The organism is Mesorhizobium sp. GW821-FHT07A06 (assembly GCF_059419085.1).
The window spans coordinates 57,672-115,342 of sequence record NZ_JBWKRC010000014.1; the positions used below are offsets into that span (position 1 = coordinate 57,672).

The following is a 57,671-nucleotide window of genomic DNA, read 5'->3' on the forward strand; positions in this document are numbered from 1 at the left end:
GGGTCCATCGACGAATTGATGAAGTCGAAGACCCTCTTGCCGGCGGGATTGCCCTTCGGCACCGACCAGGCGCTGGCGAACATCAGGTTCTGGTTCCAGGTCCAGGTGTAGTCCGGGTTTTCCTTGCGCAGCAGGTTGGCGCGCGTATGCCAGATATTGCCCATGACCACCTCGCCGTCGCGGAAGAGCTGCTGGCTCTGCGCGCCCGACTCCCAGAAAATCAGATTGGGCAGCAGCGGTTCGAGCTTCTTGAAGGCGCGGTCGACATCAAGCGGATAGATATCCTGAGGCTTAACGCCGTCGGCGAGCAGCACGGCTTCGAGCTGCCCCTGGATCCATTTGCACATGGTGCGCTTGCCGGGAAACTTTTCGAGATCGAAGAAGTCGTTCCAGCTCGAAGGGGCCGTGGCGCCGACCTTCTTGGCGTCATAGGCCAGCACATTGGAATAGGTGTAGTTGCAGATGCCGAACTCGGCCGAGAGCCCTTCGCCGACAAGAGACTTGTCGACGATGGAATAGTCGATCGGCTCGAGGTAACCGCCCTTGCCGAGCACGACGGCGTCCGTCATGCCGCCATCCGTGGCATCCCAGGTGACATTCTTGGAATCGACCATGGCGCGGATCGCGCCGGTCGCCGGGCCGGTGCCATCGATGACGACCTCCATGCCGGACTTGGCCTTGAAGGGCGCGCCATAGGCCTTTTGGAAGGCTTCGAGAGCGGCCCCGCCCCAGTTGCAGACAACGATTTCCGAGGCCGCGGCGGAGGCCCGCCCAGGCTTGAACGCGACTGCGATACCAAGGCCGGCCATGGCGGTGATGAAGCCTCGGCGATCGATCTTCCCAGTTTTGAACTTATCAAGCGCAATCAACGCTGCGTCTTGACCAAAGCGATTGATGGACATGTGTGTTCCCCTTTCACGTCCGTGGAAGCGACTAGTTTTCTTGCTTCTCCTCCCTGGCCGGCATCGGGAGCCCATCTGGGCCTCCAGTGCCGGTATGCACTATCGAACGTCCTGACGGACGGCCGTGCGGCGGCGCCACCGAACCGCGTATAACGAGTTCGACGCCGACCCGTTCGATCGCCGTTCCGGATTTCCTGCCGGCGATGAAATCGAGCAGCATGTTGACGCCGCGCGTGCCGAACTCGGCCGCCGACTGACGCACGGTGGTCAGCGCCGGCGCCAGCAGGTCCGCATTATGGATATCGTCGAAGCTGACGAGAGAAATGTCGTCCGGAATGCGGATCCCGGCCTGCCGCGCGGCCCGCATGGCGCCAGTGGCCAGCATGTCGCCGAAGGTGAAGATCGCGGTGGGCGGCTCGTCCTGCCGCAGAAGGTCGAGAAACGCCATCGAGGCCGGCGCCTCCTCGTATTCGCAGAATCTCAAAAGGGCGGGATCGACATCAAGACCAGCCTCGCCAAGCGCCCGCGTGAAGCCGTCGAGACGTTCGGTGGTGCTGAGAAGCCCCTTCGGCCCGCCGATTGCGGCGATACGGGTATGGCCGCGCGATATCAGATGGCGTGTCGCCAGGAGGCCGCCATGGACGTTGTCGGCGAACAGGCGCGGCGCCTTCGCGCCCGGCACGTCCTCGTCGAGAAGCACGACGTTTCCGGTCTCGTTGATCCGCCGCAACAGCCGCCCGTCATCATGATGGTTGGTGAGGAGCAGGATGCCGTCGACCTGCCGGTCCTCGATGCGCGACAGGAAGGAGACTTCCTTCTCCACCAGGTTCCGGCTGTTGAACATCAGGAGATTGTAGCCATGCCGCGCGGCCTCGGCCTCCGACGCGCTGGCGATCTCGGCAAACAGGGGATAGGCGATGTCGGCGGTGATGAGGCCGAGTGTCTCGCTCTTGCCGCTGCTGAGCCTGCGGGCGATCGCGTTGGGGTGATAGCCGAGGCGCTCCGCCGCCAGCTGAATACGGCTCGCCGTCGGCTCGGGCAGGCTGATCTGCCCGTTCAGATAACGGGAAACGGATGTGACGGATACGCCGGCGGCCCGCGCAACGTCACGAATGGTGACCTTCAATCTTCCCGACAAGCGGCTCCACTCCCGCGAGACATGTGCAGATAACCGATTCAGTAAACCGGTTTCATAAACGGGCCAAAAAAAATCGCGCGCGCCTTCCGCGATGGAGAGGGAGCGAAGGACGGCGGCGCTCACGGGAGGTCTCCGGTCCGGAAGAATTCCTTATGTTCGCGCTCCAGGCTCAGCTGGTCGAAATCGGCATTTCGGATGTGCGCCGCCATCAGCAGCGCAGCTTCGGCCATGTTGCCGGCCCGCACCTTGTCGAAAATGGCACGGTGCTCGGCGATGATCGAGCGGATGTGATCCGGCTTCATGCCGATCAGGAACTGGACGCGCATCATGTCGGCCGAAACGTGCTGGCATGCGGTCCAAGCCCGAGGATGCGCGAAAGCGCCGAGCAGCCCTGCATGGAAGGCCATGTCGGCGCGGTGCAGGGCACCCATGTCATCGCCGAGGACGAGACGCTCCTGCGCCCGAAGCAACAGCTCGACCTCGTCCAGCAAGGCCGGATCCGGCTTGACACCACTGTTGGCGATCACCGCGCTTTCAAGCGTGGAGCGGATGAACACCGCCTCGCGGACGCGCGCCATGTCGATCAGCGAGACGCGGGTGCCGGTTTGGGGTGAGATCTCGATCAGACCCTCGTCGAAAAGCCGCGTGAACGCCTCGTGCACGGGGGTGCGGCTGATGCCGAGCGACTGCGCGACATCCGTTTCCGAGAAGTTGGCGCCGGGCATGACGCGCGCGGTGATGATCGCCTCGCGCAACTCGACATAGGCCTTCGACGAGATCCTGTTTCGACGCTCGTTCTGATCCGCTAGGAGTGAGGTGCCCAAGTTCAGCATGGCGGTATGCTGGCATTCAAGCACATTTCGAGTCAAGCATAATCTTTGTGCAGTTGCGAAATCGGCTCAATTTTCAACCAGCTTCCCAGGCCGGATCAGCTCCGGAACGCCGTGCCCCTGTTCGAGCGCCGTCGCGACGGCGGCAATGGATGCCGCGGCACCCTGAGGGGTCGGCAGGCCGGCGCGATGCGGCGTCAGCCGGACCCGGTCGTGCCGCCAGAACCAGTGTTCGGGCGGCAGGGGTTCGACGGCAAAGACATCCAGCCACGCGGCGCCGAGCCGTCCCTGATCGAGCGCGGCGCGCAGCGCCTCCTCATCGAGGTGGTCGCCGCGACCGAGATTGACGACGTAAGCGCCGGGCGCGAGGCGGGAAAACAGCCGGTCCGACAATATGCCCCTCGTCTCGCGCCTCGAGGGCAGGAGATTGACGAGGACATCGGCGCCGTCGACGCAAGCGCCGAGCCCGTCGTCGCCGTGCAGGCAACCGACGCCGTCGATCCGACGGGCGGTTCTCGACCAAGCGGACACCGGGAAGCCGGCGGCCGAAAGCCCCCGCGCGACATGCAGGCCGAGGGGACCCAGTCCAAGCACGGCCATCCGCAGCGACCCGCGGGTCCGGTTCTGGCGATCGGGCGGGCGCCACAGGCGGGCCTGCTGATCCGCTCTGACAACAACATCGTCAAGCAGGCGCGCGAAAGCCGCGTGCATCGCATAGTCCAGCAATTGCTCGGCCTGACCTTGGTCCCGCAGGCGTGCGACCGGGAGGTCCGGCGGAATGCGGGGATCGTCGAGAAGCTGATCCGTTCCCGCGCCGAAACAGAAGATCGCGCGCAGCGACCGTGGCAGCGCGGTCATGTCCTTCGGCAGATTCCAGGCGACCAGGAGATCGTATTCGGCGCCATCCGCCAGGTCGGGCCATCGGACGAAGTCCGCCGAGGGAAGCGCGGCGCGCAGCGCGCGCTCGAAGGGGGCACTGTAGGCAAGCGGATCGGCGATGACGATCCGCATCGATCAATGCCCGTCGAGGGGCATTCCGGCGAGCCGGCGCAGCGCCAGCCATTCCAGTTCCGCCGCGCCATCGGGATCGGCCGCATACTGGCTGGCGGTGCGCTCGCACACTTCCTCGCTCGGCAGGTGGATGGGGCGTCCGCTGCCCAGAGCGGAAAGCTGGATGCGACAGGCTTGTTCGAGATTGTACATCAGGGAGAAAGCCTCTCCGATGGATCGCCCGACGGTCAACAGCCCATGGTTTCTCAGGATCATGGCGCGATTGTCGCCGAGGTCGGCGACCAGGCGCTCCTGCTCGCCGGGATCGAGCGCGATGCCCTCGAATTCGTGATAGCCGATCTGCCCGTAGAAGAGCAGCGAGGTCTGGTTGAGCGGCAGCAGTCCTTCCTCGAGGCAACTGACCGCGACACCGGCCGCGGTATGCGTGTGCATGACGCAGACCGCATCCGGGCGCGCGGCGTGGACGGCAGTGTGAATGACGATACCCGCGGTGTTGATCGGCACCTGCTGGCCGCGCATCTGCTGGCCATGGTGATTGATGACCGCCAGCGATTCCGGCGTCACCTCCCGAAAGAGATCGCCGTAGCGGTTGATAAGCAGCAGCTCCGGCTCTTCGGGCAGACGCGCGGATATGTGCGTGTGAATGATGTCATCCATCCCAAACCGCGCGATCAGCCGATAGGCCGCCGCCAGATCCTCGCGCATAGCCATTTCAGCGGTCGACATCGGTGTGGATCATCCTTCCTGTTGATGCTTGCCGCATACTTGAATTCCTGTATGCAGTCAACTTTTCCAAATGAATCGACAGCCGGTCGCGCACGTCGGGTCCGCTTCTCCGGCCCGCAACCAGGGAAACTCGCTTCAGGAAACGCGTAACCACCCAGGACAACCGCGACGGCGAAGACAGCACCGACCCGCGCTCTTCGATCATGGTCCACGGGTATGCTTCAGGGATAGAAGGGCGGCTCAGTTTGGCCGCGGCCTTGACCTACTACACCCGGCATTTGATCAAGGCCGCCGAAGCGCCTCCCCATTGCGGAACGCGCCAAGGCGCGAGGTCGCCTTGGCGTCATGCAAATGCAGGTGGCCGCCACGAAGACTGGGGCAGTCACCGGGCCGCGATGAAGAAACGGACCTAGCCGCGGCCGATCAGCGGAAGAAGGCCGGCCGCAAGATCGCCATCGACGATCAGCCGGTTGATCGTGCCCGAGCGCAGCAGGGCGACAAGCGCCTTCGCCTTGGACAGGCCGGCCGCAAGCAGGACAACGTCGCGGCTGCGAATATCCTCATAGGACACGCTCGGCGTGCGGCGGTTCAACGTGTTGTCCAGCAAGGCGCCGTCCTTGTCGAAGAACTTGCCCAGCATGTCGGCGACGGCACCGGCATTGATGACCTGGTCGATCTCGTCGTCGTGCAGCAGGTCGTGATGGTAGATGAAGGACTGTTTCGAGCAGTCGCCAAAGGAGGCGATATAGAAATCGGCCGAGCGAGCAAGCTTCAGGGCCTGCTGGACGAGCTTCTGGCTCATGATCACCTGATAGTCGGCCTCGCTGTCGGCGATGAACGGGGCCGGCAGGATATAGGCCTCGCCTTCGCAAAGCTGTGCCAGGGAATGGACGCAATCGAACGGGTTGGTCCTGGCATTGCGGCTGAGCGAGCCCATCAGCGAGACGATCTTCAGGTCAGCCTTGGAGAGCTTTGGAAGTTCGTCGACCATCGCGGCGATCGTGCGTCCCCACGCCAGGCCGATCGTCACCGGCTCCGGCACGCGCAGCCGCCTCTCCAGGAACGACGACGCCGCGATGCCGACCGCGCGTCGTGCATTGTTCTCGTCCTCGTCCGCATTGCCGCCAGGCACCGCAATCGCCGGCGTGACGATGCATTCCCTGAGATCGAACGCCGCCTGGATCCGACCGGCAACATCGAGCGATTGCGCCGTCTCGTGCTGGATGGCGATCTTGACCAACCCTTTTTCACGAGCCCGCGCCAGCATGCGGTTTATCTTGAAGCGCGACAGGCCCAGTTGGTTGGCGATCTCCTCCTGATTCTTGTTGCCCACGTAATAGAGCCAGGCGAGCTGCACCAGCAGGTCTTCTTCATTATGCGTCATGCGTAAACTTTCGTGCAGAGCGTGCACATTTGTGGTTGACCGGCCTTTTCAGCTCATCTAGCTTCATTTGTGCAGCCATTGCAACAAAGTGCAACCGCCGCCAACAAAAATTCAAAGTCCGCTCTCACGCCTTGAACAAGGGGAACTGCCAATGTTGTCGTCCTTACTCCGGCGCGGCCTGAGCCGCAGCCGCGTGACTGTTGCTGCCGCGCTCGTCGCGACCTCGGCCCTGTCGCTTGCATCCGATCCGGCCAACGCCGAGATGAACTGGAAGGCCGCCGACGGCCAGACCATCAACCTGATGCTGATCTCGCATCCGTTCGTCGAAAGCCTGAAGCCGCTGCTGCCGGAATTCACCGCCAAGACCGGCATCAAGGTGACCTATGAGGAACTGGCCGAGCAGTCCGGTTTTGAAAAGCTGCTTGCCGACCTGTCATCCAAGACCGGCACCTACGACGTCTTCATGACCTCGCCGCTCAACAACTGGCAGTATGCCGCCGCCGGCTGGCTGGAGCCGCTCGACGGCCTGATCGCCAATACCGACAAGACCGCCGCTGACTACGACGTCAATGATTTCATTCCCTCCATCCTGTCGGCCGGCCGCTGGGACCTCACCCCGCTCAAGGGCATCGGCGAGGGTTCGCTGTGGACGCTGCCGATCAATTTCGAATCCTACCAGCTGGCCTATCGCCCGAGCCTTCTGAAGAAGCTCGGCCTCCAGGTGCCCAAGACCTATGCCGACCTGCTGGCCATGGCCGACAAGCTGGCCATCGATGGCCCCAACGGCAAGATGCACGGCATCATCACCCGCTTCGATCGCTACTGGGACCTGCCCTACCTGACCTTCGGCACGATGCTGCAATCCTATGGCGTCGAGATGCTGGACAAGGACGGCAAGCTGCAGATCTGCTCAGACAAGAGCATCGCGGCAACGCAGGATTTCGTCACCCTGATCAAGAAGGCGTCTCCCGAGGGCGCCGGCGCGTTCACCTGGTACGAGGCCATGCAGGGCTTCGCATCGGGCCAGTATGTGTTCTCGCTCAACGAGGCGAACCTGTTCGCACCGACCTATGAAGACCCCAAGCAATCCGCCATTGCCGGCGATGTCGGCTATGCACCGACCCCGCTCGGCCCCGACGGCAAGCGCGCCGCCGCCGCATGGATCTGGTCGCTGTCGATGAATTCCGCCTCCACCCACAAGGACGCCGCCTGGCTGTTCATGCAGTGGGTGACGTCCAAGGAGACGATGATCAAGACGCATCTGGCCGGCAACATGAACCCGGTGCGCAAATCGGCCTGGGATGCGCCCGAAGTGGCGAAGCTGATGGAGAGCTGGGGTGAGACGCCCGGCCAGTACATCCAGGCCGCCAAGACCGAAGCCGAGGTCGCGACCATCCGCTTCCCGCCGCATCCCGAGTTGACCCGCATGCTCGACCGCTGGGCCGAGGCGATCCAGAAATCCTATTTCGGCCAGGGCGACGTGAAGACGAATCTGTGCAACGCGCAGGCCGACATCCAGAAAATGCTCGACGAATAGTCGTCCTGCCCGGCTCCCGGGCTTGACCCGGGAGCGCCCTGTGGGTCTCAACAGGATCCGCCCCGCGCAAGCTCGCTCGCGCGCCGCATCGTTCTTCCCACACGGCGTCCCTTCGACGAAAATCGCCCACGGGCAATGTGACACCAGCAACCAGAACAGTTCCCATGGCCCGCATCACAGCCCAAGCCGACAAGACATGGATGAGCAAGGCCGCCTTCTATGCCATGCTGGCGCCGGCGCTCATCCTGCTCATGTCGACGACATATCCGTTCCTGAGCGGCATCTACACCAGCCTCACCAACCAGAAGCTCTACATCCCGGCCTCGAAATTCGTCGGCCTCAACAACTACATCAACCTGTTCGAGACGCCGCTGTTCTGGAATGGCCTTGCAAATACGCTGATCTATGCCGGCGCGGCGCTGGCGATCCAGCTGCCGCTCGGCCTCGCCTTCGCCATCCTGCTGGACGTTCCCGGCCGGCTGCAATCCTTCTTCCGCTCCGCCGTCGTGCTCCCGCTGCTGGTGCCGCCGGTGGTCGCCGGCCTCATCTGGAAGACCATGATGCATCCCCAGAGCGGCGTGCTGAACTGGCTGCTGGCGCAGATCGGCATCGAGCCGCTGTCCTGGCTCACCAGCCCGTCGACGGCAATGATGTCGATCATCCTGATCGACACCTGGCTGTTCACCCCACTGGCCACCATCATCCTGCTCGCCGGCCTACAGTCCGTGTCGGGCGAGGTCGTCGAGGCCGCACGCATCGACGGCGCCAATGCCTGGCAGGTCATCCGCTACGTGAAGCTGCCGCTGCTGGCCCCCTATCTGCTGCTGGTCGCGCTGTTTCGCGTCTCCGATTCCCTGAAGTCGCTGGAGATCATCTACTCCACCACCAAGGGCGGCCCGCTCGACGCCACTCGAACCCTGCATGTCATGGCCTATGAGGAGGCCTATCGCTGGTCGAGCCTCGGCCGCGCCATGACCATCGTCTTCGTGCTCTGGCTGGTCTGCTACACGATCAGCGGCGCGCTGCTGGCTTTCTGGCAGAAGCAGGAGGCGAAGAACCGTGGCCTCTAGCATGTTCCTTCGCACCCTCGCGCAAAAACTCGCGCTCGCGCTTTGCTACCTCGCCTTCGCCGGCTTCGTGCTGTTCCCGCTGGTCTGGATCTTCATGATGTCGATCAAGAACTTCGGCGACATCATCGCCTATCCGCCGCGTTTCCTGTTCACGCCCACGCTCGAAAACTATGTCGAGGTGCTGTTCGGCAACGAGGCGCAGCGCGCCGGCGGCCAGGTCCCCGACCTCCTCAAGTTCCTGATGAACTCTGTCATCATCTCGGGCGGTGCAGTGCTGATCTCGGCGCTGCTCGGCATCCCCGCCGCCTATGCACTGGCGAGGCGCCGGGACAAGACGTCGGACAAGCTGCGTTTCACCTTCCTGTCGTTCCGCTTCGCGCCCGAACTCGCCGTCATCCTGCCGCTCTACGTCATCTACACGCGCATCGGCCTCTACGACAGTTATGTCGGCATGATCCTCGTGCACCAGTTGATCACCTTGCCGCTGATGATCCTGATCCTGGCGAGCTTCTTTCGCGACATGCCGATCGAGATCGAGGAGGCCGCGCGCATCGACGGCGCCCGCATCTGGACCATGCTCACCAGGATCGTCGTGCCGATCGCGAGGCCGGGCATCGCCAGCGCCATGATGATCGCCTTCATCTTCAGCTGGAACAACATGATCTTCGGCCTCGTGCTCGCCGGCGGCAGCACGCGCCCGGTCACCATGGGCATTCTGCAGGCCATGACCTTCGACCAGATCAAGTGGGGCATGATGGCGGCCTCGGCGATGGTTTCGGCGCTGCCCGGCATGATCGCCGCCGTGCTGTTCCAGAAACAGATTACCCGCGGACTGACCATGGGAGCGGTGAAATGAAGGACCTGGAACTCTTCTCCATCGGGTCGTGGACGATCTTCGACCATCTGCTGCGCATGAAGCGGCTGCCGCGCGACGGAGAGACCGTGCCGCTCGACATGCCCATGGAAGAAGTCGAGACCATCCATTTCGGCGATTGCAGCGCCAACATCGCGGCGGTTGCCGGTGCGCTGGGCATGAAGGTCGGGCTCGGCATGGTCGTCGGCGACGATTTCCGCAGCTCGGGCTACGCCGACCACATGACCCGCAACGGCGTCGACCTCGCCGGCGTCGAGGTGATCGAGGGCGCCCGTTCCGGGCATAGCTTCAATTTCTTCGACGCCGCCAATGGCGGCTTCTGCGTCTCCCATCTAGGCGTCGCCGAGAAGCAGGATGATTGGCGCACGCCCTATGGCGAGATCGACCGTTCCGGCGCCGTCGTCATCAGCGAGATGTTCGGCGCCTATACGCTGAATGCCATCGAGCACGCCCGCAAGACCGGCGCGCTGACCGCCATCAACGGTATGGTCGCCACCGCGGGCGATCTTGCGCCACGCTTCCTGGAAGCCTGCGAGGTCCTGTTCCTCAGCCGTGGCGAGGCCGACGCGCTGATGCAGGCGCTTGGCGTCGCGTCGGCGGCCGACATACTGGCGCATGGTCCGCGTCTGGTGATCGTGACGCGCGGCGGCGAAGGCAGCGCCTGGTACACCGCCGACGGCCGACAGGACATGCCCTCGGTCGCGCCCGATGCCTTCGTCGATTCCACCGGTGCCGGCGACTCCTTCGTCGCCGGCACGCTGAAGGGCCTGATCGGCGGCCATTCGCACGAGACGGCGGCGCGCATCGGCGCCACGGTCGCCAGTTTCATCATCGAGAAATGGGGATGCCAGTCGAACCTGCCCTCGCCGCAACGCGTGGCGCAGCGCTTCGAGGCAAACTTTGGAAGGAAGCTATCGCTGTGAGAGTAATCGACGCCCATATGCACTACGGCACCGACAAGAACGTCGCCGCCAACACCTGCGTCCCCTATCTGGTCAGGGGCGAACCCGACAGCGTCATCCGCCTGCTCGACGAGCAGGGCGCGTCGCATGGCGTGCTCTTCCCGCACGACCGCCGGCAGACGCCGCCTTGGGATGCCGACTACAACGAGGCCAATGGCGATGTCGGCCTCGCCGCGCTGAAATATCCCGACCGCATCGTCGGCGTTGCCCGCATCGACCCGACCTTCGGCGCCAAGCACACCCAGGAGCTCATTGACCGCTATGTCGGCGAATGGAACTGCCGCGGCCTGAAGCTGGTCGCCGGCTATGATTTCTACCGGCCCAACGACATGAAGGTCATGGGTCCGCTGCTGGACAAGGCCGAGGAGCACAACCTCACCGTCCTCATGCATTCGGGCGATGCGCCGCGCGACCTGCCCTATCTCCAGGCGCAGGCGGCCAAGGCCTATCCGAACGTCACCTTCGTGCTCGCTCATATCGGCATGCACGCCTTCCTATGGGAGGCGATCCTCGCCTGCCAGGAATACCCCAACATCAATGTCGATATGTCTCAGGCCTATCCGTTCGACATCATGACCTTCCTGAAAAACGTCTCGGTCGACCGCCTGCAATATGGCTCTGACGTGCCCTACCAGTCGCCGCGCGTCGAGCAGGAGAAGCTGCGCGTCGTCGGCCTCAGCGAGGAGGACCTCGAAAAGGTCTTCTGGAAGAACGCGGCGCGCATCTGGCGCATCGCTTGAAGACAAAAGAACACGAAGGCGCATCGGCTGACTTGTCGTCGTCGGCGCGCCCAAACACCGGAAGCCAAGGAGAGAAGAAGATGTCGAATCTCGACACGAAAAACACGCCGGTTCTGCAGCGCCTGTTCGGCACCAGCAAGCCCATCATCGGCATGGTGCATGTGCTGCCACTACCCGGCTCGCCCTACTACCGGAACGGGTCGCTGCAGGCTGTCTATGATCAGGCGGTCGAGGAAGCGCTGATCCTCGAGGAAGGCGGCGTCGACGCGATCCTGCTCGAGAATGCCGGCGACATCCCTTTCCGCAAGCCTGACGACATCGGCTTCGAGACGATCGGCGCCATGTCGGTCATCGGCGATCGCATCCGCCGCGCCACGAAGCTTCCGCTCGGCTTCAACATCGTCGCCAACGCCGCCAAGGCCTCGCTTGCCTGCGCCAAGAGTTCGGGCGCGCAGTTCGTACGCGTCAACCAGTGGGCCAATGCCTATGTGGCCAATGAGGGCATCATCGAGGGTGCCTCGGCCCAGGCCATGCGCTACCGGCGCGAACTCGACGCTGAGGATATCGTCGTGTTGGCCGACGTGCACGTGAAGCATGGCAGCCACGCCATCGTCGGCGACCGCGACATCGAGGACCAGGCCCGCGACGTCGAGTTCTTCGGCGCCGACATCCTGATCGCAACCGGCACCCGCACCGGCCATCCGACGGCGCCCGCCGAAGTCAAGCAGATCCGCGCCGGCGCCGTCGGGCCGATCCTGGTCGGCAGCGGCTTCAGCAGCGACAACGCCGCCGAGCTTCTATCAGTCGCCGACGGCGCCATCGTCGGCAGCTACGTCAAGGGCAACGGCAAGATGCACGGCGACAGGGTCGTGCTGGCCAAGGTCCAGGCGCTGATGGACGCGGTACGCAAGGTCCGCTGACATCCACACGGTCCGGAAGAGAGGGGCTGATCCATGGCATCCATCGAACTGCGCGGCGTCGAGAAATCATTCGGCGCTGCCGCCATCATCCGCGGCATCAACCTCAGCATAGGGGATGGCGAGTTCGTGGCGCTCGTCGGGCCCTCCGGCTGCGGAAAGTCGACGCTGCTGCGCATCATCTCCGGGCTGGAGAGCGCCTCGCGCGGCGACATCCTGCTTGACGGGCGCAAGGTCAACAACGACAGCCCGCGCGACCGCAACGTGGCGATGGTCTTCCAGAGCTATGCGCTCTACCCGCACATGACGGTGGCCGAGAACATGGCCTTCAACCTGAAGCTCTCCGGCAAGGGCAAGGCGGAGATCGTCACCCGCGTCGAGGAGGCCGCGCGCATGCTCGACCTCTCCGACCTCCTGCACCGCAAGCCCGGCCAACTGTCCGGCGGCCAGCGCCAGCGCGTCGCCATGGGCCGTGCCATCGTGCGCAACCCATCGGTGTTCCTGTTCGACGAGCCGCTGTCCAATCTCGACGCCAAACTGCGCGTGCAGATGCGCGGTGAAATCAAGCTCCTGCATCATCGCGTCCGCACGACCGCCGTGTATGTCACGCACGACCAGATCGAGGCGATGACGCTGGCGGACCGCATCGTCGTCCTCAACGGCGGCAACATCGAACAGGTCGGCTCGCCGCTCGAACTTTACAACAGGCCGGCCAACCTGTTCGTCGCCGGCTTCATCGGCTCGCCGGCAATGAACGTGGTCAAGGCCGAGCTTCGCCAGACGGCGGCGGGTATCAAGGCCGTGCTTGGCGATGGCTCGGAGATCGCCCTGCCGGCCCGCGCCTACACTTCGTCGACGAACCGCATCGTCTTGGGCATTCGGCCCGAAAGTGTGATCGTGGACCGCCAGGCCGGCGATCTTGCCGGCACGCTGAAAGTGGCGGAGCCGACAGGGCCGCAGACGCATCTGGTGGTCGACGCGGCGGGAACCGACATCCTCGCCATCGTCAAGGCCGATTTCGCCTCGCGCGACGGCGACCGTCTGTGGCTGTCGTTTCCGGCCGAAGCCCTTCACGTCTTCGACGCGGAAAGCGGAAAAGTCATCTGAAGCACCAGTCGGCCCCACGCGCCAACGTATCGGCTCCGTGCGTGGTCGTCGGGCCATCCCTCGCCGATTTTCCGAGGGATCGCGCGGAGTAAGTTCGAGGATCGGGAGGTTCCGGATCCGGCCGGCTATTTCTGCGTGGCGACCAACAATCGGGCCAAGGACCCCTTTGTCGGCCTGTGGATCACCACGGACGGCCACATTCGCCATAATCTGTTCCCAACGGTCGCTATGACGAAGCGCGCGGCCGCCGAGAAAGTGCATACCCGGCTGCAGCCACGACATCGGATACAGCTTCACCCAGCCGGGCCATGACTAGTCCAGGTTCAGCACCACCATCGTGGAGGTCTCGGCTACCGACGGGATCGACTGCAGGACGTTGCTGATGAAGTTGCGGAGCGCGGCCATGTCCTTGACCCAGACACGCAGCAGGTAGTCGATGTTCCCGGTCCCAGCAGGCATTCGGTGATCTCCGGCCGTTTGGCGACTTCGCGCAGGAATTCACCGGCCCCTTCAGGGCCTTGCTTGCCCAGACGCACCGAGACGATGACACAGATTGCCAAGCCCATCGCGGACGGGTTGATCCGCGCAGCGTAGCCCTGGATCACACCGCCGTCCTCCAGGCGTTTCACGCGGCGCGCGCAGGGCGTCGGAGACAGGCCGACGCGCGCGGCCAGATCGACCGTCGAGACGCGCGCGTCGGCCCGCAGTTCGCGCAGGATCTTGCGGTCGATGGCATCCAGGATCGTCATGGCTGATTTCACCACACTTTACGCTGATCATAGAGAGAAACTGCAAGAAATCTCAAGATGGCGATGAGGACCCGTCGTCTACACGGGCACGCTTTCCAAGGAGGTCGCGCCGGGCTTGCGTGTCGGCTGGGTAGTCGCCGCACCGGAGATGATCCGGGCGCTGACCGTCGCCAAACAGGGCTCGGATATGTGCCCGCGGGCTCGGCCAGCGGCTCGTGCTGGACGCCATGAACGCCGGATTGCCCGAGCGGATTCAGCCGCAAATCCTGGCGCTCTACCGCGCGCGCCGCGACGCCTTGTGCGAGGCGATGGAAGGACATCTGGGCTCGCTCTTCGCCTGGGAAAAGCCGCAAGGCGGCATGTTCGTCTGGGCGGCGGCGCGCAATCCATCGCTCGACACAGACGAGCTGATGCGGTTGGGGCTGGAGGAAGGCGTCTGTGTCACGCTCAGCAGCGTGTTCGACGTGACCGGCGAGGACCGTCGCGCCATTCGCGTCAACTTCACGCTCAACGCGCCCGAGCGGCTGCACAAAGGGGTGCGCCGGCTGGCTGCCGCGGCCCGCAGGCTTGGTCAATGACCGGAAGGGCTGCTTGATCGCTTGAAGGATGCCTTGTCGAACCCCGCTGGGCTGCGCGGAAGCTGGACGCGGGTCTGTGCGCTAACCACACTGGCATAGGTGAAAACGACGGGTGTTGCCGCGTCAAAAAGCGGACGTTCAGCCCGGCTGGACCTAGAGCTGAAGCTGACACGAAGCGAACTCATCGTGACCACGCCGTGATGGTCAACCCGAGCCAATTCCAAAACTGTTACGCGCGTCGCCTTGGCCTGGTACCATGGCCCGTTGCAGCAGCTGGGAAACACTGATCACACCAAAGGTCAGCATCGCGATCACGATGAGCAACGCGCGGATGCGTATGTTCTCGCATGGCCGGCAACCCAAACAAGGGGCCTGAGCAGTGCAGACCATATCTCAGATCGGAGCCAACCTCGTCCACGCCCCATTCTTCTTGGACGATTTCACGCAGGCCTCGATGAAGGCCATGCCTTCGACGCCATCCTCGATGGTCGGGAAGACCACATCCCTAGCCGGCTTGCCGCCCTTGCGGCGCGCCGCGCGGATGGCGCGCGCGGCTTCCTGGTAGATGTTGGCGAAACCTTCGAGGTAGCCCTCGGGATGGCCCGACGGCACCCGGCTGACACGGCCCGCCACCGGCAGCGCGCCGGCGCCATTGCGGGTGATCAACTGCTTGGGCTGGCCGAACGGCGTGTACCAGAGATAGTTCGGGTCGGCCTGCACCCATTCCAGCCCGCCCTTCGAACCATAGATGCGCAGCTTCAGCCCGTTTTCGTGGCCCGGCGCCACCTGGCTGGCCCAGATCATGCCCTTGGCCGGATGCGCCTTGCCCGGCGCCTTGAAGCGCAGCATGACGTTGACATTGTCGTCAAGCTGCCGCCCCGGCACGAAGGCGTCGAGATCGGCCGACAGCGAATCCAGCTCCAGTCCGGAAACGAAGCGGGCGAGATTGTAGGCATGCGTGCCGATGTCGCCCAGCGCGCCGCCGGCGCCCGCCTGCTTGGGATCGCCTCGCCATGACGCCTGCTTCTGGCCTGTCGCGGCAAGGTCCTCGGTCAGCCAGTCCTGCGGGTACTCCGATTGCACGATGCGGATGTCGCCGAGCACGCCCTTGGCCACCATTTCGCGCGCCTGCCGCACCATCGGATAGGCGGTGTAATTGTGGGTGAGCACGAACACCTTGCCGGTCTTCTCGACGATCGCCGCCAGCTTCTTCGCTTCGGCCAGTGTCGTTGCCAGCGGCTTGTCGCAGATGACGTGGATGCCGGCCTCGAGAAAGGCCTTGGCTGCAGGCACATGCACATTGTTGGGCGTGACGATCGCCACCGCCTCGATGCCGTCGGGGCGTTTCGCCTCGGCCTTGGCCATCTCGGCATAGGACGCGTAGCTGCGCTCCGGATCGAGGCCGAGTTCGACCGCCGACGCCTTGGCACGCGCCGGATCGGACGACAGGGCGCCCGCGACCAGCACGAAATCATTGTCCATGCGCGCCGCGATGCGATGCACCGCGCCGATGAAGGCGCCCTGCCCGCCACCCACCATGCCCAGACGAATGGGTTCGAAACGATTGCTCATGGGTTTACTTCGCCATCTGGCTTAGCATGACGAAGCGACGGACATCGACCGGCCGTGCGACGAGGTCGTCGAGGCGCCCAAACAGCGGCTTCAGGTGGGGCATCGCCAGATGCCGGTCGAGATCGTCCTTCGAGCGCCAGTTCTCGTAGAACATGAACACGCAAGGGTCGGCAGGGTCGACATGAAAATCATAATTGATGCAGCCCTCCTCGGCCCGTGTCGGCGCGACGAAGCCCGACAGGATTTCCTGCAGTTCCTCGCGTGTTTCGGGTTTGGCAACGACAGTGCCGATGACCGTGTAGGGAACCGTCATATCACTTTCTCCCCTGGCTGAGCGCAACGGCAAGGATGATGATGGCGCCCCGCGCGATCAGCTGCTGGCTGAACTCCAGCCCCATCAGGATCAGGCCATTGTTGATGAGACCGATCATCAGCGCGCCGACAATCGTGCCGATCACCGTGCCGGAACCGCCGAACAGGCTGGTGCCGCCAAGCACCGCCGCGGCGATGACCGACAATTCGTCGCCCTGGCCGAGCTGGAAGCGTCCGGATTGCAGCCGACCGGCGTAGAGCATGCCGGCCAGTGCCGCCGCCATGGCCGAGATGATGAGGACACGGAATTTGATCGACTTGGTGTCGATGCCGGAATAGCGCGCCGCGATCTCGCCGCCACCGGTGGCCAGCACGCGCCGGCCGAAGCTCGTTCGCCTCAGCACGACATGGCCGACAGCGCCCAGCACCAGCATCCAGATCAGCAGCACCGGCACCGGCCCAACATTGCCGCCGCCAAAAATCCAGGAATAGCTCTTCGAGATGATCGGCACCGCCGCCGTATCGCTGATCCACATGGCGGTGCCAGTGGCAATGCCCATCATGGCCAGCGTGGTGAGGAAGGACGGAATGCCGATCCGCGTCGTCAACAGGCCATTGAAAGTGCCGACGATGACACCGGTGGCGAGACCGGCCATCACACCGGTGAGCGGTCCGCCGGCGTCGATTGCCATTGCCGTCGTCACCGAGGCCAGTCCCGCCACCGCCCCAACGGACAGGTCGATCTCGCCGGCCGACAGCACATAGGTCATGGCGATCGCCATCACCGCGATCATTGCCGTCTGACGCACGATGTTGAGCAGGTTGTTGGGGTTGAGGAAGCCTTTGTCGAACAGCGTGACCGCGAAAATGACGAAGATCACGACGAAGCCGATGTAGATGATATTCTGCCGCCAGTTGGTGAGGCCAAGCCTCGCCGTGAGCGAGGACGTCGATCCGGCAGGCTGGCTAGTGGACATGTGTTCCTCCCTGGCTCTTGGTCAGAGCGTTCTGGATGACGATCTGCAACTTGCGCTCGGCCGCCTGCAGCCGCGCGATCGGATCGTCCTTGGGCGCCGACGGATCGTCGAGATCGCCGCGGCTGATATCATCCATGACACGGCCTTCCGAGATGACGATGATGCGATCGCAGGCCGACAGCATCTCGGACAGCTCGGAGGAGATCATGATGATTGCCTTGCCGGCCTTGGCGAGTTCGCGCACCAGCATGATGATCTCCGACTTCGAGCCGATGTCGATGCCGGAGGTCGGCTCGTCGAGGACAAGGATTTCAGGTTCGGTCGACAGCCATTTGCCGATAACGACCTTCTGCTGATTGCCGCCCGAAAGCGTGCGCACCGCGCTGTCGCGCGAAGCTGTCTTGACGCGCAGTCTTGCGATCTGGTCGTCGGTCACGTCGCGTACCTTCTTCGTCGACACGAACGTCTTGCTGCTCAGCCGGTCGAGCACGGCGAGCGTCATGTTGGAAGCGACCGAATGCTCGGCGATGACGCCCTGGCGCAGCCGATCCTCCGGCACCAGCGCCACGCCGGCCTCGATGGCATCGCTTGGCCTGATGATCGCGACCGGCTTGCCGGCAATGCGGATCTCTCCCTCAACGATTGGGTCGATGCCGGCAATGACGCGCGCGATCGCCGAACGACCGGAGCCGAGCAGACCGGCGAGGCCGACAACCTCGCCGCTGTGGACGACAAAGCTGGCATTCCTGGGCTTCAGGGCTCCCGAAACATTGTCAAGCTCAAGGAGTGGCTTGCCGATGTTCGATTCGCCGCGCACCACATCCGACAGGCCGCGCGAGCGTTTGCCGACGATGTGCTCGATCATCGCCTCGATCGGCAATTCCGACAGCGGTGCGGTGATGACGTGGCGGCCATCGCGCAGGATGGTAGCGCGGTCGGCGATGCGGGCGATCTCATCCATGCGGTGCGAGACATAGATGATGGCCACGCCTTCCGATCTCAGCTTGCGCAGGAAGGTGAAGAGCCGCTCGACATCGGACACCGCCAGCGCCGTGGATGGTTCGTCCAGCACTAGGACCCTGGCGTTCTGCGAGATCGCCTTGACGATTTCGGTCAGCTGTCGCTGGCCGGCGCCCAGATTGCCGACCGTCGCCTTCGGATCGACCTCGACCTGCAGCATCTCGAACAGCTCCCTGGCGCGCCTTTCGGCGGCGAGGTCGTCGATCAGGCCGAACGCGCCCTTGGCTTCGCGGTTCAGAAAGACGTTCTGTGCCACGGTCAATGTCGGGATCAGGCTCATTTCCTGGAAGATCATGGCGATGCCCGCCCGGCGCGAGGCCTCGGGCGAGATCTCCGTCAGTGGCTTGCCGTCGACGAGAATGGTGCCACTATCGGGCACATGCACGCCGTTCAGCACTTTCAGGATGGTCGACTTGCCGGCGCCGTTGCCGCCCAGCAGCGCATGGATTTCGCCTTTCTCCACCTGCAGGTCGACGTCGACCAGCGCCTTGACGCCGCCGAAGGATTTGGTGACGCCCTTCATCTCAACCGCATGAACAGGCGTCGCTGAGGTCATGACCGTACCTTGGTCCACTGGCCGCTTTCGCCCGATTCGATCAGCGCGTCGGCGACCCGCTCGGTCTTGTAGCCATCCTCGAAATTCGGCGAAGGTTGTCTGCCCGAGACGATGGCCGAGAAGAAATCGAAGCACTCGACGATCTTGGTTTCTGAATAGCCGATGCCGAGCGCCGGGATCGGCCACAGTCCGGCCCCATAGGGATGCGCCGGACCGGAATAGACGGTCCTGAAGCCGCGAGCATCGGCAGGGTCATCGGCGAACATCACCTGCAATTCGTCGCGCCGTTCGTAGTTGAAAGCAATGGAGCCCTTGGTGCCGTGGATCTCGAAGGTGATGAAATTGTTGCGGCCATAGGCGTTGCGGGTCGCCTCCAGCGAGCCGATGGCGCCATCGGCGAATTTCAGCAGCGTCACCACCTCGTCGTCGACATCGACTTCGGCGCGCTCGGCGCCAGTGTTCTTCTCGGCTGCACCCAGCCTGTCGAGATTGCCGCGCTGGATCGGCCGCGTCTTGTTGTAGGTGCGCACCAGCGCGCTGACCTCGGCGATCTCGCCGACCAGATAGCGGGCAAGGTCGACGACGTGGGTGCCGATGTCGCCGATCGAACCCGACCCGGCGATCTTCTTCTGGAAGCGCCAGGACAGAGGCGAATCCGGATCGGCCGACCAGTCCTGCAGATAGGTGCCGCGGAAGTTCAGGATGGTGCCGATACGCCCCTCTTCTATGTACTGGCGGGCCAGCGCCACTGCCGGCGTGCGGCGGTAGTTGAAGGCGACCATGTGGATGACGCCGGCCTTGTTGACCGCGTCCAGCATGGTCTTTGCCTCGTCGCCGCCGCGCGCCAGCGGCTTCTCACAGATGATGTGCTTGCCGGCCTCGGCGGCCGCGATCGCGATCGCCGCATGGCTGTCGTTCGGGGTCACGATATCGATGACGTCGATGTCAGGCCGCTTTACCACCGCGCGCCAGTCGGCCGATGATTCCTCGAACCCGTAGCGGCGGCGGCCTTCGTCGGCCAACGCCTCGGTGACGTCTACCACCACCTTGCGTACGGGAATGGCGGGGGCCGGCCAGAAGAACATCGGCATTGCCGCGTAGGCAAGCGCATGGGCCTTGCCCATGAAGCCGCCGCCGATCATCGCCACGTTGAGCGTCCTGGTCATGATGGTCTCCTGTCGAATTGAAAAAGGTGCGGCCGGCAGAGAGGGCGCCGGCCGCGGGCGCGCTACATGCTGCTCTTGATCTTGTCGGTCGCTTCGGTGTGATAGACGGCCTTCCAGCCTTCCAGCAGTGTGTCCTTGGTGACCGGGAGTGCCGGCAAGGCGACGAAAGCCGGTGCCTCCTTGCCGAGCAGGCCGTAGCCGGCGAGCAAGGCTTCGGTGACGCCCTGGTCGAAAGGACGCTGGGCACCGAGACCCTTCACGAAGCCGCCGCTGGCCATATTGATGGCGACGTTTTCGCCGAGGTCGCAAGTGGTGATGACGAGGTCATCGCGACCGGCAGTGCGTGCCGCCGAGATAACGCCTTCAGCCGGCACGTCCCACACGGCCCAGATGCCATTGATGGTCGGGTGGGAGGTGAGGATTGCCGAGGCCGCCTTGTCGGCGTCGCCGGTGAAGTCCGGGCCGCCAATGCCTTGTTCGGCGACGATCTTGATGTCGGGATAGTTGTCGGCGATCGTTTTCTTGAAGCCGTCGTAGCGCTGCTTGGTGACGAAGAAATCGGCAGCGTGGAAAACCAGGCCAATGTCGCCCTTGCCGCCCAACGCCTTGGCCATCAGATGCGCCGCCGCGACACCATTGCCGTAATTATCGGCGGAGACGACTGAGACATAATCCTTGCCGGCGACGAAGCCGGTCGGCACGTTGTCCATGAACACCAGCTTCACGCCCTTGTCGGCGACAGCCTTGTAGGCGGAGGCCGTCGCCGAAGGATCGGTCGGGATCGAAACGATGATCTTCGGATTCTGCGCCATCACCGTTTCGAGGTCGGCGACCTGCTTTTCCGGTTTGAAGCCGGCATCGGTGGTGGCGATCACGTCGATGCCCATCTTGCCGAACTGATCCTTGAGGCCGGCGACCTGCGCACGAGACCAGTCATTGCCGCCATAGTGCATGACGATCGCCGCCGTCGCCTTCATGTCCTTGATCTTTGCCAGTTCCTCATCGGTCAGCTTGATGGATGCCGCCGATGCCGGGGTTTCGCCGTTCGGGCCCTTGGAGAGCACCGTCTTCTGCAGTTCGGCAAGTGCGGAATCCGGGTCGGCGAAGGCGGGCGACGCGGTGTAGAGACTGGTGGCTAGCAATGCCGCCGTGAAAGCCCCGGCTATTGTCTTGAAACGTGTCATCTTAGGTCTCCTCCCTGATGACGGGCGCAGTACCCGTCGGTTCAACTCTGTTTCAACGCCTCTTTCAGATAGTTCATGCTGAGTACCGCCCCTTCCCTAGGATCGGGCCAAGCGTCGAGTTCGGTGGCGATCCACCCGGAAAATCCGGTGTCCTTGAGCGCTTGGATGATCGGCGCCATGTCGAGGTCGCCGCGATCGAGCGGCGTGAAGGCAAAGGGATCACGCTGCAAGCCCTTCAGGTGCACGTAGCTGATGCGCTTGCTGAATTCGCGGATCTGCGCGGCCGGATCACCGCCCGCGGCCGCCAGATGCGCGGTGTCCGGACAGAAATCGATCGCGGTATGCTTGAAAACCTCGCGAACGTCGTCAGGGCCTTCGACGATGGTCGACAGATGCGGGTGATAGTGCGCGCGCAAGCCCGCCCTGGCCGCGATGTCGATGACCTTGTCGAGTGCCGCGCCGAGGCGCTTGAAATCATCGGCCTGGCGGCCGTTGGCGCGCTTGGCACCGCCGCCGACGACCAGATGTTCGGCGCCGAGTTCGGCAGCGACAGCCGCCCCGCGTTCGATCCGCGCCAATTCCTCGTCAAGGATATCGTCGAAGATGAAGTTCGCGCCGGAGTAGCCGGCGACGAGAGCGACGCCGGATTGGTTCAAGACAGCACGCAGGTCGCCAAGCCGTCCTTCATAGTCGAGGAGATTGCCGTCGAAGAGTTCGGTCCCGACATATCCGGCCGCGCCGATGTCGCGGATCGCCTGCTCCATGTCACCGAAGGTACGATAGGTGAGTTGGGTGATCGACGTGACGCCGACGGCATTGCCGCCGAGCGGGCCCCAGCAATTGGCGTGATAGGCGAGTTTCACCGGCATCTCGTATCCTCCCGTGCATAGTCAGCGCGCGACCCAGCCCAGCGTGGATCCCGGCATTGTTGTTCGGCCGATACTCGTGCGGCATCCGTCGCCTTCGCGAGGTCTGCCAACCTTGGCTCTCCTCCGAGCCTGCCGATACTTATGCGCTCTTTTCGGCCTTCGTCAATCATTAAAATGCAGAAGTTGGCATACTTTTGTTGATAAACAGCATAAGTTATCCCTTGATCCGAAAATGAGGCCACGTTACCCATGGCAAAATGGTGCGTTGCGCTGGGACGGCAGGGAGACACCTTGGCCGTCGACCAGACAGCACAGCGGGACCGGCGGATGAGGCGCGGCAAGGATATGGACGAGGGCAGCACCGAGGTAGCCGCGCCACGTCGTGCGGCTGGCCGGCCGCGCGCCAGCGAATCCGCGCATGGCAGCCTGGCCGCGCTGCTCAACCTTGTGCGCACCGGCGCGGCGACGACCCGTCAGGAGCTGGAGCACCAGTCCGAGCTTGGGCGTGCCGTTGTCACCGACCGCCTTGCCACACTGCTTCGGCTGGGGCTTATCGAAGAAGGCGAACTCGGCCCCGCCATCGGCGGACGCGCGCCCCGTCATGTCCGCTTCCGTCCACGCATGGGTATAATCCTTGCCGCCGTACTCGATCATTCCTCGCTGGGGGTCGGTGTCTCCGACCTGTCTGGCCGCTTGCTGGCCGAACATCACGAGGCCGTGGAACTTGGGGCAGGACCCGAGCCGGTGCTGCAGCGGCTGGCGACGCTGTTTGCCTGGATGCTTGAGGAGCACGGCGGCGACGCCAGCATCTGGGGGGTGGGGCTGGCGGTCCCTGGAGCCGTCGAGAAGCCCGACGGCCAGCGGCTGTTCGCGCCGGCATTGAAGGCGTTTCAGAACTGGGATGGATTTCCCTTCGTGGAGCAGTTGGCCACGCTTGTGGATGCACCTGTCTGGGTGCGAAGCGGCGTTCAGACAATGACGATGGGTGAGCTGAAGTCTGGCAGCGGCATCGGCCTGACCGACATGATCTTCGTCAAGCTCGGACGCTCCATAAGTGCCGGCGTCGTCTCGGAAGGCACGCTCCATCGTGGCGCCCAGGGTGCTGCCGGCATGATCGGCTACACTTTTATAGAGGGCGGAAATCTTGAGTCTGTCGCCGGCAGCGAAGCGCTGGTGCGCGAGGCCCGTCAGGCGGCCGAAAGCGGGCGCAGCCCCTATCTTGCCGAAGTGCTGGCCCGTGCCGGCGAGGTTGCGGTTACCGATACCGGCCACGGCGCCCAGTTGGGCGACCCGTTTTGCATCGACCTGCTCGGGCGTTGCGGTCGCGCCGTCGGCGAGGTGCTGGCGCCGTTGGCCAATCTGCTCAACCCGTCGCTGATCGTGCTCGGCGGCAACGTCGCCGAGACCGGTGATATCCTGCTGGCGGCCGTTCGCGAGGCGGTCTATCGCCAGTCGCATCCGGTGGTTACGCGCGACCTGCGCATCGTGCGCTCTCAGATGGGCGGGTCGGCCGGGCTGGTCGGCGCCGCGCAGGTCGTGGCTGAAGCGCTGTTCGATCCGAGATTCCTGCAGGGATGGATTACCTTGGGCTCGCCACGCGAGCATCCGGAATTCAAGGAATTTCTCTCACGGGCCGCGCTCGACACCAGCACCCGGCCGGCCAAACCCCGGCCACCGGGTGGGACGCGTGGATAGTATCGGCGGAATCGATCGAGCGCTGCTGGCGCCTGAGGAGGATTGAACTATGGCAATCACCGGCCTTGGGCCGCATGGCGAACGAGCGGTTCCGGCCGACCAGGTCGGACTGTCGGATGCCGACGCCGATGCCGCCCGCAACCGGCACTTTTCGGTGGCCGTCGTTCTCCACACCACGATGAGCGACTGGGCCAAGGAGGAACTGGCCGGAATCGTCACCACGCTTGGCCGCTATGGTGCGGCGGTCGTCGAGGTCATCGACTGCGCCTTCGACATCGACAGGCAGATTTCCGAATTGCAGCGGCTTGCCGCCGAACAGGTGGATGCCGTCGTCTCCATTCCGATCGGCAGCAGCCGTGCGGCAGATGCCCATCGTGCGATACCGGCGGCCGGAAAGAAGCTTCTGCTGCTCGACAATGCCCCGACTGGGATGCTGCCCGGCAAGGACTATGTCAGCGTCATCTCCACCGACAATTTCGGCCTGGGGCAGATCGGGGCGGAGTTGCTGGCGCCTCATGTGGCCCAAGGTGGCAAGATCGGGGTCCTGGCCTATGGCGTGGATTTCTTCGCCACACACGAGCGCGAGATTGCCTTCCGCAAGTGGATGGCAGCCCACCGGCCGGATCTCTCGCTGGTGCGAGGCAAGTTTGCCGATGTATCGCAGGCGAAGGCCGCGACCGCTGGCCTGCTGCAGGCCAATCCCGATCTTGCCGGCCTGTTCGCAGTCTGGGACGTGCCGGCGACTGGCGCCGTCGCCGCGATCCGCGATGCGGGAAAGACGATCCCGGTGACCACCGTCGACCTCGGCAATGAGGTGGCGGCGGACCTGGCCGCAGGTGGCTTGATCAAGGGCATTGCCGCACAGCTACCTTACGACCAGGGCGTTGCCGCCGGCATCGCCACCATTCTCGGTCTGCTCGAAAGACAGCCGCCGCCCTGGATCGCGCTTCCCGGCCTCAGCGTCACCGTCAGCAATGTAGTGGAAGCCTATCAGGTCGTCTGGCGCACGCCGGCCCCTGCAGCCTTGCTCAGGGCGCGAAAACCACCGAAGAAAATGCTTAGCGGCAAGGCCGGCTGACATGCGGCGCTCGGCACTCCTGAGAATGAGCGTCGCGCAGGGCCGCCTCGTCTTCTAAGCGGCCGGCGAGCCGCAAGCTGGCGGCGGCACAGCGGAGCGCGAACCGCTGCCGCCAGGCCCCGGCCCAGCTGGCTTGCGCGCGGGCCAGCAGGTCGAGCGAAGGCGCCGGCCTGGAAAGCGGCGTCGACCTCACAAGCGTCACTGCCAGGAATCAGACGGACCGATCGAACGGTAGCACAATATGTACCACATTCTCGGCGAACGAACGGACCGCAGGCGAGTGTCGAAGCCAGGGCATCATCCTCGCACAGTATCGGCCTTGGCGCTTCGACCGCACAGCTTTGCGGCAGCGATGTGATGCAGCCATGGTTGCGAACATTGCCATAGATGACCGCCGGCTCGCCGGTCCACACCGAGTTCACGATAGGGCTGTTGACTGTTGCGACTTTGCTATCGGCGAAAGCCAGGAGCCTTACGCCAATAACGCTCCGTATGCCGCGCAAGGCCGCAATGTAGTCGTTGTAGTCGTTGGGGTCGCAAGCGGAACGACAGCTTCAGGCCTTGAAAAGGTAATTGCGGACAGGCGGTGTCACCTGGCCCAAAAGGCTGACACGGCCTGCTGGAGATTCCGAAATTAAGGACGTTGGCCGATTCCAGTTCGGATCGGCTTGCCGCAGTGTCGAGCGTTTCGACCTCTGACGGCACGAACGCGGCAATTTTGACTCAGCTTCCGCTTTCCTTGGGGGCAAGTCCGGATTCTCCGTATTAGTTCTTCGTCGACGCGCGCGAATCTCTTAGCGTCGCCGACATGGACTTTGCTTGGGCCCGCCCAATCTGCCTGTTTGCACGAAAGCCCGCCGCTCTAAATGGCGACGCTGCGCTGTCGTGCGCTGGCGTGGCATCCGTTGCGAAGGCGATTGGCCAGGCACTGGTGCTGATGCTTGCCGGCTGTGCCCAGCCGCCGCCCCTTGTGCATTCCACCGGAACGAGCCTCGTCGCGTCCGAGACCGCGTTCGCGCTTCCAGCACCCGGCGGCCCGGCCGTCACTGCGGTGCTTGAGCGGCGGTTCGCCAATGCCACCCAGCAGGAAATCCTGCTGTCGACCTCGGCGCACACACCCGGCCAGAACATGTTGCGGGTGCAAATGTTCGGACCAGTGGACGCTGCCGCAGCTGGCGAGAGCCGGCTCCGCGAAGGCTATCTTCCCCTCGGCAACATCGGCTCGGAAATCCGACAGGCGCTGCCGGGCATCCGGATGCAGACATCGCCCTACTACGTGCAGAATAAATACGGCCCGTTCGGCTATGCGGCGGGCCGCTCGGCTTCCGGGGATACCTGTCTTTATGCCTGGCAACGTATCAGCTCGACGGGCATCACCCAGACCTGGATCGGTAACAAGGGCTCAATCCAGGTGCGCCTGCGCATCTGCGACCAGAACGAGCCGGAGCAGAAGCTGCTCGAGGTCATGTACGGCTACACGATCACGTCCTCCTTCAAGACGCGCAACTGGAACCCCTACGGTGAACCGCCTGCGCCGGAGGCTTCGCTTGGCAAGCCCGGGCAACCGATCTACCCGGTCGGGGTTGCGCGCTTCGAGACGGTGACATCACCGCAGGCCACACCACGGCCACGTCTCACCGCCCTTTCACCAAGGCAGGTTGTGGCCGAGCCGCTGCCTGTGCTGCCTGCTCCCGTGGGCCCGATCGTTCCGCCGCCGCCTGGATCGTCAGCAATCACGCCCGCGCAGTCGACATTGGTGCCGTCTCCGCCCCCCGTGCCCTCGAAAGCCGCCGACAAGCCAGCGGCGCCGATTGTTCCGCCCCCGCCTTGCGCAGCGGCCGACGGGTCGGGGACGTGCAACTAGGCGCTGCATACGGTTTGTTAACCACCAGCGCAACTCGCTGGCGGACACGAAACCCATATCAACCATTGCGTGTTTCCATTAAACACCGGCCATCGGTGGTCATGCCCCCAAGATGTGGCGTCCGCCAGGTTCGCAGCCGGTTCCCGGGATGCCATCGACTGAAAAGCGGTAGGTGTCCGAATGCAAGGACGCAATGAATGCGAAAATTGCTGATCATTGCCCTCTGGGCACTGGCGTCGGTATGCGTGATCACACTGGTAACGCTGCCGATCAGCCTGGAAACCCAGTTGGTCACCGGCCTGTGCGTGCTGTTCGCCATGATGGTGCTAAAGCTCATCCGGCCTGATGGGATCTGGCGACTGGTTGCTCTCGCTTTCGGCACTGCCATCGTCATGCGCTACGTATATTGGCGCACCACCAGCACGCTGCCGCCAATCAATCAGCTTGAGAACTTCATCCCCGGATTCCTGCTCTATCTCGCAGAAATGTACAGCGTGATGATGCTGGCGCTCAGCCTTTTCGTCGTGGCGCTTCCGCTGCCCTCACGCCCGTCGCGAGCGAATATGAACGACAGGCTGCCACAGGTCGATGTGTTCATTCCCACCTACAATGAAGACCCGGATCTGCTGGCCAACACGATGGCGGCGGCCAGGGGGATGGATTATCCGGCCGACAAGGTGCGGGTCTGGCTGCTGGACGATGGCGGAACGCTGCAAAAGCGCAACTCCGAGAAGATCGGCGATGCCAACATTGCCGAGCGGCGATACGCCCAGTTGAAGAAGCTGAGCGCGGAACTCGGCGTTACCTATCTGACGCGCGACCGCAACGAGCATGCCAAGGCCGGCAATCTCAACAACGGCCTTGCCCATTCGACGGGTGAACTCATCGCGGTTTTCGACGCCGATCATGCGCCGGCGCGTGATTTTCTCAAGGAGACCGTTGGCTACTTCGATGAGGACCCTCGCTTATTCCTGGTGCAAACGCCGCACTTCTTCCTCAACCCCGATCCGGTCGAGCGAAATCTGCGCACCTTCGAGAAGATGCCGTCCGAGAACGAGATGTTCTATGGCATCATCCAGCGCGGCCTGGACAAATGGAATGCATCCTTCTTCTGCGGCTCCGCCGCGGTTCTGCGCCGCGCCGCGCTCGCGGAAACCAACGGCTTCAGCGGCGTCAGCATCACCGAGGATTGCGAAACGGCAATTGAGTTGCATTCGCGCGGATGGCACAGCGTCTATGTCGATAAGCCGTTGATTGCCGGCCTGCAGCCGGCGACCTTCGCCTCCTTCATCGGCCAGAGAAGCCGGTGGGCGCAAGGCATGATGCAGATCCTGCGCTTTCGGTTTCCGCCCTTCAAGCGCGGCCTCTCGATACCGCAGCGCCTGTGCTACATGTCGTCGACGCTGTTTTGGCTGTTTCCGTTCCCGCGCACGATCTTTCTCGTTGCGCCGCTCTTCTACCTTTTCTTCGACCTGCAGATATTCACCGCCTCGGGCGGCGAGTTCATGGCCTACACGCTCACCTACATGGTCGTGAATCTGATGATGCAGAACTACCTCTACGGCGCCTTCCGCTGGCCCTGGGTCTCGGAACTCTATGAGTATGTGCAGACGGTGCATCTGCTGCCGGCTGTGATTTCGGTGATCCTCAATCCGCGAAAGCCGACCTTCAAGGTCACCGCCAAGGATGAATCGATCGCGACGAGCCGCCTTTCCGAGATCGGCAAGCCGTTCTTCGCCATCTTCGGCATCCTGCTCGTCGGCGTCTTCGTCACGGTCTGGAAGGTTTACGCCGAGCCTTTCAAGGCCGACGTGACGCTGGTGGTGGGCGGCTGGAACCTGATCAACCTGATCATGGCCGGCTGTGCACTGGGCGTCGTCTCCGAGCGGGGAGAGCGCGCCGCGACCAGGCGCGTCAAGGTCAGCCGGCGCTGCGATTTCGAGATCGGCGGCAGGTGGCTGCAAGGCACAATCGAGAATGTGTCCGCCAACGGTGCCCGCGTGCTGGTGTTCGGCGCGAACCTGGAAGAGTTGGCCAAAGATGCCACGGCCGGCATTCGCTTCAAGCTGTTCGCCGACGGCACGGAAGCCGTGTTGCCGGTGGTAATCCGCAACTTCGAACGGACAACCGACAGCATCGCGGTAGGCTGCCTCTACCAGCCGACGGAAGCCGTTCACCACCGCCTTGTGGCCGATCTGATCTTCGCCAACTCCAAGCAGTGGGAGCAGTTCCAGCTTTCGCGCCGGGGCAACCCGGGCCTGCTGCGCGGCACCGCATGGTTCCTGCGGCTGGCGATTTTCCAGACCTATCGCGGGCTGGTCTATTTCTGGCGCGACCTGCGTGGCCGCACCGGCGGTGAACCTGTCGCAACACTTGCCGAGAAGCGTCAATGAGACGTCGTCTGGCTTCGATCGCGCTGTTGGCGCTTGCCGTGTCGCCGGCCATGGCCCAGACCAGCCCGTTCGACATGTCGAAAGAAGCGCCGGCGATCGTGACGCCGGCGCCGCAACCCGCCGCGCCTGTTGCACCGCCGGATGCGTCCGCGCCGGGTAGCACAGCACCGATGGCGGCCGCGACGCCGCAACCGGCCGTGCCTTCCGCACGACGCTATGTCGTGCCGTTCGCCGAACTGGTGTTTTCCGGCGAATATTCGCGGCGCTCCTGGTCGATCTTCCTGACACCGGAACAGGCGGCTTCGAAGGCCGACTTCCACCTCGGCTATCAAAACGCCGTCGTCGTAGCGCCCGAAGCGTCGCGTCTGAAAGTGTCGGTCAATGGCAGCGATCTCGTCGATGCGCCGATCGCCTCCTCGGACAATCCCTCCGATATGTCTGTCGCCATCCCGGCAAAGCTGCTGCATGCCGGCCTCAACGACATCACCATGTCCGCGGTGCAGCGGCACCGCACCGATTGCACCGTCGAATCGACCTATGAATTGTGGACGCAGATCGATACGAGCAGGACCTTCATTTCCTTCGACGATCCCGAGGCCGGGCGCTGGAAACGCGTCGAGGACCTGCGCGCCATCGGCGTCGATGACGCCGGCGCCACGACATTCAACCTCATCGTGCCGTCGATGAGCCAGACCGTCTCCACCGCGCCGGCGGTGCGCCTTGGCGAGGCCATGGCGCTGATGGCTAACATGCCCAACCAGGCCTTCGCCGTGAGCGAGGCCGGCCCCGCCGCGACGAAGCCGGGTGTGGCAAATATCGTCCTGGGGCCGGCCGCAGACTTGTCCAAGGTGCTGGCGGCCGTACCAGCCAGCGCGGAGGCCGGGCCAAGCGCGACGCTGATCGACGATCCCACGCTCGGCCCTTCGACATTGGTGGTGAGCGGGCCGAGTTGGCAGGCGGTCGACCTTGCTATCGACGACATCGCCAAGCAGGTCGACCGCCCGCGCGGCAGCCTGCGGACCAGCCTTGCGACGCGCACATGGCGCACGCCGGACGTCCCCATGCTGCTGGGTCCACGCCGATTGACGTTTTCCGAACTGGGGGTCAGCACGCTCGAATTCGCCGGGCGCAGGGTGCGCACCGACTTCGCGGTGGGCGTGCCTTCGGATTTCTACGCCGAGTCCTACGGTCAGGCGACGATCCTGCTTGATGCCGCCTATTCGCAGCAAGTGCTGCCGGGAAGTCATATCGACGTCTATGTCAACGACAGCATCGCGGCGACCGTGCCGATTACCACCTCGGGAGGCGAGATCCTGCGCCACCTGCCGATCAAGGTGACGATGCGGCACTTCAGACCAGGCGACAACACCATCGCCATCGAGGCTGTGCTCATGACCGGGGTCGACGCGATCTGCGCGCCCGGCGCCACGGCGGAGGGCGCTCAACGTTTCGCCGTATTCGACAGCTCCGAATTCGTGATGCCCGCCTTCGCGCGAGTGGCCAGAATCCCCAATCTCGCGGGGACAAGCGGAACCGGCTATCCCTACAGCATCGCCGAATACGCGACTCCGCTGATCATGGATCGTACACAGCCCGAGACGGTCTCCGCCGGGGTCACGCTCTTGGCGCGCATGTCGGTCGCGGCGGGCCGCCTGATCCCGGTCGACACGTTGAGCGCGGCAACCGCCGTCAACGACAGGAATGCACTGTTCATCAGCGCTATTTCGCAAGTGCCGGCGGCGGTCCTGGCGCAGGTGGGCGTGGCGAGCGACGCCGGCTCGACATGGGGCGAACGCGTGAGCTCCATTCATCCCGACACCGACGCGACATTCAACCAGTGGCGTGAAAAGCTGCGCGGCAGCGGCTGGCGCGGCCAGGTCAGTTCGTTCGAGGACTGGATGAGTCGGACTTTCAACATCTCGATGAATTCGTTACGCATATTCCCTGGGCCGGAGGCACCGTTTGCGCCGCAGGGAAGTGTGGGCATCGTCGTGGCCCAGCAAGAGAGCCCAACGGGCGAGGCAACCTGGACGCTGGTCACGGCGCCATCCGTCAATGCGTTACAGGACGGTGTGCGGTCCTTGAGCGGTCAGAGCGCCTGGCGCAAAATGACGGGTCATATCACCTCTGTGGATGCTGGAGACGATAAGGTTGTTTCCATGCCCGCCACCCGTTTCGACTTCGTCGAGACACAGCCGTTTTCGCTGTCGAACTATCGCCTGATCATCGCCAATTGGCTCTCAGCCAATGCGCTGTCCTATGCCGTGGTGCTGATTGTGCTGTCGATCCTGCTTGGCTTCGCCACATCCGTTCTGCTCGGTTCTCTGGGCAGGAGACGATGAGTAGGCTGAGGGTGATGATGCTGGCAGCGATGGTTTCCATCCTGACCGCCCAATCCGCGCCCGCGGTGGCAGGCGCAGCCATCACCACGGCGGAATGGACCCTTTACCGGGACAAGTTCCTCGACCCGGCCGGCCGAATCGTCGACAATGCCAATGCCGGCATCAGTCACAGCGAAGGTCAGGGATACGGACTGCTCTTGTCATATCTTGCCGACAACAGGGGTGATTTCGATCGCATCTGGGCATTTACCCGCACCGAGATGCTGTTGCGGAATGACGGGTTGGCGGCCTGGAAATGGGACCCCTCCGCGACGCCGCGCGTAACCGACACCAACAACGCTACCGATGGCGATCTGCTGATCGCCTATGGGCTGGCGCTCGCCGGATCCGCCTGGCGTCGCCCCGACCTGACCACCGCCGCCGCCACGATCGCCTCGGCGCTGGCCGCAGGCGGCCTGGAACGGGTGGGCGATGCTGTTCTGCTCAAGCCTGGCAATGCCGGGTTCGGCGCCGCCGACCGCCAGGATGGTCCCGTCGTCAACCCGTCCTATTGGGTGTTCGAGGCACTGCCGGTGATGGCCGAGCTGGCGCCGGACGGTCCGTGGCGCGAGCTGGCCAACAATGGCCGCGCCCTGATCGCGACCACAATGAAGATCGGGGAAGCGGGCCTGCCGCCGGACTGGGTGTCGCTGAAGGCTGCGCCACGCGCCGCCGACGGGTTTCCCCAGGACTTTGGCTACAACGCGATCCGCATCCCGCTTTATCTCATCCGCGCGGGAATTCGCGACCGTGCACTGTTGGAGCCGTTCGCAGTGCATATGGCCGACCCCGAAGGGAGGCTGCGCATCGTCGACGTCGCCAACGGCCAGACGCGGCAACTGCTCGACGATGCGGGCTACCGCATCATCCCAGCGCTGGTCGCCTGCGTCATCGACGGCAAGAAACTGCCTGACAGCGTGCAGTCATTTGCCCCGACCGACTACTATCCCTCGACCTTGCATCTGCTTGCGCTCTCCTATGCACGGCGTCACGAACCGGAGTGCCTATGAAGCTGTTCATGCTCACGGCCGCCGGTATAGGGCTACTCGGAGCGGTCGCGCTCCACGGCGGTTATTTCGATATGGTTCCGCCGATTCCGAGTGACGTTCAAATCGCCACCGGCGGCGGACAATCGCAGGCAGGCTACTCGCAGCCGCCAACGGTCGCGCAGGCGGGGCGGAGCGCGACGACGACTGCCCCAACGACGAATTCGGCGTCCACGACCGGTCCTCCAGCGGCGAATTCCGCTGCCACGCCGCCGCCACAAGTTGACGAAACGGCGCTGCGCTATTTCGCGTCCAAGGGCGACACGAGACGGCTCGAGGCGGAGATCGCCAGGTTGAAGGCACTGTATCCGCAATGGACACCGCCGGAGAACCCACTGGCGCCCAGCCAGGCAGGCGACCCGCGACTTGACCAGATCTGGAAACTCTATTCCGAGGGCAAGCTCGCCGAGGTGCGCAAGGCCATCGCCGACAGGCAGGCCGCGCAACCGGGCTGGCAGGCCCCGCCGGATCTGCTCGCCCGGCTGGCCGTCGCGGAGGCCAGGGAACAACTGGTCAACGCGTCCGACCTCAAGCAATACGACACCGTCATCCGTATCGGGTCGGCCAATTCCAGCCTGTTGACCTGCGGTGATGTCGATGTGCTGTGGCGGGTCGCGGAAGCCTTCGCGCAGACGGACCGCAAGGACCGTGCGCGCGACGCCTATCTTTACGTGCTGAACAATTGCAAGAAACCCGAGGAACGTGTCGCCACCATCCAAAAGGCGCTGCCGCTGCTGTCACGAGCGGACCTGGACCAGCTTCTCGCGACCGAGCAGAAGACAGCAGACGGCAAAGGTGAGTTCGCAAGCGTGCGCAACGACATTGCGAGGCAAAGCCTGGCCAATGGCGATGCCGACCCGAAGCTAATCGTGGCGCCGACGGACATCGCCACCGTCCAGACGCTGGCAGATCAGGACGGCCTGTCCTCCGACGACCTGCTGCTGGGCTGGTACTTCGTGCGCCGTGAGAACCCGAAAGAGGCAGAAAACTGGTTTCGCAAGGCCCATGACAAGGAAAACACGGCCGCCGCCTCGCAGGGCTTGGCATTGGCGCTGATCCAACAGGAGCGCTCGGCCGATGCCGAGGACATCCTCTATCCTTGGCGCGACACCAACGACGACACGCGTCGCGTCTACCTGGCCGCGGTAGCCAATCTGCTGGCGGTGACGCCGCAAGCGCCAATTAGCCCCGACGTGCTCCAGCGCATGGTCCAGGCCATCTATGCAGCAAAGGACGCCGCCGCCGCGCAACAACTGGGTTGGTATGCGGACGGCCTCAACCAATCGCAAACGGCGGCACAATGGTTCAAGCTGGCGCTTGACTGGAAGCCAGACGACGAACCTTCCGCCTATGGGCTGGCGCTGACGCTGTGGAAGACCGGCGACAAGGCCGGCGCGCGGGCCATACAGGCCGCCTGGGCGGGACGTTCCGAACGCATCCCCACGGTGGGCGAGCGAAGCATCGAGACGTCGGCGTTCGGCAAGGGCGCGGGGACCGGCGCGCGCGCGCGTCAACGTGCCAGCCGGGAGCAGGCGACAAACCAGACCGGCACAGGCCAGGACAATGTGCGGGTGGGCGGAATGACAAAACAGCAGGCGCGCGGCTGCTCCAGCACACTTGACCCGACCGGGTTGGCGCCGGCTCGGGCGTTGACGCGGGGCTGGTGCCTGATGGGCGCGAACCGGCCGATGGAGGCGGTCGCGGCTTTCGAAGTGGCTCTGCACGGTACCGGCAAGACCCGCGCTGATGCCGCCTACGGGCAAAGCCTAGCGTACCTGCGCGCCGGACTGTCGGATATGGCCGCGGTCGCGGCGTCCAAGGCGCCGCAAGATGCCGACCGTAGCGCGCAACTAAAGACAGCACTCCTGGAAAACCAGGCCAACAGCGCCTTCGATCAAGGCCGTTATGTCGAGACGATCATGGCGCTGGATGAGCGGTCGCGCATTGCGCCGGAGCGCACGGGCCTCATGGTACTGCGCGGCTATGCCTATCTGAAGCTACGCCGCTTTGCCGATGCCGAGCAGGTTTTCCGCGCCGCCGCTGGGACTGGGAGCCGCGAGGCCCTGAAGGGCCTAAACGACGTGAAGACTGCGAGAGAGGCAAAAATCCAGTAACCGCTGCAGGACTCGCGAGGGGTCGCTTCCTCCATACGGGTTTTCATCCGGGCCGATCGGCGCATCATGTTGCCACCAGAGCGCAATCAAATCCGCAATTCGGCTGACCTCGCTGTAATCAGCTATCAACGCCCGATTTTGCCAAAAGCTATCGGTCGGAAAATGTTCATGTTAGCCGCCGCCCGAAGGTGAGCGTACGGCAGCTTTCGGGCTTGGAGAGAGGATCGGCGGATGGCCACTATTCGATTCACTCTCCGTTGCCCATCGAACGCGGATATCAGTCATCAGAGTGTCGCTGTCCGGAAGCTGCGGACGAAGCGGTCCATTACGTCCTCGACATCCGCCATCGAAAGGCAAAGTGGCGGGCACATACGGATAACGTTCCGGTAGGGACCCGAGCGGCTCGCAACGAGGCCGTTGCGTCGGGTCTCCTCGAATACCGCGATTGCCGCCTCCGGTGCAGGTTCCTTCATAGTCCGGTCTTTCACCAGTTCGATCGCAAGCATCAAACCTTGTCCCCTGATGTCGCCGATCAAGGGATACTGCTTCTTGAGCTCCTCCAGTCTCGTCTTCAGGGCGCCGCCAACGGCGCGTGCATTCTCTTGCAGTCGTTCTTCACGGATGACCTTGAGCACCGCGCGTCCGGCAGCGCATGCGACAGGATTGGCTCCGTAGGTATGAAACAGGAATTTATCAGCCATGGATTCGGCGACGTCTCGCTTCGCGATGACGGCGCCCAGCGGGATGCCATTGCCGACCCCTTTGGCGACAACGACAATATCAGGAACGACGCCATGGGATTCGAACGCCCAGAAGGCATCGCCCGTACGTCCGACGCCGGATTGCACTTCATCAATGATGCAAACGCCACCGGCTGCGCGAACGCGTTCGAAAGCGCCAGAAATATAGCCCTGGGGCATCGGTACGATGCCGCCGTAGCCCTGGACCGGCTCCACAATCATCCCGGCAAGCCGGCCGCTGGTCGAACTGGCTATGGCGCGCTCGACCTCGCCCAGATACGGCTCGACCCCTTCGCCATGAGCGCCACGATATTGGTTGGGCTCGGCCACGAAGGTCACGCCTCCAAGCTGGGGGACGGGGTGACGAAATCCCGAGATTCCGGTCACCGACTGAGCCCCGAAGGTGGCGCCGTGATAGCTCGAGGCAAGCGCAAGCATGTCGATATTGCCCGTATGCGTGCGCGCCATCAGCAAGGCGAGATCGATTGCTTCCGCGCCGCTGTTTGTGAAATGCACCACCCAGTCATGCCCCGCAGGCATCGTTGCAGCGAGTTCCTCGGCATACTGGGCGGGAACCGGATGATAGAACATCGTCGTACAGTGGGTCAGTTCAGCCAGTTGCTCAGTGGCCGCCTTCACCACCTGCGGGTGGGCATGGCCGACCGAAATGCAAAGGTTCATGCCAAGAAGGTCAATGTATTTCTGGTCCTTTTCGTCCCAGACGTATTGGCCTTTTCCACGCTTCAGGATCAGCGGCTCCTTGTAGGGAACGAACTTCCGCTGCGAAGCGGAATAGAAGCGGTTCCTTCGCTCGACGATGGACTCGGTCGACCAGTCGACCTCCAGATTCGAATGAACGTGAGGAGCATTCATGCCCGCCTCCTGCGTGTTTGAAACCGGGGGGATTGAACACAGAATGTGAAGGGCGCGCACGGGGCAAAATCGCCCATCAGGATAAATGATGGAGCCGATTAGTCATGCGATGCGGGACTGTCGACGACGTAGCAGTCGGCGGGAAGGTCGGGCAGGCGTGCGCTGATCGCTTGGGTCAGGACTTCGGCGGTGCGCGCGGCGAAGGCTTCCGGCAGGTTCCCCAGTTCGCGCTCCCGCGCGACGAGCAGGATGTTGCGCGTCAGTCCGGTGAAGGGCAAGGGGTGTACATCAATCTCCATGCCTTCGGCCAGGCCATCAATGAGCAGTGTTGGCGTCAGGATCGCAAAACCCATACCGGACGCGACCGGTGCCATCACCACACTGGAGCGGTCTCCTTCCATGGAGCGGGGTATCTCGATGCGCAGCCGGCTCAAATGCTGATCGACCCGCAGCCCCACCGGTGTCTCGCGCGAAAACCGTACGAAGGCGAGCTTCTTCGAAAGCTTCATTATGTCACCGACATCCCCCGCGAACCCTTTCGGCGTCACCAGCAAGAACTTCTCAGTCATGATCGGATAGCGCGTAAGGCCTTCGATTTCAAAGAGTTCGCCGGATGTGACGGCGAGATCCGCTCGCCTGGCCCGCAGCAAGGCAACGTGGTCCGTAGCCAGGCCCGCGAAGAGGCTGAGCTCGGGAATGCCGAAGGTCTTGCGGGCAAGCACGGACAGGGCTGGCGCCAATGTTGTGGCGATGGATGCAAGGAGAGCGACGCGCAGCAGAGGCAGCGGCGCGGCATTGACGCGGCGCGCATCCGTGCGAAGCCCCTCGACCTCGGCCAGTATGACGATGGCGCGCCGATGAAGTGCTATTCCCGCCTTGGTAAGTTCGATCGGCCTGAGGTTGCGATCGATCAGGCTGACGCCAAGGGCGGTCTCCAGATTCTTCAGATGCTGGGACGCTGCGGACTGCGTCATGCCCAGCATTTGCGCGGCTTGGGTGACATGTCTTGTCTCGACCACGGCGGCGAAAACCTCGATGGATCGGAACAGATTGAAATCGAAACTGCCGGTCTTCACTTACCAACTCCCAACGCATCGAGGCTTCATAAGTTTTCCTAATGTTGCAAAAATTCGGTTGAGTGCAAGTGGTTCGATGGAAAAGATCGCGCCGTTGCAACCAACAAAGGTATCGACTCGGTGAATGACAGCGCACGCATCGTGATCATTGGCGGCGGCGTCATCGGCCTGGGCATCGCCTATCATCTCGCCGAACTCGGGATGACCGATGTGGTCCTGCTGGAGCGCAACCAACTGACCAGCGGCACGTCCTGGCATGCCGCCGGGATCGTCGGCCCGCTGCGCGCCAGCCTCAACCTGACAAAGCTTGCGCAGTACGCGACGGAACTGTTTCCGCGCCTTGAGGAACTGACCGGACAGGCCTCCGGCTATCGGCGGACGGGTGGCGTGTGGCTGGCGCGACGGCCGGAGCGAATGGACGAGCTGAAACGCATCGCGCATATGGGCGATGTCTGCGGACTGAAGGTCGAGATCGTCGATCAAGCCAGCATATCGGAGCGCGTGCGCGGTATCGTCGTCGACGATATCGAGGGTGCGCTGTGGGTCGAGGAAGACGGTCAGGCCAATCCAGTCGACATCTGCGCGGCCTATGCAAAACGCGCCCGTGTCGCCGGCATTCGTATCCTGGAGGGGGTGGCCTGCGCAGGCTTCGTGACGAAGAACGGCCGCGTCGCCGGCGTCACGCTCGCTTCCGGCACTATTATCGACTGCGAGACGGTCGTGAACTGCGCCGGCGCCTGGGCACGCGATATCGGCGCTCTTGTCGGCGTACCCGTGCCGCTGCAGGCCGTCGAGCATATGTATGTGGTGACGGAGCCGGTTGCAGGCCTGCAGGATCCGTTCCCGATCGTTCGCGACCTTGATGAAGGCATTTACATCAAGGGTGATTCCGGAAAGCTGGTCCTTGGCGGGTTCGAGCCGAATGCCAAGATTTTTGACATTCGCGGACCGGCGGGCAGCAGGCCTTTCCTCGAATTGCCCGAGGATTGGAATCAGTTCGAGCCGTTCATGTCGGCTGGGCTGAAGCTTCTGCCGGTGCTCTCGGAAACCGGCATCAGGCACTTCATGAATGGCCCGGAGAGTTTCACACCCGACACAAGGCCGCTCATGGGAGAGTCACCATATCTGCGCGGTTTTTATGTCGCCGCCGGCTTCAACTCGACCGGCATGATGTCGTCGGCGGGAGCGGGCAAGGCTATGGCCGAATGGATCGTCGACGGAGAACCCGGCCTCGATCTGTGGGCGCTCGACATTGCCCGCTTCGACCGGTCCGCTGCGGCGCGGTCCTTCGTCGGGGCCAGGATGGAGGAGGCGGTCGCCGATCTCTTTCGCATGCACTGGCCCTACAAGCAGGCGACCGCGGGACGCGATATCAGGCGTTCCGGCTTTCACCAGGCCTTCGCCGATGCCGGTGCCGTGTTTGGCGCGCCAACCGGCTGGGAACGTCCGCTCTGGTTCGGCCAGGATGAGGCCGGTAGGACCCCCAACTATTCCGTGGGCGCCCAAAAATGGTGGGCCGCTGCCAAGGCCGAAGTCGACCGCATGTCTCGAGGCGTCGGCCTGTTTGAGCTCTCTCCCTTCACCAAGCTTGAGGTCACCGGGTGCGACGCGGTGAAGCTGATGCAGCATTTGTGTGCCAACGACATCGATGTCGCCGAAGACCGCGCCGTCTATACGCAGATGCTCAACCCGCGAGGCGGCATCGAGGCCGACGTGACGGTTCTGCGAAGTGGCGAGGACACATTCCGGGTCATTTCCGGCGCGGCGACGAGACAGAAGGATCTTGCCTGGATTCGGCATCATGCACAGGATCTCGATCTCAATGCCTCGGTCTTCGACCTGACATCGTCCGAAGCCGTCCTCGGTGTCATGGGGCCACGTTCGCGCGAACTGCTGCAGAGCCTGACCGACGCCGATCTTTCAGATGCGGCGTTTCCGTTCTCGACCTCGCGGCGCCTCGACATCGGAATGACCGATGTCCGGGCAACGCGTGTCAGCTTTGTCGGCGAACTCGGCTTTGAGCTCTACGTGCCGGTTGAGTGCGCGCAACATTTGCTGGCCACGCTCGCGGCGGCAGGCGCCGCGCACGGTCTTGTCTTCTGCGGTCACTATGCACTGGACGGCTGCCGGCTGGAAAAAGCCTATCGCCATTGGGGACACGATATCGGGCCAAAGGATACCCCTTTGGAAGCGGGCCTATCCTTTGCCGTATCCTGGAAGAAAGGCGATTTCATCGGTCGTGAAGCGCTGCTGGCGCAAAAGGCCGAAGGCGTGAAGCGCCGGTTGATGCACTTCGCGGTGGTGGACGCCAACCCGCTCCTTCTTCATGACGAACCCATCTACCGGGACGGAAAGCTTGCCGGCTTGACGACGTCGGGCGGTCTTGGTTTCCGCACCGACTTGAGCCTTTGCCTTGGCTACATCACTTGCGAGCCCGGCGAGACAGCGGCGCGGATGCAGGCGTCCCGCTACGAAATCGCAGTCGCCGGCACACGCCATGCGCTCCGGCCGCTCGACAGGCCCCCCTATGATCCGACTGGCGCCAGGATGCGCCCACGCGAGGAGAGAAACTCATGAGACAGCATGCCCGCGTCGTGATCATCGGCGGTGGCGCCATGGGCGTGTCCCTGCTCTACCATCTCTCCAAGCGTGGTTGGAGCGACGTCACCCTTGTCGAGAAGCATGAGCTCACCGCAGGCTCCACCTGGCATGCGGCGGGGCTTTGCACGCATTTCGCCCACAACGCCACGATCATGGCGATGCGCGCTCATTCGGTGCGGCTTTACCGGGAAACACTGACAGCCGAAACCGGGCTGCCGACCGGCTTTCACCCAAGCGGCGCACTGCGCATCACCCGGTCAAAGGATCGAATGGATGAATTCCGCCATGTGCAAGGCCTCGGCCGGTTCGTCGGTCATGATTTCCATATCCTGAGCCCGCGTGAACTCCAGGACATCTATCCGCTCTGCGTGACGAAAGGCATCATCGGTGCGATCTTCGAACCCAATGATGGTCATGTCGACCCGACGTTGGCGACCAATGCGATGGCGACCGGCGCGCGCTCGCGAGGTGCCGAGATCATCCGCCACAATCAGGTCTTGGCAATCGAGCGCAAGGCATCGGGCGAGTGGCTTGTGCGCACGGCGCAAGGCGACATTGTTGCCGAGCATGTGGTGAACGCCGCCGGCACCTGGTGCCGCGAGATTGGCACCATGATGGGTCTTGACCTGCCAGTCGTGCCGATGCTGCACCAATATGTCGTGACCGACACCGTTTCAGAGATTGCGGACCGCATCGCCGCCGGGGCCAAGGAACTGCCGATCATCCGTGATCCGGAGGAGAGCTGGTATCTTCGCCAGGAGCGCGACGGCTACATTGTCGGCCCGTACGAGAAGTCGGCCCAGCCCTGGGCGGTCGACGGCGTCCCGCCGGCGTTCGGCATGGAACTGCTGCCGCCCGATCTGGACCGCGTGGAGCACATCATTGCACTGGCGATGGAGCGCGTTCCCGCGCTCGCCAACGCTGGCATCAAGACGGTGGTCAATGGTCCAATCACCTTCACGCCGGATGCCAATCCGCTGATCGGCCCGGCCTTCGGTCTCGGCAATGCATGGCTGCTGACCGGGTCGAGCATGGGTGTCATGGAAGGCGGCGGCGCCGGAAGCTTCCTTGCCGATTGGATCGTCGGCGGTGCGCCGCCAAGCGATGCGCTCGCCATCGATCCGCGCCGCTTCGGCAATTATGCCGACCGCGATTATCGCATCGACAAGGCGGTCGAAGGATTCGGCCTGCAATTCGGCATTCATTTTCCCAATGAGGAACGTGAAGCCGGACGCCCGCGCCGCACGACGCCCGCGCTGGACATGCAGAAAGACCAGGGAGCGGTGCTCGGTGCCGCCTATGGCTGGGAGCGGCCGAACTGGTTCGCCGCCGGCGGAGGCGATCGACACGTGCCGCTTACCTTTCGCCGGCCCGGCTGGTTCAATGCGGTGCGGGCCGAATGCCTTGCCGTGCGCGACGGCGTCGGCGTCATCGACCTGTCGGCCTTCTCCAAGTTCGAGATCACCGGCGCTTGCGCCGGCGCATTCATGGCTTCTCTCGGCGCCAATCGGCCGCCGGCACGCCAGGGCCGCATAGGCCTCGTCCACGCGCTGACGTCAAAGGGCGGTGTTGCCTCGGAATTCACCGTGACGCGCCTTGGCGACGAGGCCTTTTATCTCACCAGCGCGGCGGTCGCCGAAAGGCACGACGAGGATCTGCTGCGCGTGCGCGCAGCCGCCTTTGCGGACGTCACGATCGAGAACGTAACCGAAAAGCGCGGCGTGCTGGCCATCATGGGCCCGCGCGCCCGTGACCTGCTCGAAACGGTGAGCGAGGTCGACCTGTCGAATCCTGCTTTCCCCTGGCTCTCGGCCCAGATCATTCGCATCGCCGGCATCAAGGCCGCGGCCCTCAGGGTCTCCTATGCCGGCGAGTTGGGATGGGAACTCCACGTCCAGCTTGTGCAGGTCGGCAATCTTTATGACGCGCTTACGAGGGCCGGCCGGCGTTTCGACCTGCGGCCGTTCGGTATCTACGCCCTGAACGCGATGCGGCTGGAGAAGGGCTATCGCGCCTGGGGCGCTGATCTGACGACGGAGCGAACGCCGCTGGAAGCCGGACTCGACACTCTGGTCAAAACCGAGGGGCGCGCGTTCGTCGGCCGCGAGGCCATGCTCGCACGCGTTGGCGACGGCGCCTGGAAAATGGTTCTTCTTGAAATCGACGATGACGGTCAACAGCTGCCCTTCTACGCCCATTCTGTCATGCAGGCGGATCGGCCTGTCGGCATCGTCACGTCCGGCGCCCACGGCTTCCGCATCGGCAAGACCGTTGCCCTTGCCTATCTGCGGCCAGGCATCTCGGCGGATGGGCTGACCGTCTCCATCCTGGGCAAGGAGTTCCCGGCGCGAGAACTGCCAGAACCCCCTTACGATCCCGGCAATTTGCGCGTTCGCGGCCTCGGTGCCTGCGAACCGGTTGCCTTGACCCCTGCCTGAGATCGGAGAAGAAAATGGACAAGGATGCGACGATCACGACCGAAAAGTCAGCGCCACGAACCGGGGGCCGTGCTGGAAGACAGGGCAGCCGTACCGCGCAGCAGGCGCCGCGCCGTCCCTATATCAATCGCAGGATCGGCACCTTCAATATCCTGGACGAAGAAGGTTTGAGCCTGATCGAGGCGAACGCCGACCGGCTGCTCAAGGAAATCGGCATGGAGTTCCATGACGATCCCGAAATCCTTGATCTCTTCCGCAACGCGGGCGCCGACGTGCAGGGCACGAGGGTACGCTTCGAGCCGGGCATGTGCCGCAAGATCATCCGCGCCACCGCTCCATCCCAGTTCAAGCAACATGCCCGCAATCCCGCCAATACGGTTATGATCGGCGGCGACAACACCGTGTTATGCCCGTCCTGGGGGCCGCCTTTCGTCCACGACCTCGACCGGGGCCGGCGCTATGCCACGATCGGCGACTTTCGCGACCTGGTGAAGATCCACCACATGATCCCGCATTTGCACCATTCGGGTGGCGTCGTCTGCGAGCCTGTCGACCTGCCGGCCAACAAGCGGCACCTCGACATGCTCTACACGCATATCCGTCATTCGGACCGGGCGTTCATGGGCGCCTTCATCGGTTCCAAGCGGGCACAGGATGCGGTCGACATGGCCAAGATCGTCTTCGGCGAGGAATTCGTCGCCAACAACGCCGTGCTCTACAACGTGGCCAACACCAATGCGCCGCTCGTTCTCGACGCCAACATGTCCGGCTCTTTGAAGGTCTATGCTCGCAACAACCAGCCGGTCGCGTGCACGCCTTGGACGCTGGCCGGCGCGATGAGCCCTTGCACGGTCGCCGGCACGCTGGCGCAGGTGCTGGCCGAAGCGCTCGCTTGTCTCTCTCTCGTGCAGTTGATCAACCCGGGAGCGCCGTGCCTGATGGGGAGCTTCGCCAGCACCATCTCGATGCAGAGCGGCGCGCCGACATTCGGAACGCCGGAAGCGGGAAAGATGGTGCTTGCATGCGGGCAGCTGGCGCGCCGCGTTGGTGTGCCGTTCCACACGGTCGGCTCATTGTCGGCCTCCAAGCTTCCCGACGCCCAGGCCGAACAGGAAGCGACGTGGGGCATTCTAATGTCGATGTTTGCCGGCGCCAACGTGATCAATCACGCCACCGGCTGGCTGGAAGGCGGACTGGTCACCGGCTTCGAGAAGACCATCATCGACGCTGATCTCTGCGGTAAGGTCGCCAGCCTGTTCGAGGGCATCGATCTCTCGGTCAATGCGCAGGCGATGGAAGCGATCGAAGCGGTTGGACCGGGGTCGCATTTCCTTGGCAGTGCGCATACGCAGTCCAATTTCCTCTCTGCGTTCTACCGGTCGTCCAGCAGCGATAACAATTCCTTCGAACAGTGGAACGAGGACGGGCGGCTCGACGCCGCACAACGCGCCAACCGGCAGTGGAAGCGGCTGCTCGACGACTATCAGGATCCCGGCCTCGACCCGGCAATCGACGAAGCGCTGCAGGCCTTCATCGCTGGACGCAAGGCGAGCGAGCCTGACCAGGCCTATTTCTGAGCGGGACGTTTCATCGCGATGTGTAGCCTTATGCGGTCCATCGTTTTTCCTAATGCGAGGAAATTTAGGACGGATTGGCTGCACGTTCCGCTAACCTGCTGAATAGACTGAAACGAATTCAGCGCAACTTCGATTGGGGAACGACATGAAATACCACCTTCTTGAAAGAGCTTTCGGCGTCCTGCTTCTCGCGCCCGTCTCATCGGCGATCGCCGCTGACGTTACGATGCCTGATCCTAACTACGCCACCGCGACGGCGGTCATGAACGTCATCAAGGACGCCGCCGAGCAGGAACTCGGGCTGGACATCTCGACCGTCACCACAACCGCTGTTCCAGTGATCTGGGAGGCGATGGCACGCAACAAGGGCGAGGTCGACATCTGGCCGGACGTCTGGCTGCCGAATCAGCAGGGCCTGGTCGACAAATACGTAAAGGGTGCCGGCACCGTGAAGCTGGCGCAGAACGGCTACGAGGCCAAGCAAGGCTACTGCGTCACCCAGGTCACCGTCGACAAATACGGCATCAAGGATGTCTCCGACCTCGCCAATCCCGACAATGCCAAACTGTTCGATACCAATGGCGACGGCAAGGGCGAAATGTGGATCGGCGCATCGGGCTGGCAATCGACCAACATCGAGAAGGTTCGGGCCCGCGACTACGGCTTTGCCGATTTCTTCGACTTACAGGTGACCGACGAGGCGGTGGCGGCAGCTTCGCTCGACCGCGCCGCGAAAGCCGACAAGCCATGGGTCGGCTACTGCTACAGCCCGCACCAGAATTTCGCCCGCTACAAGCTCGCTTTCCTGACCGAGCCGAAAAATGATCCGGCAAAATTTGTCGTCGTGCAGCCCAACGATGACCCTCAATGGTTCGAAAAGTCGAAAGTCTCATCGGCCTATGCTGACACCACCGTGCACGTCGCTTATGCTGCCTCGCTTGCACAGCGTCAGCCCGATCTGGCCGCCGCGCTGGAGCGGACCCAGTTCAATCCGGACGACATCAGCAAATGGGCTTATGCGATCATCGTCGACAAGAAGCCTGCCGACGAGGTGGCCAAGGAGTGGATCAAGGCTCACCCCGGCGACGTCGCAAAGTGGTTCGGCCGCTGATCGTCGCGAAGCGCTGGAATTGCGCCCGCTGGCTGACCGGTCCTTGGCAGCCTGAAGATAAATCAGATGGGATAATCGTGGGCGCCCCTTGGCATGGCCTTATCGTTGAAAACTGACCTTCATCCGGCCGCTACCGCGATCGCGATGAGGGGGGTCTGGAAGGTCTTCGGCGCCCGCGCGCCGGAGGCAATGGCAGCCATCCAGCGCGCTCGGCTGGACAGGGACGAAGTCATCAAGCGCTTCGGCTGCGTCGTGGGCGTAGCCGATGTAAGCATATCGGTCCGCCCGGGTGAGATCTTCTGCGTGATGGGCCTGTCGGGCAGCGGGAAATCGACGCTGATCCGCCACATCAACCGCCTTCTCGAACCTTCCGCCGGAGAGATTTTCGTCGACGGCGAGAACATCATGGCGAAAGCTCCGGCCGAACTGAGGGCGCTGCGGTCGCGCAAGATCAGCATGGTGTTCCAGAGTTTCGGGCTGCTTCCACACCGGACCGTGCGCGACAACGTGGCGCTTCCCCTGGAGATCCAGGGGGCCAGCAAGCAGCAGCGTTTTGATGTTGCCGAGGCAGCGCTCGCCAAGGTCAATCTTTCCGATTGGGGCGACCGCTATTGCCACGAACTGTCGGGCGGCATGCAGCAGCGCGTAGGGCTGGCCCGCGCGCTCGCGGCGGATTCGGCGATTCTCCTGATGGACGAACCGTTCAGCGCGCTCGACCCCTTGATCCGGCGGCAGCTTCAGGATGAATTCCTGGCGTTGTCGCGTTCGATGGGCAAAACGGTCGTCTTCATCACCCACGATCTCGACGAGGCGATCCGCATCGGCGACCGCATCGCCATCATGAAGGATGGCGTCATCATCCAGATCGACACGCCCGAGGATATCGTCACCGTTCCCAAGCACGATTATGTCGCCAAGTTCGTCGCGGACATATCGCGGCTGAAGGTGATCACCGCCGGTCGCATCATGGAACCTGTCGAGAGCTTCAGAAGGCGGAACCCTTCAGGGCTGGACCTAGAGCGATTGCGCAAGGTGAGTTCCCAGCAGCCACTGGGCGAGCTTGTGGAACTCGCGGCGCGAGATGCCGCGCCGCTCGCGGTGATAGACGGCGACGGGGTCGTTGGCGGTATCGTCGACCGGCAGGTCCTTCTGGAAGGGTTGCGAAAGGGCGGACGGTCGTGAACGCCTATGATCCGGTTTCCAAACAGCCGCTCGAGCAGGATCGATCGGCGGAGAATCGTCTCGTCGCGGAATTCGTTGTTCAAAACCCGGCCTATTATGTCGATGCGTTCGCGCGCATAAGGCGCGCGCGCAACTCCGTCTGGCCGTTCAATGTCACTGCAGCCCTGCTCGGGCCGGTATGGGCCGCCGCCCGTGGCATCGTGGTCCTGTTCTGGATCGCTTTTTTCCTCGAGATGTTCGCCGTCGTGCAAATCGGCGTTGGCGTCGCCGGCAACCTTGGCACGGCCGAACAGGCACGCGCCGAGCGGCTGACCAAGCAGGCGACAGCACGCGAAGAACAGGCAAAGGCCGCGGAGGCAGCGGGAGCGGACAATGCCGCGGGCTTGAAATCGTCGGCGGCAGCCCTGCAGAAGGCGGCAGACGCCGCGAATTCGCAGGCGGACGCAGCCAAGGGGAAGGCCCCCCTGCTGATAGGGTTGGGCCTCTTCACGTTGCTGCTGGCCAAGCTTGCGAGCGGCTTTCTTGCCAACCGGTTGCTTGAGCGACGGTTTGCGCGATGGCGATCGACGCCCACGATGGGGCACGGAATCAGCTACCCTCTTTCGCTGTGCGCTCTCGTTTTCTGCATTCTGGCCTACGGGTTCTCAGCCTATCGCTTTGCCGGGGCGGCGCCGGCCGCCTGGCTTACGGTCGCGCCGTCAAATCGCGACTGGCAGGCTGCCCTGTCCTCGACCCTGGATGGGCTGATGGAGGGGATTTCCCATGCTGGAGAAGGCTTTTTTGGTGCGATAACCGGAGCCATCTCCCTGGTGCTGGACGGGCTGTCCTACGCGCTGACGGGAATGCCGTGGCCTGTGACCATGGCGATCATCCTCATTCTGGCCTGGCAACTGGCCGGGCCGCGCGTCGCTATCTTCACCGCCGCGGCACTCGCCTATCTCGCCGTCCTTGGTTTCTGGGAAAAGAGCCTTGAAACAGTCGCTCTCCTCGGCACAGCCGCGATCCTCTGCCTGGTGATCGGCATCCCCCTCGGCATCTGGTGCGGACGCCGGCCGCGCGTCTACACGGCGCTGCGGCCGGTGCTCGATTTCATGCAGACGATGCCCGCCTTCGTTTATCTTATCCCGGTCATTGCTTTGTTCGGCATTGGTAAGCCGCCCGGAGTCATAGCCACGCTGATCTTCGGCACGCCGCCCGTAGTGCGCTTGACCGCGCTTGGCTTGCAAGGCGTCCCTCCGGCCATTCGGGAAGCAGCGCAAGCCTATGGTGCCACGAAATGGTTTGTCTTGACACGCGTGGACCTTCCGCTCGCGATGCCATCCATCATGGCTGGGATCAATCAGACGATCCTGATGTGCCTTTCGATGGTTGTCATCGCATCGCTGATCGGCGCGAAGGGCCTAGGCGAGGATGTCTTGAACGCCCTTCAATACGCAGCCGTGGGGCAGGGCCTTATGGCAGGCTTCGCGATCCTACTGTGCGCCATGATCATTGACCGGATTGTACAGGGACGAACCAGGTAGGGCTCGCATAAATGGATGTGGGCGCGGTGTTAAGACGTTTGAAATGAAGCAGCCAACCCTGTGGCCTCGACTTGAAGATGTCCGCTTTTGGCGGCCTTGGAGGGACGATCGGCGGCCGGTGCGCCCGCTCCTATACGTCGTATGTTCTCGAGGCCAGGCATCTGCTGGTGGGCATACGCAAGCTGGTCTATGTCGCACTACCCCAAGACTGGATCGAAATCGACCCCACAGCGGCGGTCGAATGGCGGCCCGCCTATTCCGGCTGGAAAGCGTGGTCGCGCGAAGCGATGACGCAATTCGAAAACCGTTGGCCGCTCGGCACCGCGGCACGCACTTGCTAGGGCTTGCACTTTGGCTTGGCAACCGTCGCGGCGACGTCGCGGGTCTGCGTTGGCACCAGAGGGTCACCGGATGCGGCCGATAGGCGCGGCGAGACTGTCCTGGTCAACGGCAATGGCGAGGCGTTCTCCGCCAAGTCGCTGACGGGGATGGCGCATTGGTGCAAGCTCGCCGCCCTCCCAAAAGGCCTGACGCCGCACGGACTGAGCAAATCGCTCGGGGTTTGTCTGGCCGAAGCAGAGGCCTTATGGACGTTCTCGGTCATGACGATATCGATCATGCCGAGCTCTATTCGCGCGAGGCATCCCCAGGTTCGGCTGGCGGTGCAGGATGGATCGAGACGTGCGTCTGGTGGTGGGCCCGGAGGGGAAGTCATCTCGTCAACGAAAACAAACAGCTAGCGGGTGATTGCTCTACCTCAAGCTACGAGCAAATTCTTCAGCAAGTCGAAGTCCGTCGGGATCAACTCCCGTCGCGTAACCTTTTTGTGTTAGATGGGAGTTGATAACTCCGGTGCCAATGTTGCCTGCAGCACCTGGAGCATAAGGACAGCCCCCTAGGCCGCCCGCGGAACTATCGAACGTAGCAATGCCCCAATCCAACGCGACGTCCACATTCGCACGAGCTCGACCGGAAGTGTCATGGAAGTGGCAGGCTACCATCGGTGCTGGAACCCGGTCGAGCACGCGTTCCAGCATGAGACTTACGCGTTCCGGCAATCCCCGGCCGATAGTGTCCGCTACCGAGATCTCATGGCAACCCAGGTCCATCAGTTGCGAAGAAACCATTGCGGCTGCTTCGGGCGCGATTTCGCCCTCGTAAGGACAATCGACGGCACAAGACACGTAGCCGCGAACTGGAATGCCGTGCGACCTCGCGAGGCTTATCGCCGGCACGAATCGTTCCAGGCTTTCAGCTATGGTGCAGTTGATGTTTCTGGACGCGAAAGTTTCCGAGGCGCTGGTAAAGACGGCCAGTTCGTCAGCGCCCGCGGCAATCGCGGCGATGGCACCCTTGTCGTTGGGCACCAGCACGGAGCGTATCAAGCCTTTCCGCGCCGGCGCCCGTCGCATCACCGCGTCATGATCGGCCATCTGGGGCACCCATCTTGGCGAGACGAACGCGGTGACCTCGATACGAGAGAGACCGGCATCTGCCAGCAGACGGATGAGCTTCAGCTTGTCCTCGGTCGAGACGATATTTTTCTCGTTTTGCAGGCCGTCACGAGGGCCCACCTCGACAATCGTGACCTTGCGATCGCCGCTCATTAATGGACGGCCGCGTACATGATCGTTTCTTCCGTGGCAATCCGGCGGTCCATTTCCTCGACGATCTTGCCCTGGCGGGCAATGAGGATGCGGTCGGAAAGGCTTAGTATCTCCGGCAAGTAAGACGAGATTACCGCGACTGCGATCCCCTGGTCAGCAAGCTGGTTTATGAAGGTATGGATTTCGGCGATAGCGCCGACGTCGACGCCGCGCGTCGGCTCATCGAAGACCACAAGTCTAGGCTTCTGGACGAGCGCTTTGGCAATCACGACCTTCTGCTGATTGCCGCCGGACAGTTCGATGACTTTCGCGTCCGGGTCGATGGCCCTCACATTGAGACGTTTACGCCATTCATCGGCAACGGATCGTGCTTGCTTCATGGACACGATGTTGAAGCCGCCAAAGGATTGTCCGCCGAGCTGGCCCATGTAGATGTTTTCGGCAATGCTCATCGTCTCAAAGAAGCCTTCCGCCTTTCGCTCTTCGGTCACATAGACAATGCCGTCGCGCACAGCCGGCGCGGGCACCAGATAGCGCTTGGACTGGCCATCGATCTTGACTTCTCCGCCATGAAAGAAATCACGTTTCAGAACCCCGGATACCACCTTCAGCGTCTCGGTCCGGCCGGAGCCGACCAGGCCGAAAATCCCGGTCACCTGCCCCGCATACAGCGAAAACGATGTGTTGCGCACCATATTGCCCATCGAGAGATTTTCCACCGAGAGCACTTTTGCGCCACGCGGCCTTGGAGCGCGCATGCGCGAGGCACCGCTGTAGATCTCATCTGTCAGCGTTCGACCGACCATGGCCTGAATGATCTTCTGCCGATCGAACGCGGCGGCCTTGTCCGAGGCCACCAGCCTGCCATCTCTCAGGATGGTAATCCGATCCGCAACCATGAGCGCCTCTTCAAGCGCATGCGAAATGAATATGATGGAGACCCCCTCGTCCTTCAGCTTCCTGATCAGCTTGAAGAAGTAGCTCTTTTCCTCCGGTGTGAGGGTCGCCGTCGGCTCATCGAAGATAATTACCTTTGCCTTGTGATGCACCGCTCGCGCGATCTCGACCATCTGCTTCTGTGCGGCGCCTAAAGAGCCTACGATGGCAGACGGATCAACGTGGAAGTTCAGGGACTGGAGGAATTGCTGAGCGGAAATATAAATGCCGCGAAGCCGGTTCAAAGGCTTCTCTTTTCCCAGATAAATGTTCTGAGCGACCGACATAGATGGAACCAGGCTGTTTTCCTGGTAGACCATGGCTATCCCTTTCGCGAGCCCCTCAGCGGGCGTTGCGAGCTTCTCCTCACGGCCGTTAATGAACATCTTGCCGCTGCTGAGCGGATAGACTCCGGCGATGATCTTCGTCAGTGTCGACTTCCCGGCGCCGTTCTCGCCGAGCAGCGCATGAATCTCGCCGGGTAGCAGCTGAAAATCGACGTCCGAAAAAGCGGGATTGCCGCGAAAATCCTTTGTAGCGGCCTTGAGTTCGACAATCGGTGTCATGCCGCCGACCCCATGAGAACCGAGAGGTCGTCCGGCTCGGTCGGAGAGAGATGATCGAGCGCAAGGATTTCGCCGCGACCTTTGGAGGTGATAAACAGCCTGTCGCGGATTTCAACACAGGATGTGATGCCATGCCGGCGGCCATCGGCCCTGCTGTGGGCGCTCCAAATGGGCTGAATGCTGTCATCGAGACGAAGCAGGAGGCCATATGAACGGCTCGGTGCCCAGGGTTTGTGGATGCCCAGTCGGATGACGCTACCCGCTTGCAGCGGTTCCTTGAAACTGCGTCCGCTCGAAAGCGTAGGTGCGATCCAATATTCCGGCGCAATGGTTTCCATCATTTCGCGCCTGTAGCGGTTTTCGCGCAGCACAAATTCCTGCAGCTGGGAGCGGACCGCAAACATCGTTAGCCAGTATCCATTCTGGCTGGCTGGCTGAATCCGTCCGGGATATGCCGGCAAATCCGCAAGCACCGTTGCGATGCTGCGGTCGACAACGTCCAGCGCCAAAAGGCGATGTTTCCAGGCTTCAGAAATGACCAGCTTGCCGTCCCTTGCTACGGTGATGCCCGAGGGAAATCCCAGGCCTCCTTTGATGAGGCTCGCGTTTCCGGCTCCCAGATCAATTCTCACGACGCTTCCGCTGCGGCCAAGATTCAAGAGGTCCCGGCTCCATTCGAGGGCCGAATGGGCGCTCGAACCATTGCAAACGACCAGCGTGTCCTCATCCAGGAAAACGGCTGCCGTTGGACAGTTGAGCTGCTGGCCGGACAGATTCGCGGCAAGTCGCTTGCCGTCATGCCGACCACCGACGATCGCGATACCAAGATTGTCCAAGCCCACGGCAAGGACCCCTTGCGGTGATGCGGATAGGAAGGTGATCTCGGTATCGTAAGTGCTCCGAATGGAGGTACTTCCGTTGTCGTGAAGTTCAACCAGCTGATTGCCAGACGTGAGCAGCATTTGCCCCCTCGCAATCGTCAGATTGTCCGCTCCATCTATCATCGAGATGCTGGCAATGCGCTCCAGGTAGTTGTTGGGCTTGAGCGCACCATCCATGACCGGAACCGTGATGGAATGATCGCCGCGCCCACCCATGAACTTGTCGAAGATACTGCCGATGCGACCAGACATGTTCATGCGTTTGCTCCCCAATAGGACGCTTGTGACGTCCAGGTTGGATCAGCGTCGGGCAGCTTGAGACGGCCTATCCGATCATTGTAGAGCCCGCCGAGATACAGATATCCCTTGTGCTCGCGCATCGACGTCACCATCGGGTGGTTCTTGCCTCCAAGGTCCCAATAGGATTCCACGATTTCGCCGTTCGGCTTGAATTTGAGCACGCACCCCGTGTTGATGTTCGGGAACAGCCATTCGTCGCGGGCGACACGCTTGGCCATGCGTTTGCGCAGCGACGGCATTCTCATCGCCAGGTCGAGAGCCGGCGATCGCATGCCGACAAGAGCCACCCAGAAACTTCCATCCGAGGCTCGATTGATGTTGTCGGGATACCCCGGAAGATTCGGGATCGTCGTTTCGCACGTGCCCTTCTTGGGACCGTCGAACCAGTATCGATTTACACGGCAGCCCCAGGTCTCGGCAAAGAAAAACGATTGTCCGTCGCCGGCCATGCAGACCCCATTTGGGAATTGCAAATTTCTGAGGATCGTTTTGGTCGAACGATCGCGTGGGTCAAAGCAGATCAGGCGGCCGTTGCCCCTGCTCTCCAGCGCATCTGTCGCCCAGTCGTGCATGTCGTAACGGATGGTTGCTTCAGAAAAAAAGATGCGGCCGTCCGGCGCGATGTCGAGGTCGTCGGCAAGCTTCAATCGGGAATCGTCGATCACCGACAGGACCGTCCGCTTGGTCTCGTCGGTCAGCTTCGTGACCTGTCGATCCGGCGAAACCTGATAGAGACCCATCCCCCCAATACAGACATTCAGGTTCTCGTTGGCATCAAAGGCCAGGCCAAGGGGATGGCCGCCAATATGAACGAATATCTCCCACTTGGTGTAGTCAGGCGCGAAGAAGCGAACGATGTCGCCGTGCCGATTTGGACAATAGAGATTGTCGTTCCGATCGAAAATGACGTCCTCCGGGCCTTCGATCTCGCCCTTGCCGATGAGCGAAACATCCTTCAGCCGATCGTTGAGTGCGTAGGGACTGTCAGATCCCGGGTCGGTCTCTGGAAGTGCCGGGAGACGGAAATACCCGGGTGACACATACACCTTGTTCAGAAGCTTGTGCCGGTTCTTCAGCCAACGGACGTCGATGGCCACCACGACGAGCAGAACAATTCCAAGGATCATGGAACTGATGCCGCCGCTGATACCGACGCGAACCATGCTGTCGGTCAGAATGAGCACGACCACCGCGCCCAGTACGGATTTCACCACCGACCCACGGCCGCCGCCCAGACTGTTGCCTCCAAGGACGGCCGCGGTCAGCGCCGCGATTTCGAGGCCGACTCCGGTATCTGATCCGGCGCTGCCGAGGCGTGCCGCGAAGAACACGCCGGCCAACGACGCAAGCACGCTCGACCAGACATAGGTGGTGAAGATGGTGAACTTGACCCGCAGGCCGGCATTGTAGGCGGAACGACGGCTGCCGCCGACAGCCGTAATATGCCATCCGGCGCGCGCCCTGGTGAGAATGACGTGCCACAGCCCTATGACGACGATGGCGACGAGGAACGAGAAGGGAATGCCAAGGACCTCGCCTTCTCCGATAAAGAACCAGAGGTCGGACTCCGGGAAAACCGCCGATATCTGAACCGCGTAACGCAGGAGGATGATATCGACGATCGATCGAATGATGATGAGCGTGACCAACGTTGTCAGGAATGCGCGGATCCGCAAATAGCCAATCAGGAAGCCATTGACCGCCCCGCACAGGGCGCCGACAGCCAAGGTGGCTATCATGGTGGCCCATACCGGCCATTCCAGTAAGGTGATGCAAACAAGGGCCGTGATGTTGGCCAGGGCAAACACGCTGCCGACCGAGAGATCCAGGCCTCCCGCCAGCAGCACAATGCCCATGGCGACGACGACCAGCGAAAATTCCGACAGTTGGCGCGACGTCTCCGTTAGACTCGACAGCGTGAAGAAATGCGGATTCTGGAGGAGAAAAAAGCTGATCGTCATGATCGTCGCAAGCACGGGAACGGCGTTGTCGCTCCAGCGCTTGGTCAGCACTTCGCCAAGCACCTTTTCCGGAAAATAGCGAAAATAGAGGCGCTCGATCGCTTCCATCTTAAAATCCTAACTGCAGACATTGTCGGGAAGATCACCGCGTTTCCACGCGGTGACCCGATACAAAATTACTTTTTGAGCTGATCCAGATCCCAACAGCTGTTCGTCGACATCGTTTCCTTGCTGATGATCTTGTTTGGCGTGTACAGCGCGAACTTCACGGCGCCTGCCGCTTCTTTCGATTGCAGCAACACCTTGATCGCGTTGTTGAGATCGCGCCCCTGGCCTTCGACGTCGTAGGAAATGACCTCCTTGAACGTTCCGTTTTCGACGCCCTGGCATGCCGTCTTGTTGCCGCCGCCGGATGTGATGAGATAAATATCCTTGCCGGACTCCTGGATCGCGGCGCCGGTTCCGGCGTCCATCACATCCCAAAACCCGATGATGCCACACAGGTCTGGATTCTGCTGGATCACCGTCTGTGCGATACCGCGTGCCTTCGACTGATCCCAGTCGCCGGTCTGGCTGGAAACGATCTTGATGTCGTCATGCCCCTTCAGCGTCTCGGAGATCGCATTGAGCTGATAGACGCTGGCCGCTGCTGTCGCCGGCCCCTGGATGATCGCGATCTTGCCGCTTTTGCCGCTCGCCTTGCCGCACTTCTCGATCATGCGATTGGCAGCATACTGGCCGATGCCATACCAGTCCGCCCCTACAAAGGCGGCCGTCTGGTAACTTGACTTCATGTTGACCTGGATCACCTTGATGCCCGAGTCCTCGGCCTTCTTCAGCGTGCGGGCGTAGGATGCAACGTCGAAATTCTGCACCACGATGACGTCGGGCTTCTCGGTGATTGCCTGGGTCAATGCACGCGTGCCGGTGTCCGTGCTCCAGTTGGCGTCGCGGATATCGAGGGTGTAGCCCAGCCGCTTCGCCTCCTTTTGCATGATCGCCGCCCACCCCTCCGGCAGATCGAAACTCATGGACATCGGCACGAAGACGACCTTCTTGCCGGCGAGTGAATCAAGCGTCGGCTGTCTCAATTCGTCGACCATGCCGTCCTGCGCATGGGCAGCTCCAAGTGAGAGAATGCCGGCCACCACCGCTGCCGCGGCATACTTTGCTATCATCATGTTGGTTTCCTCCCGTTGGATGATATTGAGCGTCAGATATCTCCCTGCTGCGACGTCTGTTCATCGCGAGGGTTGAGGAGTGCGTCCACGATCAAGGCGCCAAGCAGCACCGTGCTTTTGACCAGGTTCTGGACGGTGTAAGAGATGTCGAGGATCGTCATACCGTTGAGCAGGAGGCCGATCAGAATCGTGCCTACCAGCACGTTGCGGACCCCCCCTCGTCCACCAGTGAGACCAATGCCGCCCAGAATGACCACCAGCAGAACGTCGTAGATGAGTGTCGAATTGACCATCCTCATGTTCATGCTGGCGACGGAGGCCGCCGTCACGCAACCGGCCAGAAAGGCCATCACGCCCGAGAGCACGTATTGAAGAATGATGACCGGCCTGACGGGAATACCCGTGATCCGTGCGGTCGAGATATTGTCGCCGATAGCGTAGATGAACCGTCCGAATCCTGTCCTGCGAAGAAAGAAATAGAGGGCGGCGGCGCACACCGCGAAAAGCCAGATCGGGATCGGGATGCCTAGAAAGCTACCGCGCCCCAGAAACAGGAACCAGCTCAGATTGTCCGGCACATTGTTGACATCGAGCGTGGCGATCACGCCGCGCCCCAGTCCGTAAACGATCGCGGAAACAGCAAGCGTTGCGAAGATCGCGGGGATTTCGACATAGGCAATCAGAAAGCCCATGACGATCGCGACGACGATCACGAATGCAAGGCCGAGCACCAAGGCCGTTGAAAAGGCGTAGCCCTGGTTGGCGAGAACAATCGAGAACGTCAGCGACACGGCCATCACCGCGACCAGCGAAAGATCCACACCGCGGCCGATCACGACGACAGCCATGCCGAGGCTCAGCATCCCGAGCATGGCGACATTTCGGATCAGATTGAGGATGTTGTCTCGACTGAGAAAGTTGTCGAGCGTGATCGAGAAATAGGCGAAGAGAGCGATCGAGACCAGGAATACGATCAGTTCCTGCGTCACGCCTATGCGATGGCCGACGCCTTTGCCCGCGGCATTCGATGCCAGGTTTTGAGGGGTGCTGGACACGGTCACTTCCCCTTTCCGGCGAAAGCAGCAAGGCCACGCTTGGCATCGTCGCTCCTGAAAGTCCGCTGTCCCAGTATCGCTTCTTGGCGGAACGCCTCTGTCAGCGGCAGATCCTGCAATGTGAGTGCTGCTTCCTTGATCGTCTGGACGGCGGTTGGGCTCAGGCTTGCAATATGGTGCGCTGTTTCAAGAGCGACGCGCTCGACGTCCTGGCTGTCCACCGCCTGATTGACCACGCCTTTGGCGAGCATCTCGGCCGCCGTAAAACGCCTCGCGGTCAACATGATCTCCATCGCGTGAGCGTAACCGATCTGCCTGACGAGGCGCACCAGCGTCCCGCCGGCAGGCACAAAACCGAGCGTCGCTTCAGGCAGCTGGAAAATGGCGTCATGCGCCACAATCCGGATATCGGTCGCGAGCATGATCTCGAAGCCACCGCCAAAGCACATGCCCCGGATCGCGCTTATGATCGGCTTGAAGAACCCGGGAAACTTAATATGGGCCGGGTCCCAGGCAGAGATGTCGAAAGTATCCGCGGCAAGCGCCGGAATGGATTCTTTTAGATCGGCTCCGACACAGAAGGCGCGCTCGCCGCTGCCCGCCAGGACGACTACCCGAATGGCATCATCCTCCTTGGCGGCCTTGAAGACGCGGCCTAGATCCTCATACATGGCCAAGGTCAACGCATTGAGCTTCTCCGGTCGATTGATCCGGACAGTGGCGACGTAACCGTCTTGGGCAAGATCAATCGGCATCTAGATCACTCCCCCGGCCTTGAGCGCATGCAGTTCCTCTGGAGAAAGGCCTGCCAATTTCCCAAGGATCAGTTCATTGTGCTCTCCCGGCGCGGGCGCCGATTGGGGCGCGGCCTCAACCGCTCCCGAAAGCTTTATCGGCAGCCCAAACATGCCGATAAGTTTGCCGGCAATCGGAACTTTGACGATCATGTTCCGCGCGGCGATGTGCGGATCCTCGACGACTTCCGCAATGGTCTTGATCGCGCTCAGCGGGATCTTGTCGCCCGCAATTTCCTCCAGTTCGGCCTTGGTGTAGCGGCTGAACCAGCGGTTAAGCAGCGGATTGACCTTCGTCTCCGCCACTCTTGGATCGAAGCGCTTCTCCATCGTGTCGATCGCAGGGTCGCACGCCTTGTCCGGCTCGCCGAACAGAGCGCATGTGATGGCCCAGAACTTGTCCGTGTAGCCGCCGAAGAACACGTAACCATCCTTGCAGGGGAACTGGCCGTAGGGGCGCACGAAGGGATGTTCATTGCCCAGTGGTGACGCGATCTCGTTCTTCGCCGTGTAGCGG

General features: G+C 62.6%; 46 protein-coding genes and 5 pseudogenes (2 of these 51 cut by a window edge). 24 read left to right on the top strand and 27 right to left on the bottom strand.

Going from position 1 to position 57,671, the window contains the following annotated elements; all coding sequences use genetic code 11:
- The 6 genes from AC07SZ_RS30430 to AC07SZ_RS30455 all read right to left on the bottom strand — a co-directional run.
- Positions 1-902: the 5' portion of an ABC transporter substrate-binding protein gene (locus AC07SZ_RS30430; RefSeq protein WP_494917217.1), read on the bottom strand. Its footprint begins 202 nt before the window's first position; the window shows 902 of its 1,104 coding nt (coding positions 1-902); it begins with the start codon at positions 900-902; the stop codon falls past the left edge of the window.
- A gap of 31 nt (positions 903-933) precedes the next feature.
- Complete coding sequence (locus tag AC07SZ_RS30435) at positions 934-2,040, bottom strand: LacI family DNA-binding transcriptional regulator (RefSeq protein WP_494917219.1); 1,107 nt, start codon at positions 2,038-2,040, stop codon at positions 934-936.
- A gap of 119 nt (positions 2,041-2,159) precedes the next feature.
- The gene (locus AC07SZ_RS30440; RefSeq protein ID WP_172374432.1) at positions 2,160-2,873 is read right to left on the bottom strand and encodes a GntR family transcriptional regulator; all 714 of its coding nucleotides are present in this window, start codon (positions 2,871-2,873) and stop codon (positions 2,160-2,162) included.
- A gap of 66 nt (positions 2,874-2,939) precedes the next feature.
- Entirely contained in the window at positions 2,940-3,881 is a 942-nt protein-coding gene (locus tag AC07SZ_RS30445) for an NAD(P)-dependent oxidoreductase (protein WP_494917220.1), read from the bottom strand.
- A 3-nt stretch (positions 3,882-3,884) separates the two neighbouring features.
- A complete protein-coding gene (locus tag AC07SZ_RS30450; RefSeq protein ID WP_056567783.1) occupies positions 3,885-4,607 on the bottom strand; it encodes a class II aldolase/adducin family protein in 723 nt (240 codons plus the stop codon).
- A gap of 409 nt (positions 4,608-5,016) precedes the next feature.
- A complete protein-coding gene (locus AC07SZ_RS30455) occupies positions 5,017-5,991 on the bottom strand; it encodes a sugar-binding transcriptional regulator (protein WP_056567780.1) in 975 nt (324 codons plus the stop codon).
- A gap of 193 nt (positions 5,992-6,184) precedes the next feature.
- Here AC07SZ_RS30455 and AC07SZ_RS30460 point away from each other — a divergent pair, with 193 nt between their 5' ends.
- The 8 genes and pseudogenes from AC07SZ_RS30460 to AC07SZ_RS30495 form a co-directional block, all read left to right on the top strand.
- A complete protein-coding gene (locus AC07SZ_RS30460; RefSeq protein WP_172374435.1) occupies positions 6,185-7,528 on the top strand; it encodes an ABC transporter substrate-binding protein in 1,344 nt (447 codons plus the stop codon).
- A gap of 164 nt (positions 7,529-7,692) precedes the next feature.
- On the top strand, positions 7,693-8,598 hold the full coding sequence (locus AC07SZ_RS30465; protein ID WP_056567771.1) for a carbohydrate ABC transporter permease: 906 nt from the start codon (positions 7,693-7,695) through the stop codon (positions 8,596-8,598).
- A gap of 1 nt (position 8,599) precedes the next feature.
- The gene (locus tag AC07SZ_RS30470) at positions 8,600-9,454 is read left to right on the top strand and encodes a carbohydrate ABC transporter permease (RefSeq protein ID WP_483122138.1); all 855 of its coding nucleotides are present in this window, start codon (positions 8,600-8,602) and stop codon (positions 9,452-9,454) included.
- Positions 9,451-10,395, top strand: coding sequence for a carbohydrate kinase family protein (locus AC07SZ_RS30475; RefSeq protein WP_494917222.1), 945 nt, complete (start codon positions 9,451-9,453; stop codon positions 10,393-10,395). Before AC07SZ_RS30470 ends, AC07SZ_RS30475 begins: the two co-directional genes overlap by 4 nt.
- A complete protein-coding gene (locus AC07SZ_RS30480) occupies positions 10,392-11,174 on the top strand; it encodes an amidohydrolase family protein (protein ID WP_172374436.1) in 783 nt (260 codons plus the stop codon). Before AC07SZ_RS30475 ends, AC07SZ_RS30480 begins: the two co-directional genes overlap by 4 nt.
- 80 nt (positions 11,175-11,254) lie before the next feature.
- Positions 11,255-12,094 (top strand): BtpA/SgcQ family protein, encoded by an 840-nt coding sequence (locus AC07SZ_RS30485; protein ID WP_056567912.1) that lies wholly within the window; start codon positions 11,255-11,257, stop codon positions 12,092-12,094.
- A gap of 33 nt (positions 12,095-12,127) precedes the next feature.
- Positions 12,128-13,198, top strand: a complete 1,071-nt coding sequence (locus AC07SZ_RS30490; protein ID WP_494917225.1) for an ABC transporter ATP-binding protein — start codon at positions 12,128-12,130, stop codon at positions 13,196-13,198.
- A 159-nt stretch (positions 13,199-13,357) separates the two neighbouring features.
- A pseudogene (locus AC07SZ_RS30495) lies at positions 13,358-13,461 on the top strand (Atu4866 domain-containing protein); the annotation flags it as partial.
- A 49-nt stretch (positions 13,462-13,510) separates the two neighbouring features.
- Here the strand turns inward: AC07SZ_RS30495 and AC07SZ_RS30500 are convergent.
- Positions 13,511-13,657, bottom strand: a complete 147-nt coding sequence (locus AC07SZ_RS30500) for an Lrp/AsnC ligand binding domain-containing protein (protein WP_494917227.1) — start codon at positions 13,655-13,657, stop codon at positions 13,511-13,513.
- 197 nt (positions 13,658-13,854) lie between these two features.
- Positions 13,855-13,947: pseudogene (locus AC07SZ_RS30505) on the bottom strand (AsnC family transcriptional regulator); the annotation flags it as partial.
- A gap of 227 nt (positions 13,948-14,174) precedes the next feature.
- Between AC07SZ_RS30505 and AC07SZ_RS30510 the strand changes: the two are divergent.
- Positions 14,175-14,525 carry a hypothetical protein gene (locus AC07SZ_RS30510; RefSeq protein ID WP_494917229.1) on the top strand — a complete coding sequence of 117 codons (351 nt, stop codon included), beginning with the start codon at positions 14,175-14,177 and terminating at the stop codon, positions 14,523-14,525.
- A gap of 393 nt (positions 14,526-14,918) precedes the next feature.
- Here AC07SZ_RS30510 and AC07SZ_RS30515 read toward each other — a convergent pair whose 3' ends face one another.
- The 7 genes from AC07SZ_RS30515 to AC07SZ_RS30545 all read right to left on the bottom strand — a co-directional run bounded on the left by AC07SZ_RS30515 (position 14,919) and on the right by AC07SZ_RS30545 (position 22,181).
- Entirely contained in the window at positions 14,919-16,097 is a 1,179-nt protein-coding gene (locus AC07SZ_RS30515) for a Gfo/Idh/MocA family protein (RefSeq protein ID WP_172374440.1), read from the bottom strand.
- A 4-nt stretch (positions 16,098-16,101) separates the two neighbouring features.
- On the bottom strand, positions 16,102-16,410 hold the full coding sequence (locus AC07SZ_RS30520) for a putative quinol monooxygenase (RefSeq protein WP_056566324.1): 309 nt from the start codon (positions 16,408-16,410) through the stop codon (positions 16,102-16,104).
- 1 nt (position 16,411) lies between these two features.
- Entirely contained in the window at positions 16,412-17,386 is a 975-nt protein-coding gene (locus AC07SZ_RS30525) for an ABC transporter permease (protein WP_056566321.1), read from the bottom strand.
- A complete protein-coding gene (locus AC07SZ_RS30530) occupies positions 17,376-18,962 on the bottom strand; it encodes a sugar ABC transporter ATP-binding protein (protein ID WP_494917230.1) in 1,587 nt (528 codons plus the stop codon). The genes AC07SZ_RS30525 and AC07SZ_RS30530 overlap by 11 nt, the downstream gene beginning before the upstream one ends.
- On the bottom strand, positions 18,959-20,128 hold the full coding sequence (locus AC07SZ_RS30535) for a levoglucosan dehydrogenase (protein WP_494917232.1): 1,170 nt from the start codon (positions 20,126-20,128) through the stop codon (positions 18,959-18,961). Before AC07SZ_RS30535 ends, AC07SZ_RS30530 begins: the two co-directional genes overlap by 4 nt.
- 62 nt (positions 20,129-20,190) lie before the next feature.
- Positions 20,191-21,312, bottom strand: coding sequence for a substrate-binding domain-containing protein (locus AC07SZ_RS30540; protein ID WP_494917233.1), 1,122 nt, complete (start codon positions 21,310-21,312; stop codon positions 20,191-20,193).
- A gap of 41 nt (positions 21,313-21,353) precedes the next feature.
- A complete protein-coding gene (locus AC07SZ_RS30545; RefSeq protein WP_494917234.1) occupies positions 21,354-22,181 on the bottom strand; it encodes a sugar phosphate isomerase/epimerase family protein in 828 nt (275 codons plus the stop codon).
- A gap of 327 nt (positions 22,182-22,508) precedes the next feature.
- On the opposite strand from AC07SZ_RS30545, the gene AC07SZ_RS30550 reads away from it, so the two are divergent.
- Positions 22,509-23,876, top strand: coding sequence for an ROK family protein (locus tag AC07SZ_RS30550; RefSeq protein WP_494917235.1), 1,368 nt, complete (start codon positions 22,509-22,511; stop codon positions 23,874-23,876).
- A gap of 49 nt (positions 23,877-23,925) precedes the next feature.
- Complete coding sequence (locus tag AC07SZ_RS30555; RefSeq protein ID WP_494917236.1) at positions 23,926-24,954, top strand: substrate-binding domain-containing protein; 1,029 nt, start codon at positions 23,926-23,928, stop codon at positions 24,952-24,954.
- A 28-nt stretch (positions 24,955-24,982) separates the two neighbouring features.
- Here the strand turns inward: AC07SZ_RS30555 and AC07SZ_RS30560 are convergent.
- Together AC07SZ_RS30560 and AC07SZ_RS30565 are read right to left on the bottom strand one after the other, a co-directional pair.
- Positions 24,983-25,169, bottom strand: a pseudogene (locus tag AC07SZ_RS30560) (DUF1403 family protein); the annotation flags it as partial.
- A gap of 105 nt (positions 25,170-25,274) precedes the next feature.
- A pseudogene (locus tag AC07SZ_RS30565) lies at positions 25,275-25,385 on the bottom strand (family 4 glycosyl hydrolase); the annotation flags it as partial.
- A 377-nt stretch (positions 25,386-25,762) separates the two neighbouring features.
- Here AC07SZ_RS30565 and bcsN point away from each other — a divergent pair.
- The 5 genes from bcsN to AC07SZ_RS30590 all read left to right on the top strand — a co-directional run bounded on the left by bcsN (position 25,763) and on the right by AC07SZ_RS30590 (position 34,752).
- Positions 25,763-26,818 (top strand): cellulose biosynthesis protein BcsN, encoded by a 1,056-nt coding sequence (gene bcsN / locus AC07SZ_RS30570; RefSeq protein ID WP_081295167.1) that lies wholly within the window; start codon positions 25,763-25,765, stop codon positions 26,816-26,818.
- Positions 26,819-27,015: 197 nt separating this feature from the next.
- Entirely contained in the window at positions 27,016-29,211 is a 2,196-nt protein-coding gene (bcsA, locus tag AC07SZ_RS30575) for a UDP-forming cellulose synthase catalytic subunit (RefSeq protein WP_056566305.1), read from the top strand.
- A complete protein-coding gene (locus AC07SZ_RS30580) occupies positions 29,208-31,553 on the top strand; it encodes a cellulose biosynthesis cyclic di-GMP-binding regulatory protein BcsB (RefSeq protein WP_056566303.1) in 2,346 nt (781 codons plus the stop codon). Before bcsA ends, AC07SZ_RS30580 begins: the two co-directional genes overlap by 4 nt.
- Complete coding sequence (locus AC07SZ_RS30585; RefSeq protein WP_056566300.1) at positions 31,550-32,602, top strand: family 8 glycosyl hydrolase; 1,053 nt, start codon at positions 31,550-31,552, stop codon at positions 32,600-32,602. Before AC07SZ_RS30580 ends, AC07SZ_RS30585 begins: the two co-directional genes overlap by 4 nt.
- Entirely contained in the window at positions 32,599-34,752 is a 2,154-nt protein-coding gene (locus AC07SZ_RS30590) for a tetratricopeptide repeat protein (protein WP_056566296.1), read from the top strand. Before AC07SZ_RS30585 ends, AC07SZ_RS30590 begins: the two co-directional genes overlap by 4 nt.
- Before the next feature lie 284 nt (positions 34,753-35,036).
- Here the strand turns inward: AC07SZ_RS30590 and AC07SZ_RS30595 are convergent, their stop codons facing one another.
- On the bottom strand, positions 35,037-36,365 hold the full coding sequence (locus AC07SZ_RS30595; protein ID WP_494917237.1) for an aspartate aminotransferase family protein: 1,329 nt from the start codon (positions 36,363-36,365) through the stop codon (positions 35,037-35,039).
- A 98-nt stretch (positions 36,366-36,463) separates the two neighbouring features.
- Positions 36,464-37,441, bottom strand: a complete 978-nt coding sequence (locus AC07SZ_RS30600; protein WP_494917238.1) for a LysR family transcriptional regulator — start codon at positions 37,439-37,441, stop codon at positions 36,464-36,466.
- Positions 37,442-37,561: 120 nt separating this feature from the next.
- Between AC07SZ_RS30600 and AC07SZ_RS30605 the strand changes: the two genes are divergently transcribed.
- The 8 genes and pseudogenes from AC07SZ_RS30605 to AC07SZ_RS30640 form a co-directional block, all read left to right on the top strand.
- Entirely contained in the window at positions 37,562-40,018 is a 2,457-nt protein-coding gene (locus AC07SZ_RS30605) for a GcvT family protein (RefSeq protein ID WP_494917239.1), read from the top strand.
- Positions 40,015-42,480 (top strand): GcvT family protein, encoded by a 2,466-nt coding sequence (locus tag AC07SZ_RS30610; protein WP_494917241.1) that lies wholly within the window; start codon positions 40,015-40,017, stop codon positions 42,478-42,480. The genes AC07SZ_RS30605 and AC07SZ_RS30610 overlap by 4 nt, the downstream gene beginning before the upstream one ends.
- 14 nt (positions 42,481-42,494) lie before the next feature.
- On the top strand, positions 42,495-44,057 hold the full coding sequence (locus AC07SZ_RS30615) for a trimethylamine methyltransferase family protein (protein ID WP_494917242.1): 1,563 nt from the start codon (positions 42,495-42,497) through the stop codon (positions 44,055-44,057).
- 145 nt (positions 44,058-44,202) lie between these two features.
- Entirely contained in the window at positions 44,203-45,168 is a 966-nt protein-coding gene (locus AC07SZ_RS30620) for an ABC transporter substrate-binding protein (protein ID WP_172374447.1), read from the top strand.
- 144 nt (positions 45,169-45,312) lie between these two features.
- Positions 45,313-46,350, top strand: coding sequence for a quaternary amine ABC transporter ATP-binding protein (locus tag AC07SZ_RS30625; RefSeq protein WP_494917244.1), 1,038 nt, complete (start codon positions 45,313-45,315; stop codon positions 46,348-46,350).
- Positions 46,347-47,873 (top strand): ABC transporter permease, encoded by a 1,527-nt coding sequence (locus AC07SZ_RS30630; protein WP_056566277.1) that lies wholly within the window; start codon positions 46,347-46,349, stop codon positions 47,871-47,873. Before AC07SZ_RS30625 ends, AC07SZ_RS30630 begins: the two co-directional genes overlap by 4 nt.
- A gap of 77 nt (positions 47,874-47,950) precedes the next feature.
- Positions 47,951-48,214: a hypothetical protein gene (locus AC07SZ_RS30635; RefSeq protein ID WP_494917245.1), complete on the top strand. Its 264-nt coding sequence runs from the start codon at positions 47,951-47,953 to the stop codon at positions 48,212-48,214.
- A 69-nt stretch (positions 48,215-48,283) separates the two neighbouring features.
- A pseudogene (locus tag AC07SZ_RS30640) lies at positions 48,284-48,516 on the top strand (tyrosine-type recombinase/integrase); the annotation flags it as partial.
- Positions 48,517-48,625: 109 nt separating this feature from the next.
- Here the strand turns inward: AC07SZ_RS30640 and AC07SZ_RS30645 are convergent.
- The 8 genes from AC07SZ_RS30645 to AC07SZ_RS30680 all read right to left on the bottom strand — a co-directional run.
- On the bottom strand, positions 48,626-49,480 hold the full coding sequence (locus tag AC07SZ_RS30645; RefSeq protein ID WP_172374449.1) for a hydroxymethylglutaryl-CoA lyase: 855 nt from the start codon (positions 49,478-49,480) through the stop codon (positions 48,626-48,628).
- On the bottom strand, positions 49,480-50,982 hold the full coding sequence (locus AC07SZ_RS30650; RefSeq protein WP_056566267.1) for a sugar ABC transporter ATP-binding protein: 1,503 nt from the start codon (positions 50,980-50,982) through the stop codon (positions 49,480-49,482). The genes AC07SZ_RS30645 and AC07SZ_RS30650 overlap by 1 nt, the downstream gene beginning before the upstream one ends.
- A complete protein-coding gene (locus AC07SZ_RS30655; RefSeq protein ID WP_056566264.1) occupies positions 50,979-52,121 on the bottom strand; it encodes an NHL repeat-containing protein in 1,143 nt (380 codons plus the stop codon). The genes AC07SZ_RS30650 and AC07SZ_RS30655 overlap by 4 nt, the downstream gene beginning before the upstream one ends.
- A complete protein-coding gene (locus AC07SZ_RS30660) occupies positions 52,118-54,232 on the bottom strand; it encodes an ABC transporter permease (protein WP_494917246.1) in 2,115 nt (704 codons plus the stop codon). The genes AC07SZ_RS30655 and AC07SZ_RS30660 overlap by 4 nt, the downstream gene beginning before the upstream one ends.
- A gap of 68 nt (positions 54,233-54,300) precedes the next feature.
- Positions 54,301-55,305 carry a sugar ABC transporter substrate-binding protein gene (locus AC07SZ_RS30665; RefSeq protein ID WP_494917248.1) on the bottom strand — a complete coding sequence of 335 codons (1,005 nt, stop codon included), beginning with the start codon at positions 55,303-55,305 and terminating at the stop codon, positions 54,301-54,303.
- 32 nt (positions 55,306-55,337) lie between these two features.
- Positions 55,338-56,360, bottom strand: coding sequence for an ABC transporter permease (locus AC07SZ_RS30670; protein ID WP_413814117.1), 1,023 nt, complete (start codon positions 56,358-56,360; stop codon positions 55,338-55,340).
- A gap of 2 nt (positions 56,361-56,362) precedes the next feature.
- The gene (locus AC07SZ_RS30675; RefSeq protein WP_172374453.1) at positions 56,363-57,115 is read right to left on the bottom strand and encodes an enoyl-CoA hydratase/isomerase family protein; all 753 of its coding nucleotides are present in this window, start codon (positions 57,113-57,115) and stop codon (positions 56,363-56,365) included.
- Positions 57,116-57,671, bottom strand: partial view of a CaiB/BaiF CoA transferase family protein gene (locus AC07SZ_RS30680; protein ID WP_494917250.1) — the 3' portion only. Its footprint extends 794 nt past the window's final position; 556 of the gene's 1,350 nt are visible here — the last part of the coding sequence; its start codon lies off the right edge, out of view; its stop codon occupies positions 57,116-57,118. It lies immediately after the preceding gene.

Excerpts from the sequence above, each read along its gene's own strand:
- AC07SZ_RS30440 (WP_172374432.1), bottom strand. The coding sequence starts at position 2,873 with ATGCTGAACTTGGGCACCTCACTCCTAGCGGATCAGAACGAGCGTCGA.
- AC07SZ_RS30445 (WP_494917220.1), bottom strand. The coding sequence starts at position 3,881 with ATGCGGATCGTCATCGCCGATCCGCTTGCCTACAGTGCCCCCTTCGAG.
- AC07SZ_RS30450 (WP_056567783.1), bottom strand. The coding sequence starts at position 4,607 with ATGTCGACCGCTGAAATGGCTATGCGCGAGGATCTGGCGGCGGCCTAT.
- AC07SZ_RS30455 (WP_056567780.1), bottom strand. The coding sequence starts at position 5,991 with ATGACGCATAATGAAGAAGACCTGCTGGTGCAGCTCGCCTGGCTCTAT.
- AC07SZ_RS30465 (WP_056567771.1), top strand. The coding sequence starts at position 7,693 with ATGGCCCGCATCACAGCCCAAGCCGACAAGACATGGATGAGCAAGGCC.
- AC07SZ_RS30470 (WP_483122138.1), top strand. The coding sequence starts at position 8,600 with ATGTTCCTTCGCACCCTCGCGCAAAAACTCGCGCTCGCGCTTTGCTAC.
- AC07SZ_RS30475 (WP_494917222.1), top strand. The coding sequence starts at position 9,451 with ATGAAGGACCTGGAACTCTTCTCCATCGGGTCGTGGACGATCTTCGAC.
- AC07SZ_RS30485 (WP_056567912.1), top strand. The coding sequence starts at position 11,255 with ATGTCGAATCTCGACACGAAAAACACGCCGGTTCTGCAGCGCCTGTTC.
- AC07SZ_RS30490 (WP_494917225.1), top strand. The coding sequence starts at position 12,128 with ATGGCATCCATCGAACTGCGCGGCGTCGAGAAATCATTCGGCGCTGCC.
- AC07SZ_RS30500 (WP_494917227.1), bottom strand. The coding sequence starts at position 13,657 with ATGCCTGCTGGGACCGGGAACATCGACTACCTGCTGCGTGTCTGGGTC.
- AC07SZ_RS30510 (WP_494917229.1), top strand. The coding sequence starts at position 14,175 with ATGAACGCCGGATTGCCCGAGCGGATTCAGCCGCAAATCCTGGCGCTC.
- AC07SZ_RS30515 (WP_172374440.1), bottom strand. The coding sequence starts at position 16,097 with ATGAGCAATCGTTTCGAACCCATTCGTCTGGGCATGGTGGGTGGCGGG.
- AC07SZ_RS30520 (WP_056566324.1), bottom strand. The coding sequence starts at position 16,410 with ATGACGGTTCCCTACACGGTCATCGGCACTGTCGTTGCCAAACCCGAA.
- AC07SZ_RS30525 (WP_056566321.1), bottom strand. The coding sequence starts at position 17,386 with ATGTCCACTAGCCAGCCTGCCGGATCGACGTCCTCGCTCACGGCGAGG.
- AC07SZ_RS30530 (WP_494917230.1), bottom strand. The coding sequence starts at position 18,962 with ATGACCTCAGCGACGCCTGTTCATGCGGTTGAGATGAAGGGCGTCACC.
- AC07SZ_RS30535 (WP_494917232.1), bottom strand. The coding sequence starts at position 20,128 with ATGACCAGGACGCTCAACGTGGCGATGATCGGCGGCGGCTTCATGGGC.
- AC07SZ_RS30540 (WP_494917233.1), bottom strand. The coding sequence starts at position 21,312 with ATGACACGTTTCAAGACAATAGCCGGGGCTTTCACGGCGGCATTGCTA.
- AC07SZ_RS30545 (WP_494917234.1), bottom strand. The coding sequence starts at position 22,181 with ATGCCGGTGAAACTCGCCTATCACGCCAATTGCTGGGGCCCGCTCGGC.
- AC07SZ_RS30550 (WP_494917235.1), top strand. The coding sequence starts at position 22,509 with ATGAGGCGCGGCAAGGATATGGACGAGGGCAGCACCGAGGTAGCCGCG.
- AC07SZ_RS30555 (WP_494917236.1), top strand. The coding sequence starts at position 23,926 with ATGGCAATCACCGGCCTTGGGCCGCATGGCGAACGAGCGGTTCCGGCC.
- bcsN (WP_081295167.1), top strand. The coding sequence starts at position 25,763 with ATGGACTTTGCTTGGGCCCGCCCAATCTGCCTGTTTGCACGAAAGCCC.
- bcsA (WP_056566305.1), top strand. The coding sequence starts at position 27,016 with ATGCGAAAATTGCTGATCATTGCCCTCTGGGCACTGGCGTCGGTATGC.
- AC07SZ_RS30580 (WP_056566303.1), top strand. The coding sequence starts at position 29,208 with ATGAGACGTCGTCTGGCTTCGATCGCGCTGTTGGCGCTTGCCGTGTCG.
- AC07SZ_RS30585 (WP_056566300.1), top strand. The coding sequence starts at position 31,550 with ATGAGTAGGCTGAGGGTGATGATGCTGGCAGCGATGGTTTCCATCCTG.
- AC07SZ_RS30590 (WP_056566296.1), top strand. The coding sequence starts at position 32,599 with ATGAAGCTGTTCATGCTCACGGCCGCCGGTATAGGGCTACTCGGAGCG.
- AC07SZ_RS30595 (WP_494917237.1), bottom strand. The coding sequence starts at position 36,365 with ATGAATGCTCCTCACGTTCATTCGAATCTGGAGGTCGACTGGTCGACC.
- AC07SZ_RS30610 (WP_494917241.1), top strand. The coding sequence starts at position 40,015 with ATGAGACAGCATGCCCGCGTCGTGATCATCGGCGGTGGCGCCATGGGC.
- AC07SZ_RS30615 (WP_494917242.1), top strand. The coding sequence starts at position 42,495 with ATGGACAAGGATGCGACGATCACGACCGAAAAGTCAGCGCCACGAACC.
- AC07SZ_RS30620 (WP_172374447.1), top strand. The coding sequence starts at position 44,203 with ATGAAATACCACCTTCTTGAAAGAGCTTTCGGCGTCCTGCTTCTCGCG.
- AC07SZ_RS30625 (WP_494917244.1), top strand. The coding sequence starts at position 45,313 with ATGAGGGGGGTCTGGAAGGTCTTCGGCGCCCGCGCGCCGGAGGCAATG.
- AC07SZ_RS30635 (WP_494917245.1), top strand. The coding sequence starts at position 47,951 with ATGTCCGCTTTTGGCGGCCTTGGAGGGACGATCGGCGGCCGGTGCGCC.
- AC07SZ_RS30645 (WP_172374449.1), bottom strand. The coding sequence starts at position 49,480 with ATGAGCGGCGATCGCAAGGTCACGATTGTCGAGGTGGGCCCTCGTGAC.
- AC07SZ_RS30650 (WP_056566267.1), bottom strand. The coding sequence starts at position 50,982 with ATGACACCGATTGTCGAACTCAAGGCCGCTACAAAGGATTTTCGCGGC.
- AC07SZ_RS30655 (WP_056566264.1), bottom strand. The coding sequence starts at position 52,121 with ATGAACATGTCTGGTCGCATCGGCAGTATCTTCGACAAGTTCATGGGT.
- AC07SZ_RS30660 (WP_494917246.1), bottom strand. The coding sequence starts at position 54,232 with ATGGAAGCGATCGAGCGCCTCTATTTTCGCTATTTTCCGGAAAAGGTG.
- AC07SZ_RS30665 (WP_494917248.1), bottom strand. The coding sequence starts at position 55,305 with ATGATGATAGCAAAGTATGCCGCGGCAGCGGTGGTGGCCGGCATTCTC.
- AC07SZ_RS30675 (WP_172374453.1), bottom strand. The coding sequence starts at position 57,115 with ATGCCGATTGATCTTGCCCAAGACGGTTACGTCGCCACTGTCCGGATC.